Raw genomic sequence first — 54917 nt, forward strand, 5'->3', positions numbered from 1 at the left:
AGACCGGGCCTCCAAGCTTCTGGGCGGCTTCGACAGCCTCCTGAACCGTATAGGCCGGAATGCCGCGCGGCACCGGCACGCCGAACTTGGCAAGGATTTCCTTGCCTTGGTACTCGTGAATCTTCATGAGGGATGTCTCTCGGAAGGAGGAAGTTGAGAACAGGAGATCGGGGGTCTGAGGCTTCTTTGGCTCTGTTGCTCGCGGGCGACGGCAGCCTGGCGGCTGGGGGCGGCGAACAACCGCGGACTGTATCATGGTGCGCCGCACCAATACTCGACGTGCGGTTGCGGTCAATACGTACTTTCTTCTAGCCCTTCTACGCACACTCCGATATGGCCAAGGTTTTCATCGACGGCGAAGCCGGCACCACCGGCCTTCAGATTCGCGAACGGCTGCAGACAATGCCGCAGATCGAGCTCGTGAGCATCGCCCCCGAGCTGCGAAAAGACGTGAACGCCAAGCGCGAGCTGATGGCCGGCGTCGACCTCGTGGTGCTCTGCCTGCACGACGACGCGGCCCGCGAATCGGTTGCGCTGATCGACCAGCTATCTGGCAAGAAACCCAAGATCATCGACGCTTCTACCGCGCACCGCGTGGCGCCGGGCTGGGTGTTCGGCTTTCCCGAGCTGGTCGAAGGCCACTGGCAGGCCGTGGCCGCGGCCGACCGCGTCGGCAACCCCGGCTGCTACGCCACCGGCGCGATCGCCATCGTGCGTCCGCTGGTCGATGCGGGCATCCTGCCGGTCGATTTTCCGGTGTCGCTGCCCTCGGTGAGCGGCTATTCGGGCGGCGGCCGCGCCATGATCGAAGAGTACGAGGGCGGCAAGGCGCCGCTGTTCGAAACCTACGCGCTGGGCCTCAAGCACAAGCACATCCCTGAAATCATGAAGTACACCGGCCTCACCCGCCGGCCCGTCTTCATTCCCTCGGTGGGCAATTTCAAGCAGGGCATGCTGGTTCAGCTGCCGCTGCACCTCGACCTGTTGCCCGGCAAGCCCAAGGCCGGCGACCTGCAGGACGCGCTGGCCGCGCACTACGCGCGCAGCAACACGCCCGAGCAATTCGTGAAGGTGCTGCCGCCCACCGACGACGGCAAGCTGGACGCGCTGGCGCTCAACGACACCAACCAGCTCGAGATTCGCGTGTTCCCGAATGAAGACCACCGCCATGCCGTGGTGATCGCGCGCCTGGACAACCTCGGCAAGGGCGCCAGCGGCGCCGCGGTACAAAACCTGAAGCTGATGCTGGCGCTCTGAGCGCCACGCTCCGCCTCCCGGCTTCGTTTATCTGACGAGCCAGAGCCCCACGCCCAGCAATGCGGCGTGCGCGCCCAGCGCGATGTAGAGCGGCTTGCGCGACGGCATCGACATCTCTTGCAGCGTCTCGTTGATCCGGCGCGTGAGCAGCGCGCGAAGTGCAGGGTCTTGCGCAACGCCCTCCCCCGCCACCGGCTCGCCATGCGCGATGCGGCTTTGCTGCCACTCGGCCAGCATGTCGCTGAGCGGCAGGCGGTTCAGCACGAACGCCACCACCGACCGCACCGCCCTGCCCTCGCCCAGCACCGGCGCGAGCTGCTTGGTCAGTGCATCGACCGACAGCCAGTCGGCCGCGCGCTGCAGCGTGCCGTGCGTGCGCGGCATCGCCTCGATGCGGCCCGCGATGGCACCGGCCAACCGCTGCGACACTGCCTCGCCGCGCGCCACGACCAGGTGCTGCATCGCCTTGGCGCGACCCTGGTGCACGCCCAACATCGCGTAGACGCCAATGAACAGGAGCAGCAGCATCGCGACCAGCAGCGGCGGCGAGGTGATCAGCGCCACGATGGCGCCCGCGCCACCGGCCCGCCCCGCGGGATTGCCCGGTCCGCTCAACTGGCTCAGATAAAAGAAGAAGACACCGCCGCCCAGCACCAGGCCGAGCAGTCCGCCCTTGATGACCGAGCCGGCAAAGCTGAGTCCGGCCTTGGCGCCGGTCCGGACGAGAGACGGTTGGTTGACGGGTTCTGATGACATGGAAAGCTCCTCCGGATTTTTTTCACGCCGCCTCGTGCGAGGGCGGTCGCCGCAGATCATGCCATCGCCGTCCAACACCATAATCCCGCCACATCACAACGAGGAGGATCAACATGGCAGCAGTCAAATTTCAGAAACCGACCGGCGCATTCGTCGCCGCATCCTGGGCCGCGCTGATGATCGGCGCCATCGTCTACCTGATCGGGCTGTGGAACGCCTCGATGCAGCTCAACGAGAAGGGCTACTACTTCACCATCCTCATGTACGGCCTGTTCTCCGCCGTCTCGCTGCAAAAGACCGTGCGCGACCGCATCGAGGGCATGACCGTGACCGGCATCTACTACGGGCTGTGCTGGATCTCGCTGCTGCTGTCGGTCGCCCTGCTCGCCGTCGGCCTCTTCAACGCCACGCTGGCGGCCAGCGAAAAAGGCTTCTACGCCATGGCCTTCCTGCTGAGCCTGTTCGGCGCCGTGGCGGTGCAGAAGAATGTGCGCGACATCGCGGCGCACAAGAGCGAGACGCCGGCGCTCGACGACACGCCCGAAGCCGGTTGATATCGCCGGCTCAATCCGCTTCGAGCAAGCGCTGCAGCGACTGCAGGTCGCGCGCGATCCAGGCGGCATCGCGCTCAAAGGCCGCATCGTCCATGTGCGGCTGGCGCAGCAGCGTGAACTGCAGTTCGCAAGCGTCCGGCGCCACGCCGATCACGCGGAACGGCAGGTAGACCTCGGGCACCCCCTCGGGCGCGACCCAGTGGTCGAGCACGCCGAAGTCGTTGGCCGGCGCAAAGCGCATGCGGGCGTCGCCGCTCTCGGGTGTGCGCACGATCCAGTGGTCGCCGTGCGGCAGCAGCGCGCTCTTGGCGAGACCGCTGGCCCAGTCGGGCAGCCGCGCCGGATCGGCGGCGACCTTGTAGGCACGGCGCCAATCGCAAGCCACGCGTTGCGTGACGACGCGCGACCGCACGCCATGCGCTTCATTCGTCTGCTGCTTCATCGAAGTCGCTCCTGAGAACCTTGGAAACGACGGCGCCCGAAAAACCGCGCGCCATCAGGAATCGCATCTGCTTCGCCCGCTCCTTCGCATCGGTGGGCGGCGCATCGAAGCGGCGGCGCCACAGCGCGGTGGCGCGCTCGACCTCGGTGTCCTGCAGGCCGGCCACCGCCTCGGCGATGGCTTCGGGCGCAATGCCCTTGGCCTGCAGTTCCTGCCGCACCCGCAATGCGCCCGATCGTGCGGCGCGCTGGTTCAGCACCGAGGCCACGACGCGCGGCTCGCTGATGAAGTCCTTGGCGACGAGCTCGTCGAGCGCCTTCGCCAGCGTGCCGGGCTCTTCTTCATGCTTCGCCAGCTTGCGCTCCAGCTCCGCACGGGAATGCTCGCGCTGGCTCAGGAGCCGCAATGCGCGGCCTTTGAGGGAGGGGGCGCCGAAAGCCATTCGGGGGTCGCTCGCGCGGCCCCAGAAAGGCCGCTGCCGAACTTACTCCGCCGCTGCCTTGTCGGCCTTGGGCGCCTTGGCGGGCTTCTCGGCCTTCTCGGGCTCCGACCCTGCATCGGCAGCCAGCAGCGGAATGCCCAGCGACTCGCGCACCTTGTTCTCGATCTCGCGCGACAGTTCGGGGTTCTCGCGCAGAAACTCACGGGCGTTGTCGCGGCCCTGGCCGATTTTTTCGCCGTTGTAGGCGTACCAGGCGCCCGACTTGTCGACGATCTTGGCAGTGACGCCCATGTCGATGACTTCGCCTTCGCGGCTGATGCCCTCGCCGAACAGGATGTCGAACTCCGCCGTCTTGAACGGGGGCGAGACCTTGTTCTTCACCACCTTCACCTTGGTTTCGTTGCCGATGGCTTCGTCGCCCTTCTTGATGGTGCCGATGCGGCGGATGTCCAGGCGCACCGAGGCGTAGAACTTCAGCGCGTTGCCGCCGGTGGTGGTTTCGGGCGAGCCGAACATCACGCCGATCTTCATGCGGATCTGGTTGATGAAGATGACCATGCAGTTGGTCTTCTTGATGGTGGCGGTGAGCTTGCGCAGCGCCTGGCTCATCAGGCGGGCCTGCAGGCCGGGCAGCGAGTCGCCCATTTCGCCTTCGATTTCGGCCTTGGGCGTGAGCGCGGCGACCGAGTCGATGACGATCAGGTCGACGGCGCCCGAGCGCACCAGCGAATCGACGATTTCGAGCGCCTGCTCGCCGGTGTCGGGCTGGCTGATCAGCAGGTCGGACAGGTTCACGCCGAGCTTCTGGGCGTACTGCACGTCGAGCGCATGCTCGGCGTCGACAAAGGCGCAGGTGCCGGCCTGCTTCTGCATGGCGGCAATGACTTGCAACGTGAGCGTGGTCTTGCCCGAGGATTCCGGGCCGTAGATCTCGATCACCCGGCCGCGCGGCAGGCCGCCGACGCCCAGCGCGATGTCCAGGCCCAGCGAACCGGTGGAGACCACCTGGATGTCTTCCAGCGCCTCGCCTTCGCCCAGCCGCATGATCGTGCCCTTGCCGAACTGCTTTTCGATCTGGGCCAACGCGGCCTGCAAGGCCTTGGCCTTTTCACTGTTGGCTACCGAGATGCTTGCGCCCTTGACGACTGCGTCCATATGGAAATCTCCTTGAAAATCAACGGTTTGTGTCTGGATTCAACCCATCTGCTTTTAATCACAGGCTGGATGCTTGAACAGTAGTGTAGGGGCTCATGGATTTGAGTAAACCCATTTTTTGGTCAGTTTGCTTTACCATCTGGCGCCATGTCCGAAGCCGCTTTTCCGACCGATCCCGACGCCTGGCGCCAGACCCACCTGGGCCGCCTCCTGGGCCACGCGATGCGCCGCTTCGACGAGCGCGTGCTGGAGCTGATGGCGCATGACGTCGATGTGCCGCTGGCTTTGTCGAACCTCGCCGCGCGCGCCCAGGTGAGCGCCGCGCACATCCACATCACCCGGCATCTCGCGCGCGAGGGTTCGCGCCTGACCGAACTGGCCGAGCGCGCCGGCATGACCAAGCAGGCGATGGGCGCGCTGGTGGACCAGTGCGAGGCCTGGGGGCTGGTCACGCGCGGGCCCGATCCGCTCGACGCGCGGGCGCGGCGCGTGCTCTTCACGGCCGACGGACTCGCGTGGCTGGATGCCTTCCGCAGCGCGGTGACGCAGGCCGAGCGCGAGTTCCGCAGCAGCGTCGGCAACGACATCGCCACCGTGGTAACCATCGGTCTCGAAGCCTACGCAGCCGCGTAGACTCCGCCGCAGAGACAAATGTGAACGGCGCCGGCGCGGCGCCTGAACCGGCCGGAGGTGGCTCATGCGGATTCTGATTGCCGAAGACGACCAGGTGCTCGCCGATGCCCTGCTGCGCAGCCTGCGCACCTCGGGCGCGGCGGTCGACCATGTGGCCAACGGCTCGCAGGCCGACACCGCGCTCATGACCCACAACGAATTCGACCTGCTGATCCTCGACCTGGGCCTGCCCAGCCTGCACGGCATCGAGATATTGAAGCGCCTGCGCGCCCGCGGCTCGCAGTTGCCCGTGCTGGTGCTTACCGCGGCCGACAGCGTGGAAGAGCGCGTCAAGGGCCTGGACCACGGCGCCGACGATTACATGGCCAAGCCCTTCAGCCTGCAGGAGCTCGAAGCGCGCGTGCGCGCCCTCACCCGACGCGGCATGGGCGCCACCAGCAACGCGATACGCCACGGCCCGCTGGTCTACGACCAGGCCGGCCGCGTGGCCACCATCGACGGCAAGATGATCGAGCTGTCGGCGCGCGAACTCGGCCTGCTCGAAGTGCTGCTGCAGCGCGCCGGCCGGCTGGTGAGCAAGGACCAGCTGGTCGACCGGCTGTGCGAATGGGGCGAGGAGGTGAGCCTCAACGCGATCGAGGTCTACATCCACCGCCTGCGCAAGAAGATCGAGAAGGGGCCGGTGCGCATCGCCACCGTGCGCGGACTGGGTTACTGCCTCGAGAAGATCCCGGGCTGAACCGCAGTCCTGCGGGTTGCCGCTTTACGGCTGCCTGCGCAAACCGGCCGACAGGGTGGCGCCGTTGGTCGTCCTGACCAGGAAGAAGATGCTCCGGAAGTAGCCATTGCTGTCGAAGGTGCCCGCGGGCACCAGGACGATGGCTGCCGGCCCCTGGTAAGACCGGTCTGTCTTGAGCTTGCAGCCATCCTTGCCATCGATGCCGCCATCGACCGCGTTCAGGCTGAAGCCGTACATGTTCTTGGACGTGCCGGGTTCCGCCTGCGCGATGACGCCCGAGATGGCGCAATTGCCCACTTGCACCCCGGCCGTCTTGCCCGTGAACTTCCCGGTGGCATCGACCTCGATCGACAGGCCAATGCCGAAATTGCTGTCCGGATTGGCCCACTTTCCGATCACGCTGTCCTGCGAAACCGCCAGCGCGTTCTCCGTCGCATAGTTCAGCGGGCCGAACGCCGAAGCTTCGCGCTTGCCATAGGCATAGGTCCCCTTCATCGTCTTCTTGGGTGTGAAGGTGCCCGAACCCGTCACGGGCGAGGCATCGATGAAATAGTAGGCCGTGTCCGGATTGAAAGACCAGTCCAGGCCCGTGACCTTGATCGATCCCCACAGCGTGCCGATGTGATCCTTGCTGGCGATCGTGCCGTCGGCGCCGACGAGGGCGAGATCGAGCAGCGAGATGTAGATGCCTTCGCTGTCGTTGCCCTCGGCAGCGGTCGAACCGGCTTGTGGCGCGCTCAACGACGGCAGCGGCTCGCTGCCTGGCACCGGGTCGCGATTCGGCGGGGGCGATGGTGCCCTGGGTGGCGCAGGAGCAGGCGCAGGCGCGGTTGCCGCCGGTGCGACCGGTGGCAGAGGAAACCCGGCGCCACCGCCGCCGCCTCCCCCACCGCCACCACATCCGGTGGCTGCGACGCCCGCGGCCAGCACCGTCGCGACGATCCACAATGGCTGCGCGCAGCCGTTCAATGACTTGGTCTTCATGACTCTCCCTGAGTTCTTTATGGAATTGCAGAAACTGCGCGCAGAGACTACAACCGGGCACCCACGCGACCGCCGGCGCGCGGATTGCAACAGCCGCACTAAGTCACGCCCGCCAGCAATTTCTCGCTCCCATCAGGAACCTGTCCCTTGAAGCTTTTCCAGCGCGCACAGCGCTCCCTGTTCGGCGAAATCCTCGACTGGATGCTCACGCCGCTGCTGCTGCTGGTGCCGGTGAGCATCGGCGTCACCTGGCTGGTGGCGCAGGGCATTGCCAACGCCCCATTCGACCGCGCGCTCGAACACAACGTGAAAGCGCTGGCCGAGCTGGTGACGGTGAAAGACGGCGAGACGAAGTTCGTGCTCTCGCAGCCGGCGCGCGAGATCCTTCGCGCCGACAACGCCGGCCATGTGTACTACCAACTGCTCGACGGGCACGGCACGCTGCTGAGCGGCGAGCGCGAGGTGCAGCGTCCCAACGTGGACGACCCGCCCGCCCCCGGCATCGTCTTGCTGAGCAATAGCGAAGTGCACGGCAACCCGGTGCGCGTGGCCTCGCTGTGGCTCGCGAGCGGCACCGACGACGTGCCGCCCACGCTGCTTCAGCTGGCTGAGACGCGCGAGAAGCAGTCGGTGCTCGCGCTGGAGATCATCAAGGGCGTGCTGCTGCCGCAGTTCGCGATCCTGCCGCTCGCGGTGCTGCTGATCTGGCTTGCGCTGGTGCGCGGCATCAAGCCGCTGTCGGTGGTGGAAGCGCGCATCCGCGAACGGCGCCCCGGCGACCTGAGCCCGCTGGACGAATCGTCGGTGCCGCTCGAAGTGGTGCCGCTGGTGTCGTCGGTCAACGAACTCCTGAACAAGCTCAACGATTCCATCGACACGCAGAAGCGCTTTCTCGCCGATGCGGCGCACCAGCTCAAGACGCCGCTCGCGGGGCTGCGCATGCAGGCCGACCTGGCGCAGCGCGAGGGCGCCAATGCCGACGAGCTCAAGCAGTCGCTCAAGCAGATCGGCCGCGCCAGCGTGCGCGCCACCCACACGGTGAACCAGTTGCTGTCGCTGGCGCGCGCCGAAGGCAACAGCGCCAACACGCACCGCCAGCCCTGCGACCTGGCGCGGCTCACCATCGAGGTGGTGCGCGAAGCCGTGCCGCGCGCGATCGAGAAGCGCATCGACATCGGCTACGACGGCGCGGAGGCGGGCGCGCCGGGCGTGATGTTCGAAGGCAACCCGACGCTGCTCAAGGAACTGGTGCGCAACCTGGTCGACAACGCGCTCAACTACACGCCCTCGACGCCCGAGCGCCCCGGCGTGATCACCGCGCGCGTGCTGGCCGACCCCTTCGGCCATGTGCTGCTGATCCAGGTGGAAGACAACGGCCCGGGCATTGCCGAGGCCGACCGCGAACTGGTGTTCGAGCCGTTCTACCGGGTGCTCGGCAACGAGGCCGACGGCTCGGGGCTGGGCCTGCCGATCGTGCGCGAAATTGCCAACCAGCACCGCGCGCAGGTCAAGCTCGAAGATGCCCATCCGGGCAAGCATCCGCCGGGGGCGCGCTTCACGGTGCGCTTCGAAAGCGGGGCGTGCGCGTGAACGCGGCCCGCGGCGTCGTCAAGGCGCGGGCGCGCCGGCCTTGGCTTCCTTGCGGATCTGCACCCACTCGGGCTTGATCTGCCGCGCCATGCGCTGCGGCTCGCGCTCGTTGAGGCTGGCCGGCGCAAGACCGAAGCCCGCGAGGTCGCCGCGCGCCCACAGGAAATAGCCGGCGTTGGCCATCAGCAGGACGATCAATGTCAGGCGCAGTTTCATGAAGGTCCTGTTCAGAAAGCCATGCCGCGAGGGCGCACGCTCACTTCGTCGCTGGTGATCGTCTGCAGGCCCAGGGACGTGCGCACCTGCAGCTCGCCGCTCCAGGCCACGCCTTCGCAGACACCCTCGGTGCCGTCGCTGAGCGTCACCTCGCGGCCGCGCAGCACGTCGCGTGCGGCAAAGCGCTCGGCGAACTGCGCGAAGCCCTGCGCTTCGAAGGCGAGCACGCTGCGCACCAGCGGCTCGGCCAGTTCGCGCAGCACCTCGGGCGCGGCGGCGTCGGGCCGCCATTGGCGCAGCCAGGCCGGCGGCGTGCGCATGCCCTCGGCTTCGCGCTCGCCGATGTTGATGCCGATGCCGATCACCAGGTAGCGCGCCGCGCCCGGTCCGGCGGCGTGCGGCAATGCGGTTTCGATGAGGATGCCGACCAGCTTGCGGTCGTTCACCCAGAGGTCGTTGGGCCACTTGAGGCCAACCTTGTGCGTGCCGGTCGGATCGAGGCTCTCGGCCACGCTGACACCGACGGCGAGCGACAGGCCCGACCAGTCGGCCGGCGCGAGCGGCAGGCCGAGCGAGAAGGTCAGCGAGGCTTGTTCCTCTTGGCGCTGCGCGCTCTGCCAGGGGCGTCCGAGGCGCCCGCGTCCTGCGGTCTGGCGCTCGGCCACCAGCAGCACGGGCTCGGTGCGGCCAGCGCGCGCGCGGCGCATCAGCTCGGTGTTGGTGGAATCTATTTCGGGCACGGCCTCGACCGCGAACCCCGGCAACAGCGGCGCGATCGATGCGGCGATCCGGTGTTCGTGCCAGGCGGCCGTTGTGCTGCGCATGCTCAGTCCTTGTCGGACTTGTCCTTTTTGGCCTTCTTGACCTTTTCTCCGGCTTCTTTCCCGGCCTTCTTCTCGGCTTTTTTCTCAGCCTTCTTTTCTGCCTTTCTGGCTTCCTTCTTCTTCTCTTCCTTCTTCTCAGCCTTCTTCCTGGCTTTCTTCTTCTTTTTCTTTTCTTCGTCCTCGTCCTTGGGCGTCAGCAGCGTGCCGCGGCACTGCTCGGAGCCGCACCAGCAAGGAAATTCGGACAAAAGCTTCGGCGTGTAGGGCTCGTCGATGATCAAGCCGTAGTCGTAATTGAGCTCTTCTCCTGCAGCGATGTTGCGCAGTGCCTTGATATAAACGCGCCCATCGACTTCGTCGGCTTCGCAGTTCGGCTCGCAGGAGTGATTGATCCAGCGGGCGTCGTTGCCCTTGACGTTGCCGTCGATCACGCGCCCGTCGTCGATGTGGAAGTAGAAGGTGTGGTTCGGCTGGGCCGGGTCGTGGGGATGGCGCCGCAGCGCCTCTTTCCAGTTGATGACCTCGCCCTTGTATTCGATCAACGTCTCGCCTTCGGCCAGGTCCTGCACGGCGAACACGCCGTTGCCGTGGACGTCGGAACGCCGCATCTGAATGCGGCGGCCGCTGGAAGTGGGGGTTTTGGAAGGCATCGCCGAAGTCTGTTAGTTTGAATGTGCACACATGCGCGTGTACGCGTGCGCACGCGGGAAGCCGCACAGTATAGAGAGCCCTTAGATGACAAAGACTTTGGTAATTGCAGAAAAGCCGTCGGTGGCACAGGACATCGTCCGTGCCCTCACGCCGGTGGCCGGCAAGTTCGACAAACATGACGAGCATTTCGAGAACGACAGCTATGTCGTGACCAGCGCTGTCGGTCACCTGGTCGAAATCCAGGCGCCCGAGGAGTTCGACGTCAAGCGCGGCAAGTGGAGCTTTGCCAACCTGCCGGTGATTCCGCCGCACTTCGACCTGAAGCCTGTCGACAAGACCAAGACGCGCCTGAACGCGGTGGTCAAGCAGGCCAAGCGAAAGGACGTGACGCAGCTCATCAACGCCTGCGACGCGGGCCGCGAGGGCGAACTGATCTTCCGCCTGATCGAGCAGTACGCCGGCGGCAAGAGCCCGCTGGGCAAGCCGGTCAAGCGGCTGTGGCTGCAGTCGATGACGCCGCAGGCGATTCGCGACGGCTTCGACCAGTTGCGCACCGAAAAGCAGATGCAGGGCCTGGCCGACGCCGCGCGCTCGCGCTCGGAGGCCGACTGGCTGGTGGGCATCAACGGCACGCGCGCCATGACGGCATTCAATTCGCGCGACGGCGGCTTCTTCCTCACGACCGTGGGCCGGGTGCAGACGCCGACCTTGTCCGTCGTGGTGGAACGCGAGGAGCAGATCCGCAAGTTCGTCTCGCGCGACTACTGGGAAATCCATGGCAGCTTCGCGGCCGAGGCGGGCAGCTATCCGGGCAAGTGGTTCGACGCCAACTGGAAGAAAGCCAATGCGCCGCTGCAGGCCAACGGCGAGCCCGATGCCGAACAGCGCGCGGACCGCGTCTGGAACGAGCGCGACGCACTGGCCATCGCCAACGCCGCGCGCGGCAAGCCCGCCACGGTGACCGAAGAAAGCAAGCCCACCACGCAGGCCTCGCCCGCGCTGTTCGACCTGACCTCGCTGCAGCGCGAGGCCAACGGCCGCTTCGGCTTCAGCGCCAAGACCACGCTCGCGCTGGCCCAGAGCCTGTACGAACGCCACAAGGCGCTGACCTACCCGCGTACCGATTCGCGTGCGCTGCCCGAGGACTACCTGCCGGTCGTCAAGCAGACCATGGAGATGCTGGCCGACAGCGGCATGAAGCACCTGGCGCCGTTCGCCAAACAGGCGGTCGACGGCAACTACGTCAAGCCCAACAAGCGCATCTTCGACAACGCCAAGGTGTCGGATCACTTCGCGATCATCCCGACGCTGCAGGCGCCCAGCGGCCTGAGCGAAGCCGAGCAGAAGCTCTATGACTTCGTGGTGCGGCGCTTCCTGTCGGTGTTCTTCCCGAGCGCCGAGCACCAGGTGACCACGCGCATCAGCACCGTGGAGCAGGACGGCAAGAAGTACCCGTTCCGCACCGACGGCAAGGTGCTGGTCAAGCCGGGCTGGCTCGCCATCTACGGCAAGGAAGCCCAGGACGACGAGAAGGAAGACGACAAGGACGGCAAGCGCCTCGTGGCGGTGAAGCCGGGCGAAGTCGTCACTACCGAATCGGCCGACATCAAGGGCCTGAAGACGCGCCCGCCCGCACGCTATTCCGAAGCCACGCTGCTGGGCGCCATGGAAGGCGCCGGCAAGACCATCGACGACGACGAACTGCGCGAAGCCATGCAGGAGAAGGGCCTGGGCACGCCCGCCACGCGCGCGGCCACCATCGAAGGGCTGATCGCCGAGAAGTACATGCTGCGCGAGGGCCGCGAGCTGATTCCGACAGCCAAGGCCTTCCAGCTGATGACGCTGCTGCGCGGCCTGGGCGTGGAAGAACTCTCCAAGGCCGAGCTCACCGGCGAGTGGGAATACAAGCTCGCGCAGATGGAGAAAGGCGCGCTCAGCCGCGACGCCTTCATGCGCGAGATCGCCGCGATGACCGAGCACATCGTCAAGAAGGCCAAGGAATACGACCGCGACACCGTGCCCGGCGACTACGCCACGCTGCAGACGCCGTGCCCCAACTGTGGCGGCATCGTGCGCGAAAACTACCGCCGCTACGCCTGCACCGGCAAGAGCGGCACGGGCGAGGACGCCTGCGGCTTCTCGTTCGGCAAGTCGCCGGCCGGGCGCACCTTCGAGGTGGCCGAGGCCGAGGCGCTCTTGCGCGACAAGCACATCGGCCCGATCGACGGCTTCCGCTCCAAGGCCGGCTGGCCCTTCACGTCCGAGATCGTCATCAAGTACGACGAGGAAGCCAAGAACTTCAAGCTGGAGTTCGACTTCGGCGACGACAAGAACGCCGAGAGCGGCGAGATCGTCGACTTCAGCGAGCAGGACACCGTGGGCCACTGCCCGGTGTGCGGCGCGCCGGTGTTCGAGCACGGCGCCAACTACGTGTGCGAAAAATCCGTGCCCACCAACGCACAGCCCACGCCCAGCTGCACCTTCAAGACCGGCAAGATCATCCTGCAGCAGCCCGTGGAGCGCGCGCAGATGGAAAAGCTGCTCGCCACCGGCAAGACCGACCTGCTCGACAAGTTCGTGAGCATGCGCACGCGCCGCGCCTTCAAGGCCTTCCTCACCTGGAATGCCGAAGAAGGGAAGGTGACCTTCGAGTTCGCGCCGCGCGAAGGCGGCAGCAAGTTCCCGCCGCGCAAGACCTTCGGCAAACCGGCGGCCAAGACCGCGGCGGCGAAGAAGGTAGCGGCCAAGAAAACGCCGGCTGCCAAGAAGGCACCGGCCGCGAAAAAGGCGGCCGCGCCGCGCAAGCCCGGCGCGGGCCTGAAGCCCAGCGATTCGCTGGCCGCGGTGATCGGCGCCGATCCGGTGGCGCGCACCGAGGTCATCAAGAAGCTGTGGGACTACATCAAGGCCAACGGCCTGCAGGATGCGACCAACAAGCGCGCGATCAATGCCGATGCCAAGCTGAAGCCCGTGTTCGGCAAGGACCAGGTGACGATGTTCGAACTCGCGGGCATCGTGGGCAAGCACCTCTCGGCGCTCTGACGAACGATGCAGCGCCTGCACCCTGCCACCGGCCCCGCTGCTGCGATGACGCGGCCGCACAAGGGCCGATGGCAGGTGTGTTGTTACATGGCCGCGCGGGGCGTCGGCCTATAGTGGGTTGCAGTCCCACCCATTCCTGGAGTCTTACGTGAAGCCATTCATTGCAGCTGTTCTCGCCCTTGCCATGGGCGCCCTGGTGGCGGGCTGCGCCGGTACCGGCTCGGCGAATTCGGCCGGCGGTGCGTCGCCATCGTCAGGCAGCGGTGTCACGGTGTTCGGCACCATCGACGCCGGCGTCAGCGGCAGCACCAACCGTTCAGACCGGCGCTGATAAGCGCCAAGCCTCTCGGCCGGCCGGCGAACGCGTCAGCGCCGTAACAATGCCTGGCGCAGCACCCGCGCCGCGCGGTCGCGGATCTTGCCCGGGCCGGACTGCGGCGGCGGCGTCTTCGGCGCCACCTTGGCGGTGGCGCAGGCCCACAGGAAGTCATGCAGGATCGGCGTGTCGTCGACCGTTTCGGTGCTGCCGTGCTTGTGGAATTCGGGGTGCCACTGGGTCGCGGCGATGTAGCTGCGGCCGCGCTCGGGCCGGCGGCGGATGGCCTCGGGCACACGGTCGGGCAGGCTCCAGGCCTCGATCTCGAAACCCGGCGCGAGCCCCTTGATGCCCTGGTGGTGAATGCTGTTGACGCGCGCCGTGTCCACCTGCGGGAAGAGCTTGGACAGCCGCGTGCCCTGCACGATTTCGATGTCGTGGAAGTTCTGGTCGTAGGTCACCGGGTCGCGGTGCCGCAGGCCGCCCGTGTGCTGGGCTTCGATGTCCTGGTAGAGCGTGCCTCCGAAGGCCACGTTGATGAGCTGCAGCCCGCGGCACACGCCGAAGATAGGCTTGCCGGCCTGCTCGAAGGCCTCGACCAATGCCAGGTCATAGAGGTCGCGGATCTGGTCGCCGATCCAGGCGTCCTTGAGCGGCACTTCGCCGTAGCTGCCGGGCCAGACATCGGCGCCGCCATGCATCACCACGCCGTCCAGCCATTCCGCATAGTGCGATAGCTTGGTGTCGCCGCGCGCGGTTTCGCCGGTGGGGCAGGGCACCATCACGACCATGGCACCGGCGGACATGAGCCAGTGCGCGATCGATTGCTCGACGTACTGCAGCGTCTTGTTGGTGAACAGCGACCGGGCCGGGTCGGCGTGCGAGAAGCAGGCGGACAGGCCGATCTTGAGCCGAGCGGAAACAGGTTGCGTCATCGCGGGACTGTCAGCGCGAACTGAACGGGGAATGCGAAAAGGAAAATCCATTGTGGCGCGTTGGCCTCTCGCGGCGGGTCGGACGACACGCCAAGTATGCTTTCAACGCCGCCACGACGCATAAGGAAGACAAGCCATGAAAACGATCAAGGGTCCCGCCATATTCCTGGCCCAGTTCGCGGGAGACACCGCCCCGTTCAACACGCTCGACGGCATCGCCGGATGGGCCGCGGGCCTGGGCTACAAGGGCGTGCAGATCCCGAGCTGGGACGCACGCCTGTTCGACCTCCAGAAGGCCGCCGAGAGCAAGACCTACTGCGACGAAGTGAAGGGCACGCTCGCACAGCACGGGCTGGAGATCACCGAGCTTTCGACGCACCTGCAAGGCCAACTGGTCGCGGTGCATCCGGCCTACGACGCGGGCTTCGACGGCTTCGCGGCGCCCGAGGTGCGCGGCGATCCGGTGCGGCGCCATCAGTGGGCCGTGCAGCAACTTCACTTCGCGGCGAAGGCCTCGGCCAACCTGGGGCTCACGGCGCATGCGACCTTCTCGGGCGCATTGGCATGGCCCTACCTTTATTCGTGGCCGCCGCGCCCGCCGGGCCTCATCGAGGAAGCCTTCGACGAACTCGCCCGCCGCTGGCGCCCGATCCTCGATGCCTTCGACGCGGCGGGCGTGGACGTGGGCTACGAGATCCATCCGGGCGAAGACCTGCACGACGGGGTGAGCTACGAGATGTTTTTGGAGCGCGTCGGCAACCACCCGCGCGCCTGCCTCCTGTACGACCCGAGCCACTTCCTGCTGCAGCAACTGGACTACCTCGCCTACATCGACCACTACCACGAGCGCATCAAGATCTTTCATGTGAAGGACGCCGAGTTCAACCCGAGCGGCAAGCAGGGCGTGTACGGCGGCTTCCAGAGCTGGATCAACCGCGCGGGGCGCTTTCGCTCGCTGGGCGACGGGCAAGTCGACTTCAAGGCGATCTTCTCGAAGATGGCGCAGTACGACTTCCCCGGCTGGGCGGTGCTCGAATGGGAGTGCTGCATCAAGCACCCGGAAGACGGCGCACGCGAGGGCGCGGCCTTCATCGCCGACCACATCATCCGCGTGGCCGACCGGGCGTTCGACGATTTCGCGGCCGGCGGCGTCGACGTGACGGCCAACCGGATGATGCTCGGACTCGGCTGAAGGACCCGGCTCAGCGGTGCAGCGGGCAGCCGTTGCGCTCGCTGCGAAAGTTCGACGAGGCTGCGTACGCGGCCTTGCGCGCGCGCATCACATTGCCCAGCGGCCGGTGCGCGGCCAGCGCGTGCCAGGGATTGAAGGCCATGCCGTCGTCGATCTCGCGCGCGAGCGCGTCGCTCCAGCCGTCCTGCTTGTCCAGCGTGATGCGCGCCACGGCCACGAAGGGGCTCAGCTCCTGCGGCCACTCGACCGACGCATCCTCGACCGGCATGCGCTCCAGGTCCATACACAGCTGCGCACGCAACTCCCAGACCGCCGGGTTCTGCTGCATGAAATCGGCCACGGCCTCGCGCGTGCCGTCGGGCCTGCCGGCCAGGTCGAGCGGTGCGTTCTCCAGCGCCAACAGGGCGGGCGACACGGGCACGAGCTGCAGCTTGGCGATGTAGGCGCCGTAGCGCAGCGGCACCTGGGTGAAGAAGGTGGCGCCGAGCGGATGCGTCTCCGCATGGCCGCCCAACGCGATCAGCGTGCCGCTCTGTGCGCCGAAGGTTTCGACCGCTTTCTCCACGCCCTGCAACACGCTGGAGAGCACGCGCTTGGCGTTGGGCGCCTTGTCGGTGGTGCTGGCAAGCAGCTTCAGGCTGCGCAGGAACCCCTTGGCATCGGGGGCGGCGAACACCGGGCCGTCGACAAACAGGAAGTCCTGCGAGCTGTGGCCCTCGGAGCCTTCCACGCGTGCGCCCTCGGTGCCGAGCACCTTGACGGCCATGCCGCGCGGCAGCGACACGCGGTCGTCGAGCGCTTCGGCCGGCGGCGTCGACAGCCGCATCACCACCGGACAACGTCGCGGCGCCGCAAACAGCCCCTGCGCCAGCGCTTCGGGCAAGCCGTCGAGCACGCGCAACTCGCCGTGCAGCAGGCCGTGGCTCTTGGCGTGGACGGCGCGCATGGCATGCCCGGTGTGATCCGCCATGGTGGTGGCCATGTCCGCAAGGGTGGCCACGAGGTCCGTGTGCGTTTGCGCCTCGTCGTCGCGGAAGGTTTCGACAGCGGGGTCGTAGCGCACGGGGGTCGCGCTGAGGGTGCTGGTGTTCATGGCGCGATTGAGCGCAAAGGCGCAAGCTGCGCCTGTAGGCGCACGGCGACAAAGCATGCGCTCGAACGCCTGCGCGGGGGCGCCGTGGGCCGCGGGCTCAGAGCAGCCGGACGAGCCGGCGGATGGCGCCGTCGATCTGCGATGCGTCGACCAGGCCGTAGCCGAAGGCGAGGCCGTTGGGTGCGCCGGGCGCCTGCGGGTCCAGCGCGAAGCGCGAGAGCGGCGGCAGCGCGATGCCGGCTGCGGCGGCGCGCGCGACCACGGTGGCATCGCGGGTGTTCGTGCGCAGCCACGCCGACAGGTGCAGCCCCGCGTCGGAAGGAATCACGTCGAGCCGCCCCGCGCCGTGCTGTGCGAGCGCTTGCAGCAACGCAGTGCGCCGTACCCCGTAGATCTTGCGCATCTTGCGGATGTGGCGCGCCAGATGCCCTTCGGCGATGAAGGCGGCGAGCGTCTCCTGCAGCAGCACCGGGCCGTGCCAGTCGGCCAGCTCGCGCGCCCGCACCAGCGCCGCGCGCGCCCAGGGCGGCGCGACCACGAAACCGAGCCGCAGCGCCGGAAACAGGCTCTTCGAGAAAGTGCCGACATAGCAGACCGACTCGGCGCGGTCCAGCGTCTGCAACGCATCGAGCGGGCGGCCGGCGAAGCGGAATTCGCTGTCGTAGTCGTCCTCGATGACGACCGCGTTGCGCGCCCGCGCGAAGGCCAGCAGCGCCGCGCGCCGCTGCGGCGACATCGCGACGCCGGTGGGGAACTGGTGCGACGGCGTCACGCAGATCACGCGCACCTCGGGCGGCAGTTGCTCGACGCACAGGCCCTCGGCATCGGTGGGTACGGCGACCACTTTCGCGCCGGCGGCCGTCATGGCCTCGCGCAGCGAGGGGTAGAAAAGCTGCTCGACCGCGACCACCGTGCGCCCCGGCACGACGAGGATGCGCGCGAGCAGCCCGAAGGCCTGCTGCGCGCCGGCGGTGACGACGATGTCGTCGGCCGTGCAGCCGACCGCGCGGGTGAACGACACATGCCTGGCGATCGCCTCGCGCAGCGCGGCCTGGCCCTGCGGCTCTGCATAGTCGGCGGGCTCGCGGGCGATGCGGCGCAGCGCGCGGTCGGACAGGCGGCGCCAGATGTCGAAGGGAAAGGCCCCGGTGTCGGGCAGGCCGACGCGGAAATCGTCGCGCGCGCGGGGCGGCTGCAGCGTGGGCGGGAGGTCGGCGCCGGAGATGTTCAGCGGCACCAGCCGCGGGTCGCGACGGGCGGATGTGCCTCTGGATGTGCCTTTGGACGTGCGCCCGCGGCGCGACTGCGGCAGCGTATCGGCCACATAGGTGCCGGCGCCGGGACGTGCCAGCAGGTAGCCCTCGCTCAGCAGCAGGTCGTAGGCCGCGAGCATGGTGTTGCGCGAGATGCCCAGCCGTTCGGCGAGCGCGCGCGTCGCCGGCAGGCGTGCGCCGGGCTGCAGCCGGCCGTCGAGGATGGCGTCGCGCAGCTGCCGGTGCACCTCGCGCAGCAACTCGCGCGAGCCGGTGCCCGGCAGGCGGATGGCGAGTTCGAAAAGTGGCTCCATGAAGTTTGCCGATTGTGGTTCTTTTGAGGAGCCAATCGCAAACCTATTCTGAAGGCCTCAGAACGCTCACCGGAGTCTTTTCATGACCACCGATTCCCTCCTCGCCGCGCAAGCCCGACCCGCCGAACGCCTGCCCCTTGGCCTCGCGTGGCTCGCACTGGGCGCCTTCGCCATCGGCACCGAAAGCTTCATGATCGCCGGCCTGCTGCCGGTGCTGGCGGCCGATCTGCAGGTGAGCGCAACGCACGCCGGCCAGCTGGTGCTGCTGTTCGCGCTGAGCTACGCCATCGGCTCGCCGGTGATGGCTGCGCTGTGTGCACGCTTCGGGCGGCGGCCGCTGCTGATCGCCAGTCTTGCCGCGTTCTCGGGGCTCACGCTGGCGGCTTCGATGTCGCAAGGCTTCGCGCAACTCGCGCTGGCGCGGGTGGCGCTGGGCCTGGTGGCCGGCGTGTTCCTGCCGACTGCGAGCGCGGTGGCGGCCTCGATGGTGTCGCCCACGCTGCGCGGCCGCGCGATGGCCATCGTGACGGGCGGCGGCACGGTGGCGGTGGCGCTCGGCGTGCCGCTGGGCGCCTGGATCGCGGGCTGGGGCGGCTGGCGCACCGCCTACCTGCTGATCGCCGCGGTGGCGGCGCTGGCGACCTGGGGGCTGGCTGTCGGCCTGCCGCGCGGGCCGGTGTCGACGCCGGCTGCCGTCCGCACACCCGCCTGGCTGGTGGTTCGCGAGCCCGGCGTGCTGCCCGCCTTGCTGACCACCCTGCTGTGGGCGACGGGCGGCTTCAGCTTCTATACGTACATCGCGCTGTTCCTCTCGGGCACGCTGGGTTTCGGTGCCGAGGGGGTGAGCGCCGTGTTCTTCGCCATCGGCGTGGCGGCCGCTGCAGGCACCGCGGCGGGCGGCTGGGCCACGGACCGCTTCGGCGCGGACCGCATGGCGCAAGGTTTTGCGCTGATGCTGGTCGTGATTCTGGGCGGGCTCTCGTTCTCGGCGCAGATGCTGCCGCGCGGCCTGGCGCTGCCATTCATCGTCGGGCTGTCGGCGCTCTGGGGCTTTGCGGGCTGGGGCTTCGGCCCGGCGCAGGCGGTGCGGCTGATTCGCCTGGCACCGGACCGCGCGCCGATGACGCTGTCGCTCAACGCCTCGGCGGTCTACCTCGGCATTGCAGCCGGCTCGGCGCTGGGCGGCGCGGTGATCGACCTGATCGGTGTGAGCGCGCTGGGCTGGGTGGGCGCGGCCTGCCAGCTAGCGGGCCTGGGCCTGATGCTGCGTCCCACCACGAAGGCAGAAGCGGCTCTTTTTTCGGGAAATGCCGCGGAACCGGCTTTGCCGGGCCGCAGGCATTGCCCCCGGTGAGGGGGTAGGAGAAGCGACACGAAGTGCGCGAAGCCTGGGGGTGAGCTACAATGGCGGGTTCGTTTCGATACCACGACGAAGCACTTCGTCATATTGCCGGCTGACCTGCACTGTCCCTTGGATTTTTCAGGACCCCTCACTTTCTTCAGCCGGCTTCACAGTGTGTTGGAGCGCCAGACCGGGCGCCCATGATTGCCACCACTGCCTTCGTTCTTGTTGAAGCGAATAGCGCGTTCGCCGCGCCGTTCTGGCCGGCCCACGCCCGTTTTCAATCATTTTTCAGGCATTTCGCGTCCAAATTTCGCGCGTTGTGCCAAGGCTTCATGGACATCATTCAACACAGTATCGCGGTGGGCAAGTACCTTGTTTCCCCGCTCATTCGACACCAGGACGACGGCAACTTCGCCGCTTCCGTCTCGATCCGCTCCGGCCACGGCAGCGGCATGCACGACCGCGTGATGCGTTTCACGCCGCGCTTTGCCAGCCACGCCGCCGCTGCAAGCTACGCAGTCGCCGAAGGCCTCGGCTGGGTGCAGGAACGCCATCCGCGTTGCGCCCCGCTCGCCTTGGCCTGCGCAGGCTGAAACAATCACGCCCATCTTCACATCCAACACACATCGAACGAGATTCAGAGGTAACCAAGCATGCCCAAGGAAGAACTGATCGAAATGAACGGCGCAGTGACCGAAGTCCTGCCCGACTCGCGCTACCGCGTCACGCTGGACAACGGCCATCAACTGATCGCCTACAGCGGCGGCAAGATGCGCAAGCACCACATCCGCATCCTGGCGGGTGACAAGGTGTCGCTCGAACTCTCGCCCTACGACCTGACCAAGGGTCGCATCACCTTCCGCCACCTGGAACGTCGCGGCCCGCCGCCGACCGGTGGCGGCAACAACTCACCCCGCCGCTGATCCGCGAGGGACCCAAAGCCTTGCGGCGCCTCGCAAAAGGCGCCGGCAAGGCTTTTGTTTTTTGCGCTTCCGGCCTGCCCGGCCTTCCGGCTGCTGAACGATGACCACACCCAATCCCACAGCCGGCGGCCCGCAAGCCCAGGCCCCTGCCGACAACGGCTTTGCCACCCTGGCGCTCTCGCCCCAGATGCTGGCCAACCTCACCCAGCTGGGCTACACGCAGATGACGGCCATCCAGGCCGCCGCCCTGCCGCCGGCGTTGCTCGGCAAGGACCTGATCGCCCAAGCCAAGACCGGCAGCGGCAAGACCGCCGCCTTTGCGCTCGCGCTGCTCGCCAACCTCAACGCACGCCGCTTCGCCATCCAGGCGATGGTGCTGTGCCCGACGCGCGAGCTGGCCGACCAGGTCACGACCGAAATCCGCCGCCTGGCGCGCGCGGAAGAAAACATCAAGGTGGTCACGCTCTGCGGCGGCGTCGCACTTCGCGGGCAAATTGCCAGCCTGGAGCACGGCGCGCACATCGTCGTGGGCACGCCGGGCCGCATCATGGACCACCTGGACCGCGGCAACCTCGACCTCTCGGCGCTCAACACGCTGGTGCTCGACGAAGCCGACCGCATGCTGGACATGGGCTTCTTCGAAGACATCGTAAAGGTCGCGCGCCAGTGCCCGAAGGAGCGCCAGACGCTCCTGTTCTCAGCCACGTATCCCGAAGGCATCGCCAAGCTCGCGCAGCAGTTCATGAAGAGCCCGCAGCAGATCACGGTGCAGGCGCAGCATGAAGGCAGCAAGATCCGCCAGCGCTGGTACCAGGTGAAAGACAGCGATCGGCTGCACACCGTGAGTCTGCTGCTCGACCATTTCCGTCCCGTCAGCACGCTGGCCTTCTGCAACACCAAGCAGCAGTGCCGCGACCTGGTCGAGGTGCTGCAGGCGCAGGGCTTCAGCGCGCTGGCGCTCTTCGGCGAGCTGGAACAGCGCGAGCGCGACCAGGTGCTGGTGCAGTTCGCCAACCGCAGTTGCTCGGTGCTGGTGGCCACCGACGTGGCGGCACGCGGGCTCGATATCTCGCACCTCGAAGCGGTGATCAACGTCGATGTGACGCCCGATTCCGAGATCCATATCCACCGCGTCGGCCGCACCGGCCGCGTGGGCCAGTCGGGCGATGCCGAAGGCCTGGCGCTCAACCTGGCCAGCATGAACGAGATGGGCAGCGTCGGAAAGATCGAGCAGCTGCAGGGCCGCGAGTCCGAATGGCACGACCTGGCCGAGCTCACGCCGGGCAAGGGCGCGCCGCTGCGGCCGCCGATGGCCACGCTGCAGATCGTCGGCGGGCGCAAGGAAAAGATCCGCGCCGGCGACGTGCTGGGCGCGCTCACCGGCGACTGCGGCTACACGAAGGACCAGGTCGGCAAGATCAACGTCAACGAGTTCTCGACCTATGTGGCGGTGGACCGCGCCATCGCCGCGGAAGCGGCGAACAAGCTCTCCAGCGGCCGCGTCAAGGGCAAGTCGGTCAAGGTGCGGCTGCTGACGCTGCAGGACCAGTAACGGCAACAGGCTGCGGCGTGGCAAGCGCCGCAGCATCGCCATGCGCCGAGGTCGGCGCCACCGGCGCATCGAGTACCGGTGCCGGCGCCTTCATCGACGGCTCCTGCCGCGCCAGTTTCGCGGCCAGCCGGAACGCCACCACCACCGCCAGCAACCCGAAGATCGACGAGCCCACGGCCTGACCGATCAGCACGCCGGCCGCGCCGTGGTGCGAGCCCCACCAGGCGAATGGAATCGTGCCCAGCGTGGCACGCCCCCAGTTGAAAAAAGTCGACAGCAGCGGATGCCCGAGGTTGTTGAACGACGCGTTCGCCACGAACAACCCGCCCGAAAAGAAAAAGCTCGCCGCGAGCCAGGTGCAGAAGAGCGCGATCAGCTCCGCCGCCTGCCCTTCGGCCGAGAACGCGCGGATCAGCACGCCCTGGCTCAGCGCAAGCACCAGCCATGCAACGGCGACCGAAGCCACCATGAACATCAGGCTGTCGCGCAGCCCCTCCTGCACGCGGCGGTACTGGCCCGCACCGAGGTTCTGCGCCAGGATCGGCCCGACCGCGCCGCTCAGCGCGTAGACCAGCCCGAAGGCCACCGGGCTCAGCCGGTCGATGGTGGCCGCGCCCGCAACAGCAGACGGACCGAACTGCGCGATCGCATGCGTGACGAACGCAGCGCCCACGGGCGTTGCCAGATTCGTCAGCATCGCCGGCCCGGCCACGCCGGCGAGCCCACGCGCATCGCTGGCCAGTTGCGATGCCTCGAAGCGCCCGAGCATCCGGTGCTTCACCATCACGCCGTGCAGCCCGATGGCCGCGAGCACCATGCGCGAGACCACCGCGCTGATGGCGGCACCGTCGAGCCCCAGGCCGAAGCCGAAGATCAATATCGGGTCGAGCACCGCCGTCACGAAAGCCGCCGCGAGCGTGACGGTCATCGAGCGGCGCGCATCGCCGATCGAACGCAAGAGGGCCGAGCACGCCATGCCGATGCCCAGCAGCGGCAGCGTGTGCACCGTCACCGCGAGGTAGCGCTGCGCGAGCCGCGCGGTTTCGCCTTCGGCGCCGAGCGCGTGCAGCGCGGGGTGCAGAAAAAACGCCGTGCCGCTGCCCACCACCACCGACAGCGCCGCCATCAGCACCAGGCTCGAGGTCGCGATGCGCCGTGCCTGCACCGCGCGGCCGGCGCCCACCGTGCGCGACACCACCGCCGCGATGCCGATGGTCAGTCCGATGCACAGCGAGGTGTGAAAGAAGCCGACCACGCCCGCGAAGCCGACCGCCGCCGCCGTCTCTTTTTCGCCGAGCAGCGAGATGTAGAACAGGTTGATCAGGTCGACCGCGAACACCGCGATCAGCCCGACAGCACCGGTGCCGGCCATCACGCACACGTGGCGCAGCAACGACCCCGAAACGAAGCGCGGGCGCTCGATGGCGCCCGTTGTTTCGGTTATTGGCATATGAAATCCTCGATGTGGCCTAATCGCGGGTTCGAACATTACTTTTACCCGAGCTTTTCATGCCCAAGACATTCCGTACCGAAGCCGAACGCGTTGCCACCCCGAAGCCGACGCCGCTGCCCGGCTACACGCTGCCCAAGTCCGGTGGCGGCCAGAAGGTCAGCCTGGAACGTGGCACCGCAACGCGCAGCAAGAAGAACCCTGGCAAGCGCGCCAAGAAGGGCGGCTGATCCAGCCCCCGATGGCTCCCCGGAGCCACGACGAACGCGCCTCAGGGCGCGTTTTGTCATTGGGGCAGCCCTGAATCCGCGATGTCCGACGACAACCAGATCTTCATTCCGCCCTCGTTCTTCGCGGTCTACAGCGATGCGCGCCAGCGCCTTCGCGAACCGATCGGCGTGGTGCGCGAGCGCTACGAGATCTGCGAGGACCTGGCCAGCCACCTGGTGAACCACGCGCAGATCCAGCACCACACCGAGGTGCCGGTCGAAAGCGAAATCCTGCGTCGCATCCATGCCGGGCTGGCGACGCCGGAGGCGGGCGTGTCGGCCGCCGAGGCCACCTGGATCGTGCAGCGGCTGGCTGAATTGCTGGGCTGGCCCGGGCTCGAAGAGGGTACCGGCGAGGCCAGCGGCGACTGAGCGAGCCCGCCGCGCTGCGCGGGCTGAGCAAGCGGGCTGCTAAACGGCCTGAACAGGCCGGGCCGCCGTCGCCCGCCGCAGCAGGCTCAGGTAGCCGGGCTGCACTTCCATCCGTACCGTCGCGCCCTGGCGCTGCAGCAGGCGATGTGCCTTCGGCAGCGCCCAGCAGGGCAGGTTGGTGAACATGTGATGTTCGCAGTGGTAGTTGACCCAGTACGGCGCAATGAAGATGCGCTCGACCAGGTTGGCATGCGTGGTGCGCGCCTGGCGCATCGGGTCGGCCTCGTTCTGCGCGACCAGCGCGTGCTCAGCGATGTTGCGCACGCGGCTCACGAGCGGCAGCCAGGTCGCCATCGGCAGCAGCCACATCAGCACCCACGCCCACCAGTAACCGGCCAACGCGAAGGCGAGCAGGCCGAGGCCGTTGCCGATGAAGAATCGCCGGTTCTTCGCGATCTCGCGGCCGAAGGCCTTCAGCGCCGATTGGCCCGGCGCGCGCCCGCGGATGCCTTCGGCGATGTGCCCGAAGCGCTGCTTGTAGAAGGTCTGTCCGCTCAGGTCGCGCACCACCTTGCGCCACATCGATTCGCGCGTGATCGGAAAGGGCGCGGACAGCACGAGGTCCGGGTCTTCGGTCTGCTGCACGAAGCGGTGGTGCTGCAGGTGGTAGGGCCGGTAGTCGCGCAGGGTGTGCGAGCACAGCCAGTGGCCCACCCAATCATTGACCTTGCGGTTGCGGTGCAGGCCTGCATGCGCCGCGTCGTGCATGAGGATGAAGAGCCCCAGCTGCCGCGCGCCGACGATGGGCACCATCAGCGGAACGGTCCACGGCCACACGATGCCCACCAGCAACGCGGCGCCGATGACGCCCCAGCAGTGCGCCACCAGCCACAGCCCCCGCCACGACGAGCGCGTGGTGAGCGATTGCCACTCTTCGGTGGAGAAAAAGTCCTGGGGGAGGGCGCGGGGTGCGACGGCCATCCGGCCAGTATGCGCCGAAGGCCCGGTCGGATCACGCGTAGTTCCCCGGTGTCCGAAGGCGTCGCGGCGTGGCCCTTCGGCCTACTTGTCGATGATCTTGCGGGCGAAGACTTCGAGGTAGTCCATCAGCCGATCGGCGCCGGCAACCGCCGCGGCCTCGTTGCCGGTCGCGATGCCCTGGGCCAGTTCGAGGTGCGCGTTCGCGCCCTCGACGATCTCGCCCTCGTGCTGGTAGGCGTACCAGAAGCGCCGGCACTGCACGATGGGCGGAATCACCGCCTTCACCGCCGAGTTGTTGTGGCTTGCCTGGTGGTTCACCAGGTCCAGCGCATGGTCGGCGCGCATGTAGTCGACAAGGTCGCCGCGGCCCGCGGCCTCGACCATCGCCTCGGCGCAGCGCACGATGTCCTTGCGCTGCAGCGCGGTGGCGCGGCGCGCCGAGCAGGCCGCGATCACGCGTTCGAGCACGCGCCGGGTCTGGATCACGTCCAGGTGGTCGGCCAGGTCGATGGCCGACACCAGCAGCCCGCGGCGCGGCTGCTGCACGATGAGCCCGATCGACACCATGCGCATCAGCGCCTCGCGCACCGGCGTGCGGCCCAGGCCCGTGCGCTCGGCAAGATCGGCCTCGACGATCTGGCTGCCGGGCTCCAGTTGCATGGTGGACAGCAGCGTCTCGATGGCGTCGTAGGCCACGTCGGCAGCGCGGCGCTTGAGCGGGGGGCGAGGGGCGGTTTTCGGGGGGGCCATGGGGTTCTTGTGCGGGCGGGGTGTCATTGTCGGGCGTTGCCCGGGTCCACCGGGTCCGCCAGCCCGGCCAGCGTCGCGATGCGCACCGGCGACAGCGGCGGGCGCGGCGCGGGCGGCGTCCAACCGAACAGGAACTGCGCCGCGTCCCCGCACACGCGCCCCTGGCAGGCGCCCATGCCGCAGCGGCGATGCAGCTTGGCGTCGGTCCAGCCGGTGCAGTCCGCGAGCGCGGAGAAGGGCACGTCTTCGCAGCGGCACACGAGGGTGTCGGGCTGCGGCATCTGCCGGATCTCGGGGGCGAGCGCGAAGCTGCGGTGCAGTTGCGTGGCGAAGGCGTCCCATCGCGCGCGTTCGCCTTCATGTTGTTTCGCGGCGCGCTCGTTGCCGACGGCGGCGTAGCCGGCGATGGAACCTTGCGCGAGCGCGCGCTCGCTGCCGCCGAAGCCGGTGCATTCGCCGGCGGCGTAGACGTCGGGCAGGCTGGTGCGCTGCCGCGCATCGACGGCCAGTGCCTGCGCGCCTTCGGCCGTGAGGGCGCAGCCGAGCAGGCGGCCGAGTTGCGTGTTGGGCGTGAGGCCGAAGCCGCAGGCCACACGGTCGCAGGCGATGTCCACCTCGCGGCCGTCCTGAAGAAGCCGTACCGATTCGACCTGCGTGCCGCCTTGCACCGACACGATGCGCGACGAGGTGCGGTACTGCGGGTCGGCCAGGGTCACCGACTGCGCGGCCTTGCCCGGCCAGCGCCAGAGGCCGGCGGCAAACCCTGCGACCGCCGCGAACGAGGCTTGCTCCGCGATGCGCACGACCTTCGCGCCCGCCGCGCGCGCCGTCGAAGCGGCGGCGAGCAACAGCGGGCCGCTGCCGGCGATCACGATGCGTTCGCCCTCGATCGGCAGCCCCGCCTTGATGAGCGCCTGCAACCCGCCCGCGCCCGTCACGCCCGGCAGCGTCCAGCCCGGAAAGGGCAGCAGCAGCTCCCGCGCGCCGGTGCAAAGGATCAGTTTCTTCCACCGCATGCGCCAGCCGCGTTCGGCGTCTTCGAGCAGCAATTCATTGCGCGCGGGCGCGGCGATCACGCGCGTGCCGCTGCAGACGCGGATGTTGGCGTGGCGCGCGAGCGCATCGCGCCACTTGCGCGCGGCTGCGGGCAACGAGGCGCCGGGGCCGTCGCGCCAGATCTGTCCGCCGGGCGCGGGGTTGTCGTCGATCACGACGATCGATGCGCCGCTCGGCGCGGCAGCGACTGCCGCCGCCATGCCGGCAGGACCCGCGCCGACGATCAACACATCGCAGTGTTCGAGCGCGGTCATTCCGAGGTCTCCACGCGCATGCCTTCGGCGCAGACTGTCTGGCAGGCGAGCCGGTGCCGGCCGTCGATGAGCACGCGGCATTCCTGGCATACGCCCATGCCGCAGAACGGCGCGCGCGGCTGGCCCGTGACGGAAATGCGCGCAACGCCCGTACCGCCGGCCACGTGCAATGCGGCAGCGACCGAGCTGCCCGCCTTCACGCGCACCAGATTGCCGTCGATGTGCAGCAGGGTGTGATCGCTCATGCCATCCCCAGCAGGCCACGCGGCGCATAAGGCGCCGCATCGAACTCAGGCGCGGCGCCGGTCATCAGTGCCGCGAGCAGATGCGCGCTGCCCGGCGCGGTGGTCACGCCCAGGCCTTCGTGGCCAACAGCGAGCCAGAGCTTCTCGCGCCACGGGTGCTTGCCCAGCAGCGGCAGGCCGTCCGGCGTTGCGGCACGCATGCCGGTCCACGAACGCACCGCATTGAGGTTCGCGAGCCCCGGCAAGTAGTCGAGCGTGCGCTGCAGCATGCGCGCGAGCATCGGCGCCTCGACAGCGGGGTCGGTGGTGTCGAACTGGCGCGAGGAGCCGATCAGCAATTGCCCCGTGGGCCGCGGCTGGACGTTGAAGGCCACCGAATCGCCGTCGCTGTGGTGCGCGCTGGTCACGTAGCCGAGCTCGACCAGCTGGTGATGCACCGTGCCCGGGTAGCGGTCGGTGATCAGCAGGTGGCCCTTCTTCGGGCGGATCGGGAGTTCGGGGCACAGCGTCGTCGCCTCGATGCCGTTGGCCAGCACGACCTGCGGGGCGCTGCGGCGGGTGCCGTCGGCGAGACGCAGCGTGCCGTCATCTTCGATGGCATCGACCTTCGCGTGCTCGACGCGGATCGAGGCGCCGCCTCGGGCGATCAACCAGCGCGCGGCGTTCGGCGCGTAGAGGATGCCGTCGCCCGGCACTTCGAGCGCGCCCGCGAGGCCCTTGCGCAACGCGGGTTCCGCGCGTGCCAATGCGGCTGCGTCGAGCAGGCGGCTGTCGATGCCGTCCGCACGCAGCCTGTGCTGCTTGCGTTCGGCCTCGGCCATTTCTTCGTCGTTCGCGGCGATCCAGAGCGTGCCGCAGGCGCTGTAGGCGCAGTCTTCGGACATGCGCGGCGCGAGGGCGCGCCATCGCGCCGTCGAATCGCGGCTCAATGCGAGCTCGGCCGGGTTGTCGTCCATCACCACGAGATGGCCCATGCCGGCGCCCGTGGCACCGCCGATGCGTGCATCGAGTACCAGCACCTTGCGGCCGGCCTGGGCCATCGCATGCGCGCAGGCGGCACCGACGATACCGGCGCCGATGACGATGACGTCCGGGTCCATGCCGGTTGCTAGAGCCGGATGCCCCATCCGAAGGGGTCGCCTTCTTCCACCAGCAGCGTGGCCTCGGCGCTGATGTGCGCGCGGCCGCGCAGCGTGGGGATGACCTTGTCGCCATCCATCGTGTAGCTGGCTTCGAAGCGGCTGCCGATCACGCTGGCCTGCGTCCACGTCTCGCCCGGCGCGAGCTTGCCGTCGGCGGCCAGGCAGGCGATCTTGGCGCTGGTGCCGGTGCCGCAGGGCGAGCGGTCGTAGGCATTGCCGGGGCACAGCACGAAGTTGCGGCTGTCTGCACCGTCGTCGTTCGCGAAGAGTTCGATGTGATCGATCTCCGCGCCCTCGGCGCCTGTGATGCCCTGCGCCGCGAGCGCGCGGCGCAAGGCGGCCGTGTAGTCGGTCAGCGCGGCAAGGTTGTCGCTCGCCACACGCTGGCCGTGCTCGCTCACCAGAAAGAACCAGTTGCCGCCGTACGCCACGTCGCCGCGCACCGTACCGTGGCCCGGCAACTCGACCGCCACATGGTGCAGATATCGGTACGCCGGCACGTTGCGCACGCTCACCGAACCGTCGGCATGCAGCGTGGTCGTGACCGTGCCCACGGGCGTCTCGATGCGGTGCTCGCCCACGCCGATGCGTCCCATGTGCGCCAGGCTCGCGACCAGCCCGATGGTGCCGTGGCCGCACATGCCCAGGTACCCGGCGTTGTTGAAGAAGATCACGCCCGCGGCGGCATCGGGCGACACCGGCTCGCACAGCAGCGCGCCCACCACCACGTCGCTGCCGCGCGGCTCCAGCACGGTGGCCGCGCGCCACTTGTCGTGCCGGTCGGCCAGCAGCGCACGGCGCTCGGCCATGCTGCCGCCACCCAGGTCGGGAAACCCGCCGATCACAAGGCGCGTGGGCTCGCCGCCCGTGTGTGAATCGACGATCTGGATGCGTTGCATGGGCTGTCCGTTCAGTAACTAGCGATAGGGACGGGAGCGGCGTTCTTGAAGGTGAACACCGTGATCGGCGCCTGCTTCATGTTCCCCTTGTCGTCATATGAATAGGTGGCGGCCACGCCCTTGTAGGTGTCCTTGTAGAGCTGCGCGCCCACCTTGTCGGGGTCGATCGAGTTGGCCTTCTTCATCGATTCGCCGATGAACAGCACCTGGTCGTAGTACGAGGCGGCGTAGGCATCGGCATCGGCGTTGAAGCGCTTCTTGAACTTCTCCTTGAAGGCCGGACCGCTCTGCGCCTTCTCGAGGATGGAGCCGCCCTGCGCGCAGAACACCAGGTCGTTGACCGCATCGCCGCCGAGCTTGCCGGTTGCCGGGCTGCAGACGGTGTCGCCGCCCAGGAGCTTGCCGGGCACGGCCAGTTGCTTCATCTGCCGTGCCATCGGCGCGGCCTGCGGTGCATAGCCGCCGAAGAAGATCGCCTCGGGCGCCTTGGCCTTCATGTTGGTCAGGATGGCGGTGAAGTCAACGGCCTTGTCGGTGGTGAACTCCTTGCCGACCACGGTGAGGCCTTGCTTGAGCGCTTCCTTGGTGAACTCGTCCGCGAGGCCCTGGCCGAAGGCGGTGCGGTCGTCGATCACGCCGACCTTCTTGACCTTCAGTTCCTTGGCTGCGTACACGGCCATGCTGGAGCCGATCTGGTTGTCGCTCGCGATGATGCGGTAGAGGTTCTTGTAGCCGCCTTGCGTGACCTTCGGGTTGGTGCCCACGGTGGAGACCATGACGCCGCCGTCGCTGTAGACGCGTGAGGCCGGAATGGCCACGCCCGAGCAGTACGGGCCCATGACGAACTTGACGCCGTCGTCCACGAACTTCTGAGCCACGCTCACGCCGGTCTTGGCGTCGCACTGGTCGTCTTCGGAGACCAGCTCGAACTTCAGCGTCTTGCCGCCGGCGGTGATCTTCTTGGCGTTGAGTTCCTCGATGGCCAGGCGCACGCCGTTTTCATTGTCCTTGCCGGCGAACGCGTTGGGCCCTGAGAGGGGACCGCTGTGGCCGATCTTGACGACCTGCTCCTGCGCATTGGCATGGCCTGCGAGGGCAAATGCCGCGAGGCCGACGATGCTGAGAAAAGGAACCATGCTTGCTTTTGTCTTCATGCTTCTTCCTGGGTTGGGACAATGAAAGGGCGGTTATTAAACAACCGATTGATACTGGGCCGGCCGCGTCGCGAGGGCTTTCTTCACGATGTTCTCGATGAAGGCGCGCTCCTCGCCGATGAGCGGCAGGCGCGGGCGGCGCATGTGCTCGGTGCCCACGCCGACCAGCACGTCGATGAGCTTGAGGTTCTGCACCAACTTGGTCGACACATCCAGGTGCAGCATCGGCGTCATCCACTGGTAGAGCTTGAGCGCCTCGGCGAATTTGCCGGCCTTCATCAGGTCGTAGAGCGCCACTGTCTCGCGCGGGAACGCGCAGCCCACACCCGCCAGCAGGCCGTCGCAGCCCAGCGCCAGGCCTTCGTAGGCCAGGTCGTCCACGCCCAGGAACAGCTGGTAGCGGTCGCCCACCGTGTTGCGCAGGTCGGTGATGCGGCGGATGTTGTCGGTGCTCTCCTTGATGGCGGCGATCCATTCGCAATCGGCCAGCTCGACCATGTGTTCGGGCTTGAGGTCCACGCGGTAGGCCACCGGGTTGTTGTAGACCATGATGGGTTGCTGCGCCGCATTGGCGATGGTGCGCACGTTGAGCATCGCTTCGCGCGCATCGGCCACGTAGATCACCGAGGGCATCACCATGAAGCCGGCCACGCCCAGCTTGTTGGCGCCGTCCACGTAGCGCAGGGCTTCGCGGGTGCTGGTTTCGGACACGTTGGCCAGCACGGGAATGCGGCCGTCGGCGGCTTCGAGCGCGATCTTGGCGACCTGCAGCTTTTCTTCCAGCGTCAGCGTGCTGGCTTCGCCCAGCGAGCCGCAGGTGACCAGGCCGTGGATGCCGTTGCGGATCTGGAAGTCGATGTGGCGGGCGGTGCCCTCGGCATCGATGCTTTCGTCGGCGTGGAACTTGGTGGTGATGGCGGGGAAGATGCCTTGCCAGCGGGGATTGGTCACGTGAAACGCTCCTGTAGTCGGTGTGCAAGTGCGCATGCACGTGCGGTGTGGAAGGGTGCGAAGGGCCCTAATTTAAATATATTAGATATATATCGTCAATATGCCGACGCCATTCCCAGCGGCTTTTCGGCTCGGGGTTTGCCCTGCCCGTCAGAGGGCAAGGCACTCTGTGCCCGTTTCGATGAATGCTCCAGCCGCTCTCATCAATCGCCCGGTTGCATTTGATTACGCTCGAATTACGACAAACAAATGACAGAGGGCGGGCATGAACGATCGAGCAATGTTTCCGGCGAGCTGGGGAGCGCTGGACCGGAGCGGGACCAGGCAATGGCGCGTCACAGCCTCGCAGGAACTGGCCTATGAAGTGCGACAGGTCGACGGGCTGTTCGACCCCCTCAGCCAGGCCCTGCTGACCTGCAACGAGAGCGGCCTGCCAAGCACGCGGCAGGTCGTGGTGATCGACGAACGCGTCGATGCAATCTATGGCCGAGGCATTCGCGACTACTACCACCACCACCGGGTCACCGCCCACATCCTGACCTTGCCGGTGTCCGAGGAAACCAAGGACCTCGACGCCGCGCTCGTCATCGTTCGCCACCTGGAAGCCGCGGGCGTGCTGCGCCGCTCCGACCCGATCGTGGCCATCGGCGGCGGCGTGCTGCTGGACCTGGTCGGTTTCGCCGCCGGCCTGTATCGGCGCGGCGTGCCCTACATCAAGGTGCCCACCAACGGCATGGCGATGTGGGATGCGGCGATCGGCATCAAGACCGCCGTCAACACGCTGGGGCGCCGCAACCGGCTGGGTTCGTACCACGCGCCCAGCACCGCGCTGCTGGACCGCAGCTTCCTCAAGACGGTGGACCGTCGCGACCTCTCGAACGGCATGGGCGAGCTGCTGAAGCTGGCCGTCATCAAGGACGCGCGCCTTTTCGACCTGCTCGAGCGGCACTCGGCGATGCTGCTGGACTCCCGCTTCCAGGACCCGGTGGTCGCGCCCGAAGTCATCGAACACGCGGTGCACGGCATGCTCGAGGAGCTCGCACCCAACCTCTGGGAGCGCACGCTGGAACGCTCGGTCGACTTCGGCCATTCGTTCGGCCCGCTGCTCGAGATGAAGGCGCTGCCCGAGCTGCTGCACGGCGAAGCGGTGGCGCTGGACGTGCTGTTCTCCTGCTGGCTCGCACGCGACCGCGGCCTGCTCCAGGACAACGAAGTGCAGCGTGTGATCCGCGTGATGCGCAGCATGGCGCTGCCGCTGCGGCATCGCTTCTTCGAAGAGCCCGCGCTGCTGATGGAAGCACTCGAAGACACCATGCGCCACCGCGACGGCCAGCAGCGCCTGCCGCTGCCGCGCGGCATCGGACGCTGCGCCTTCGTCAACGACGTGAGCCTGGACCACCTGAAGGCCGCCGCACGAAAGATGGCCGATGCCTGAGCTCCCACTGCTCGGACCGCGCCTCACCTCGCAAGACGCACACGCGCTGGCCATGCAGGCGCTGGCAGACGGCCGCGCGCGCGAGCTGCGCGTCGCCGCGGCGGTCGTGGATGCAGGCGGTCATCTGCTGGCCTTCATTCGTGACGACAAGGCCTTCCTCGGCGCCATCGACGCCGCGGTGGCCAAGGCGCGCACGGCGGTGTACTTCCGCCGCGACACGGCCGCGATGCAGCAAGGGCTCGAACACGGCAAGACCGCGTACCTCGCGTTGAAGGACGCACTGCCGCTCGAAGGCGGGGTGCCGCTCTACGTCCAGGGCGAAGTCGTCGGTGCCGTAGGCATCAGCGGCGCCGCATCGGCCCAGGACGGTGAACTCGCGCGCGCCGTCGCCTCGGAACTCGGATTCACACAAGGCAAGGCATGAGCAACAGGGATGGATTCCGCGACCAGGTCGTGCTGGTCACCGGAGGCGGTACGGGCATCGGCCGCGCCACGGCGCTGGCCTTTGCCCGCCAGGGCGCACGTGTCGCCGTGGCCGGCCGCACGTCGGCGGCGTGCGAAAAAACCGCGCGATTGGTGCGCGAGGAAGGCGGCCTTTGCATGCCGATGGCCTGCGATGTGGGCAGCGAAGACGACGTGACGCGAATGCTCGCGGTCATAGAGGCCGAACTGGGCCCTGTCGACATCGCCTTCCTGAATGCCGGCGTCGGCACCGCGGCGACCGTCGCCGAGCAACCCCTGGCGTCGTTCGAAGCGGTGTTCCGCACCAACTGCACCGGTCTCATGCTCTGCATGAAGCACCTGCTGCGCTCGATGTACGCGCGCGGCGCGGGCGCCATCGTCAACAACCTGTCGGTGCATGCGAGCCGCACCATCCTCGAAGGGACGGGGGCCTATACAGCTTCGAAGCATGCGGCGCTCGCGCTGACCAAGGCCGCGGCGGTAGAAGCCGCACCGCACGGAATCCGCGTCAACGCGGTCTCGCCCGGCCCCATCGAGACCGACATGCTCGTGCGCTCCAGCGCCGTCTCGGGCGGCGTGGATTCATGGGCGCAGCGCCTTCCCATGAAGCGTGTCGGCCGGCCGGAGGAAGTGGCCAACGCCGTGCTGTGGCTCAGCAGCGCAGAGGCCTCCTTCGTCACCGGATCGGTGATCAACGTCGACGGCGGCTTCCTCGCATGCTGAACCGCCCATGACGTGGATCGCGCTGGGCCTGTTGGCAGGCTTGGTCCTGGGGACCTACGATTTCCTGACCAAGCTCGCACTGAAGGAAAAAACGGTGCTCGAAGTGGTGCTGTGGTCATCGCTGCTGGGGGCGCTGATCTGGCTGCCCTTCTTCTTCATTCCGCCGGCCCATGCCGGCGCCTTCCGCCACGCGGGCCTCTACCCCGCACCGCTCACGCATGCGCAGCAATGGGTGCTGCTGCCCAAGTCGCTGATGATGGTCGCGACCTGGGTGCTCTCGTACTACTCGGTCAAGTCGCTGCCGCTGTCGATCTCGGCGGGCGTGCGCGCGTCGGGCCCGCTGTGGACAGCCATGGGCGCCATCCTCTTCCTCTCGGAGCAGCTCGACTGGTGGCAATGGCTGGGCCTGGCCGTGTCGATGGCGTCCTACTACCTCTTCTCCCTCATCGGGCAGAAGGAAGGCATCAGCTTCAAGCGCAACCTGTGGGTGCTGTGCATGCTCGCGGCCACGCTGCTGTCGTCGGCCAATGCGCTGTACGACAAGCACATCCTGGCGACGCTGCAGATGGACCTGGCTGCCGTGCAGGCGTATTCGGCGCTGCAGCGCGGCGGCATCGCGCTGTTGTTGCTTCCCTGGGTCTTCCGGGGGCTGGAGGTGCGCAGCCTGTTTTCCAGGAACTGGGCCGTGCCGGCCATCGCGTTTGCCTACGTGCTCGCGGAGTTCATCTACCTTGCGGCGGTGCAGACCGACGGCGCGCTCATCTCCGTGATCTCGGTGCTGCGGCGGACCAACCTGGTGATGGTGTTCTCGCTGAGCGCGATCTTCTTCACCGAGCGCTTCATCCGGCAGAAAACCATCGCGATCGGCGGCGTGTTGCTCGGCATCGTGCTCACCGTGGCGCACTAGGCGGAGCCCTAACCGTCATGCACCAGCGAACGAATCCACTCGATCACCGTGCGGCCGTGCCTGGAGATCATCGCGCGCTCGGAGGCCAGCAGAAAGTAGCGCTGGTCGGACGGTACGGCGATATCCGACACGCGCACCAGGCTGCCGTCGCGCAACAGCCGCTTGGCCAGCGACCGGCGCCCCAGGGCGATGCCCTGGAGGTTGAGCGCCGCATCCAGCAGGAAGCCGGTGTCCGAAAAGCTGAGGCTGCGCTTGGCGGGCGACACCGGGATGCCGGCCTTCTTGAGCCACGAATCCCAGGGCTGGCGGCTGTGGGAGAGCAGGTGCGCCTCCTTGAACAGCGCCTCGAGCCCCAGGTTGCCCATCTGCGCCAGGTACTGCGGCGCGGTCACCGGAAACCATTCGTCGTCCAGCAGCGGCTCGCAATGGAAAGCCAGCGGCGTCGACTTGGAGTAGCGGATGGCGATGTCCGCCTCGCCCTCGTCGATGTCCACGCGACGCGTGGTGGGCGAGATTTCTATGGACACCACCGGATGGGTGCGGTGGAACTCCGGCAGCTCCGGAATCATGCGGAACCGGGCGAAGGACGGCAACGCGCTGATGCGCACCACGTCGCGCTGGCCGGTGAAGCTGGCAAAGGCCGCTTCCAGCGTGTCGAGCGAGCCGCGCATCTGGTCGTACAGGTGAACGCCCCCGGCTGTCAGCGCCACGGAGCGGGTGGTGCGGTCGAAAAGGCTGATGCCCAGGGACTTCTCGAGTTCGCGGATCCGGTAGCTGACGGTGCTGTGGGAAATGCTCAGTTCGTCGGCCGCCTTGTTGAAGCTGCGAACACGCGCCACGGCGTCGAAGGCAAGGATCAGGTGAATCGGAGGAATTTTTCTCATGGCCAATGAAAACCCGGCGTCCCCTCGGCTGCATGTCGGCATCGATCTGGGAGGAACCAAGATCGAGGGCATCGTACTAGACGACCTCCGGCAAGAACGCTTTCGCATGCGGGTAGACACGGGCGCATCGGACGGCTACGCCCAGGTGCTGCAACGCATCGTCGGGCTCTACCGCGGCATCGTCGAGGAAATCGGCGGGCGCGCGCACACGCTGGGCATTTGCACGCCCGGGTCCATTTCGGCGAAGACAGGGCTGCTGAAGAACTGCAACGCCACGCAGCTCAACGGGCATCCGTTGCAGGCCGACCTCAAGGCACACCTGGCGCGCGACTTTGCGCTGGACAACGACGCCAACTGCTTCGCCATGGCCGAAGCGCAAAGCGGCGCAGGCGCGGGCTTCGGCTCGGTGCTCGGCCTGGTGATGGGCACCGGCGTGGGCGCGGGCATCGTCATCGACGGCAAGCTGCTCGGCGGGCGGCACGGCATCGCCGGCGAATGGGGCCACATGTCGGTCGACCCCGCGGGGCCGGTCTGCTACTGCGGACGCAGGGGCTGCGTGGAGCGCTACCTGAGCGGGCAGGCGCTGGAGGCGGCGTACCTGCAGGCGACCGGCGAGATGCCGGGCCTGGCGGTCATCGTGGACCGGGCGCGCCGCGGCGAGGACGCGGCAGCCACCTTGCTCGACCGCTTCCTCGACGACTTCGCGGCCGCCGTGGCCAGCGTGGTCGCGGTGCTCGACCCCGACGTCATCGTGCTCGGGGGCGGACTTGCAAGCATCGAAGAGCTCTATTCCACCGGCGCCACGCGCCTGTCGGGACTGGTGTTCAACGACGCCTTCGACACGCCGCTGGTGCGCAACACGCTGGGCAACTCCTCGGGCGTGATCGGCGCTGCCATGATCGGCACCTGACATGAACATCACAACCATCGGCGGCGCGACCGTCGACATCATCGTCTCGGGCTCGCACCGCGCGAGCGGGCAGGGCGCCAAGCAGGACGTCGAGGACATCGGCCTCTACATGGGCGGCGGCGCGGTCAATGCGGGCCTGGGCTTCGTCGCGTCCGGCGCGCGGGTGAATGCGGTATGCGCCCTGGGCGACGATGCACAAGGCGCGCGGTTTCGCGCATCGCTGGCGCACGGCGGCATCGGGCTCGACGGCGTGCAGGCCGTTGCGGGCACGCCGACCGGCAAGGCGGTGGTGCATCTGAACGGCGACGGGGAAGCCGCGGTGTTCGCGCAGCGCGGTGCCAGCGTCGAGCTGTCGGTGGCGGCCACGCCCGCGCATCTGCTGGAGGCCGACGTGGTGTACGTCTCGGCGCTGTCGGACGCCGCGATGGCGCAGCTGGTCACCGCGCTGAAGACGGCTCGGCGCCGCCCGTCGCGCCTGGTGCTCAATCCGGGCGCGCGCCAGCTCGCCGCTTCCGCCGCATCGCTGGCACCCTTGCTCGACATGGCCGACCTGGTCTGCGTGAACGGACACGAAGCGCTGCTGCTCGCACAGACGCCCGTGCAGGCACATGCCTGCGGATTCACCACCGAAGACGTCCAGGCGCTGGTCGCAGGCATCGGCCGCCGCACGCGCGCCGACGTGCTGATCACCCTGGGTGCCAAAGGCGCGGTGTTCTTCAACGGCGCCGAGACCCACCACGGCCCGGCGCCGGCCACGCATGTCGTCTCGACACTGGGCGCGGGCGATGCCTATGCGTCGACCTTCGCCCTGCATTGGGCTTCAGGCCAAAGCGCACGCCATGCAATGACGGCCGCGGCAAGCCACGCGGCAGCCGTGCTCGGCGTCGTCGCGGCCAATCTCGCCGGCCCTCTTTGACTGGCAGCGCGCCGCCGCGCAGCAGGCCGTTCAGTCGATCTTCGCGCCCGACGACTTCACCACCACGCCCATCGCATCCCAGTCCGCGCGCAGCAGCTTCTGGAAGTCGCCGGCGCTCTGGCTGCGCGGCTCCACGCCCAGGCGCTTGAAGCGCTCCTGGATCGCCGGGTCGGCCAGCACCTTGTTGGCGGCGGCGTTCAGGCGCTCGACCTCGGCCTTGGGTGTGCCGGCCGGCGCGAGCAGGCCGATCCACGAATCGAAGGCATAGCCCGGCAGGCCGCTCTCGGCCACGGTCGGCAGCTTGGGCAGAAAGGGGCTGCGGGTCTGGCCGGTGGAGGCCAGCAGCTTCATGCGCGCATCGTCCTGGAAACCCATCACGCCGATGCTCGAGGAGATGACCGCCTGCACGCGGCCCGCGAGCACCTCGTTGACGGCCTCGCCGGTGGACTTGGTCGGAATGTGCGTCATCTGCAACCCGGCCTTGGCCAGGAACGACGCCATCGCCAGGTGCGTGGCGCTGCCGTTGCCCGCCGAGGCGTAGTTGTATTTGCCGGGGTTGGCCTTGACCTCCTTGATGAAGTCGGCCGTGTTCGACACGTTCATGCCGCTGGCCACCGCCAGCACATAGCCCGCGTTGCCGACGTTGGCCACGCCGACGAAATCCTTCAGCGGGTCGTAGCTCAGCTTGCTGTACAGGAAGGCGGCGATGTTGTGGCTTGCGGCCGCCAGCACCAGCGTGTTGCCGTCGGCCGGCGCCTTGGCCGCGACGGCCGCGCCCACGGTGCCGCCGGCGCCCGCGCGGTTTTCCACGATGACGCTGGCATCGAGCGCCGCGCCCAGCTCGCTGTTGAAGGCGCGCGCCACCGTGTCCTGCACGGCGCCGGTGCCGAAGGGCACGATGATGCGAATCACGCGCTGCTGCGCATGGGCGGGGGTCAGGCCGCCCAGCGTCATGGCGGCCAGCGCGGCAGCGATGGCCGCCAGCGAACGTCGGGTGAACAGGGTGGAAGTCATGGGTTGGCCGCTTTCATCGTCAACAGGAAAAAAACAAACTCAGGTGCCCGGCTGCAGCCAGCGCTGTGCCAGCTTCACGAAGTAGCTGGCACCGATCGGGATGATCTCGTCGTTGAAATCGAACGAGGTGTTGTGGATGATGCAAGGGCCGGGCCCGTGGCCGTCCAGCCGGTGGTCGCCGTCGCCGTTGCCCAGGAATGCATAGCAACCGGGCCGCGCGAGCAGCATGTGGGCGAAATCTTCGGCGCCCATCACGGCGGGGAAGTCGTCGGTGACCATGTCGCCGCCCACCACCTCGCGCATCACGCCCGCCGCGAAGCGGGCTTCGGCCGGGTGGTTCACCACCGGCGGCGACGAGCGGTTGAAGAACACCTCGGCGGTGCAGCCGTGCGCCGCGGCCACGCCGGCCGCCACTTCGCGCAGGCGCGCTTCGATCTTGTCGATAGCTTCGATGGAAAAGGTGCGGATCGTGCCGCCCACCGTGGCCACGTCGGGAATCACGTTGGGCGCATCCGAGCCCTGCAGCTGCGTGACCGCCAGCAGTGCGCGCTCGGTGCTCGGAATGGTGCGCGGCACGATGGTCTGCAGCTGCTGCGCGAGCGTGACCACCGCGGCCACCGGGTCGATGCCGGTGTGCGGCATCGAGGCGTGCGTGCCGCGTCCGCGCACGGTGATCCTGTAGGTGTTGCTCGAAGCCATGAGTGCGCCTTCGTTGAGCGCGAAACGGCCCACGTCGCCCACCGGGAAGTTGTGCAGCGCAAAGACCGCATCGCACGGAAAACGATCGAACAGGCCGTCCTGGATCATCTTCTTGGCGCCGGCCTTGCCCATCTCCTCGGCGGGCTGGAAGATGAAATGCACCGTGCCGTCGAAGTCATCAGGCCCCTGCTGCGACAGGTGCCAGGCGGCAGCCAGCAGCATCGTCGTGTGGCCGTCGTGGCCGCAGGCGTGCATGCGGCCGGCGTGGGTGGACTTGTGGGCGAACTCGTTGGCCTCGTGCAGCGGCAGCGCGTCCATGTCGGCGCGCAGGCCGATGGTGCGGCCGCTAGTGCCCTTGCGCAGCACGCCGACCAGGCCGGTGCCCGCGATGCCGCGGTGCACCTCGATGCCCCATTCGGTGAGCAGGTTCGCCACCTTCTCGGAAGTGCGGTGTTCCTCGAAGCCGAGTTCGGGGTGGGCGTGGATGTCGCGCCGGATGTCGACGAAGCGGGCGACATTGGCGAAGGAGTCGACGATGTTCATGGGCGGGGGCTGAGGAAGAGTCGTTCGGAGCGAACGATTCTGGCGCAGCCGCCCGCCTGGCGCACGATGTTTGCGCCGGGTGACTGGCGGATCAGCCCAGCCGGCCTTCCTGCCGCAGCTTCGCGCCGATGCGCCGGATTTCGGCCTCGCCCTGGTCCAGCGTCGCGCGGCTGGTGTGCACCGAGTAGTGCCCCATCACGAGTTCGTGCGGATGCTTGACCGCCGAGCCCAGCACGAAGGAGGTGTCGCCCCGCGCCGTGAAGTCGATGGCCGCGCCAGACTCCTCGAACACCGCGAGCTCGCCGGTGGCGATGAGGCCGCCGGTGCTGTCGCCCGCATCGAGTTGCCCCGCGTCGACCGCGACCCAGCCCACCGTGTGGCCGGCGGGCGGCGTGTAGCGCCAGCGCTCGCCGTCTTTCAGCTGCACGGCCAGGTAGTTCATCGGCGACGGTGCAGCGATGGGGCTTTGCGCCGCGCCGTAGCGCCCGAGCAGCACGCGCGCCGGGCCGTCCTGCGGCACCTGCGAGGGCGCGAGGTACATGCTGTGCGCCGGTGCGTTTTCTTCCGAAGCCGGCAGCGCCACCCAGAGCTGGAAGCCCCGCAGACGCTTCACGTCCGGCGCCGGGCCGCCCGTGTGCCACACGCCGTTGCCCGCGCGCATCCACTCCACGCCGCCGCCGCGCAGCACGCCCTGTTCGCCGGTCGTGTCTTCGTACAGCGTGTCGCCTTCGATCAGCCAGGTCAGCGTGGCGATGCCCGAGTGCGGGTGCATGCCGAAGCCCGTGTGGCGCCCGGTGGTGTCCATGCCGAAGAGGTCGAGGAACACAAAAGGCTTGAGAAATTCGCCCAGATCGCCCGGGCTCATGAGCCGCGTGATCGGCCCGTGCTGCGCGCCGCGCGTGCGGTAAACGATGGCGCGGGCCTCGGTGGCAACGGCGGCGGTCATGCGGCCTCCCTTGCGGTCTTCAGCGCCCGGGTCCACCACGCGAGGTCGTCCAGCATGCCGGTGGCGGCCTGCGCGAGGTGCGGAAAGTCGTCGAAGCTCTTGCCCTGCTGCCAGATGCCCAGGAACTCGACCATGCCGATGTGCACCGCGTTGCGCACCGGCGCCATCTGCATCTCGACCGCGACCAGCCGCAGCTGCTCCACCGCACGCGCCGCGCCCACGCCGCCGTAGCCCACGAAGCCGATCGGCTTGCGGATGAACTCCTTGTAGGCCCAGTCGATCGCGTTCTTGAGCACCGCGCTCGGGCCGTGGTTGTATTCGGGCGTGACGACGACCAGGCCGTCGAAGGTGGCGAGCCTGGCCTGCCAGCGCTGCGCCGCCTCGTTCTTCACCGGGCCCCAGGCGGGCGCGCCGGCTTCGTTGAAGAAGGGCAGCGGGTGGTCGCGCAGGTCGACCAGCTCGAAGGCGAGGTCGGCGCGCTGCCTGGCGATCTCGTGGACCCAATGCGCGGGCTTCTCGCCGAAACGGCCTTCGCGGGTCGAGCCGATGACGATGCCGATGAGCGGTTTTTGCTGTGAGGTCATGGGGTGCTTGCTCCTGAATGGGGGGTGGACCGGAGGCTGGAAATGCCATGGCCTGAAGGTTAGGGTCGTACCCATTGATCGACTAGACGGTAGAGTCGGATTGCACTCGTCCACGAATCGAAGGAATCAGCCTCATGCTCGACCTCAACCACATCGCCATGTTCGTGCAGGTGGTGCGCCACGGCAGCTTTGCCGAAGCCGGCCGCCGGCTCGGCCTGCCGCCCAACACGGTGAGCCGGCGCATCCAGGAGCTGGAGGCGCAACTGGGCACGCGGCTGATGCAGCGCTCGACCCGCAAGCTCACGCTCACGAGTGCCGGGCAGGCTTTTCACGAACGCTGCGCGGGGTCGGTGGACGGGCTGGTCGAGGCCGGGCAGGCGCTGATCACCGGCAGCCAGGAACCGAGCGGGCTGGTGCGGGTGGCGGCGACGGCGGACTTCTTCGACTTCTTCCCGATGGCATGGGTGGCGGACTTTCTGGCGGCGAATCCGTTGGTGCGGGTCGATTTCGTGCTGAGCGACGCGAAGGCCGACCTGATCGGCGATCAGATCGACGTGGCATTCCGCGGCGGGGACCTGCCGGATTCAGGCTACGTCGGCCGCAAGCTGCTGGGCCCGCGCACCGACGGCTTGGTGGCGAGCCCCGCGTACATCGCCGCGCGCGGGGCGCCTGCGACGCTGCAGGAACTGGCGGACCACGACTGCGTGACGCCGGCCCACCCCAGCGGGCGGGCGACCTGGCGGGTGACCGGGCCGGATGGAGTGAACGAGGAAGTGCAGGTCAGCGGGCGCTTCAGCGGAAACACGGCGCAGGCGTTGCGCAAGGCCGCGATTGCCGGCTTGGGCATCGCACTGCTGCCGCCGTCGATGGGGCGGCTGGATGTGGAGGCCGGGCGGCTGGTGCCGGTGCTGCCGCAGTATCAGCGCACGGGGCACGGGTTGAGCGTGCTGTATCCGAGCCGCAAGCACCTGCCGCTGGCGGTTTCGGCGTTCATCGGGATGGTGATGGAGAGGCTGAGTACGGTGAAGACGCTGCCCGACGTGCTTCGGCACCCGTGATCCATCCGGTCATCAAAATATTGCATCATTGATGGTGATGCAATATTTTCATTGTTCTCAGCCCCCCTCCCAGTTAACATTTGCCTCATGCCGAATGAAGCAATGCGAATCGAGCTCGCAGAACTGGTCGATCTCTGCGCGGGATTCCCGTTCCGCGGCTCCATCACGGACTCGCCCACCGGGGCGGTTCGGGTCGTCCAGATGAAAGACATCGACCAGGACACTGGCGTTGACTGGACCACCGTTGCACGAGCGGACCTCCCCGGCCGCAAACCGCCCGACTGGCTGCGGCGGGAAGATGTGCTTTTCGTCTCCCGCGGCTCTCGCTTCTACGCGGTGTGCCTTGACGAGCCGCCCGCCCCCGCCGTGTGCAGCCCCCACTTTTTTCACCTTCGCATCAAACCCGGAATCAGCGTCATGCCGGCTTTCCTCACGTGGCAGATCAATCAACCGCCGTTCAAGCGGCAATTGCAGCAAGCAGCGGAGGGATCGAACCAACTCAGCATTCGCCGGCCAGTGTTCGAGGCGCTGAGCATCAGCATTCCGTCCATGGCCCGGCAGGAATGCATCGTGGCCCTTGCCGACCTGGCGCGACACGAACGCATCACCCTGAACCGATTGGTGCGCAACCGCGAACAACAACTTCAAATCCTGGCCGAGCAACTCGATACAGCAGCAGCAACCCAAAAATGAGCACCACTCCCATCAGTCAGGACGAAATCAATGCGGCCGTCTGGTCCGCCTGTGACACTTTTCGCGGCACCGTCGACCCCAGCATCTACAAGGACTACGTCCTCACGATGCTCTTCCTCAAGTACGTGTCGGACGTCTGGCAAGACCATTACGACGCGTACAGGAAGAAGTACGGCGACGAGGCGGCGCTGATCGAGGAAATGCTGAAGAACGAGCGCTTTGTGCTGCCCGCCAGCGCGAGTTTCTACGCACTGCACGCCCAACGGCATGCGCCGGGCAATGGCGAACGCATCGACAAGGCGCTTCATGCCATCGAAGAAACCAACATCGCCAAGTTGCGCGATGTCTTCCAGGACATTCACTTCAACTCCAACAAGCTGGGCGAGGAGCAGCAGAAGAACGACATCCTTCGCCACCTGCTTGAAGACTTCGCCAAGCCCGCACTCAACCTGCGCCCCAGCCGCGTCGGCACGCTCGATGTGATCGGCAACGCTTACGAATTCCTCATCAAGAACTTTGCCTCCACCAGCGGCAAGAAGGCCGGTGAGTTCTACACGCCGCCCGAAGTGTCCAGCCTCATGGCGCGCCTCATGAACCCGCAGGAAGGCGACGAAATCTGCGATCCGACCTGCGGCTCTGGCTCGTTGCTCATGAAGTGCGGCCGTCTCATCCGCGAGCGCACCGGCTCGCGCAAATACGCACTCTTCGGTCAGGAAGCCATCGGCAGCACCTGGGCGCTGGCCAAGATGAACATGTTCCTGCATGGCGAAGACAACCATCGCGTGGAATGGGGCGACACCATCCGCAACCCCAAGTTGCTCGACGGCAAGGCCAACCTCAAGCACTTCGACATCGTGGTGGCCAATCCGCCCTTCAGCCTGGAGAAGTGGGGCCACGAAGGCGCCGAGGCCGATAAATTCAGCCGCTTCCGCCGCGGCACGCCGCCGCGCACCAAGGGCGACTACGCGTTCGTTCTGCACATGGTCGAAACCATGAAGCCTGGCACCGGCCGCATGGCCGTGGTGGTGCCGCATGGGGTGCTCTTTCGCGGCGCAGCCGAAGGCAGGATCCGGCAAAAACTGATCGAAGAGAACCTGCTGGACGTGGTGATCGGCCTGCCCGAGAAGCTGTTTTACGGCACCGGCATTCCCGCCGCCGTGCTGGTGCTTCGCAAGAACAAGGCCGACGACAAGGTGATGTTCATCGATGCCAGCCGCGATTTCGAGGCCGGCAAGAACCAGAACTACCTGCGCGAGGCCGACCTGCAGCGCATCCTGGACGCCGCAACCGCGCGGCAGGACGTCGACAAGTACGCCCGCCTCGCAACGCCGGCAGAAATTGCCGAGAACGACTTCAACCTCAATATCCCGCGCTACGTCGACACCTTCGAAGAAGAGGAGGCCATCGACCTGATGTCCGTGCGCAAGGAGCGTCAGGCTCTCAAGCTCGAACTGGCGCGGCTGGAAGCGCAAATGGACATCTACCTGAAGGAACTCGGCTATGAGTGATCCCGCGGACGACGAACCTTCGGGCCAGGGAGAACTGGTGCTCTACGCCACGGAAGACGGCAGCGCACGCTTCTTTCTGCGCGCGGAAGATGGCACCGTCTGGTTGACGCAGATGGAGATGGCGGCGCTGTTCCAGACCTCTGTTCCGAACGTCAACATCCATATCAAGAATGTGCTCGACGAGGGCGAGTTGTTGCCCGAGGCAACTATTAAGGAAGACTTAATAGTTCGAACCGAAGGCAAACGTGAGGTGCGCCGGCCCGTGAAGCTCTACAGCCTGGACATGATCCTGGCCATAGGCTATCGCGTGAAATCCCCGCGCGGCACCCAGTTTCGCCAATGGGCCACCGCCCACCTGAAGGAATACCTCGTCAAGGGCTTCGTCATGGACGATGCCCGGCTCAAGAACCCAGGGGACTGGGACTATTTCGACGAGATGCTGCAGCGCATCCGCGAGATACGGGCGTCTGAAAAGCGCTTCTATCAGAAGGTGCGCGACGTCTTCGCGCTGTCGGTGGACTACAAGGATGACCCGGCTGCCGTGGGCCTGTTCTTCGCTGAGGTGCAGAACAAGATGTTCTATGCGGTCACGCAGCAGACCGCCGCAGAGATCGTCATCCAGCGCGCCGACGCCGGCGTGCCCAACATGGCATTGACGGCGTGGAAGGCGGAGCGCGTACGCAAGGCCGACGTCATCGTCGCGAAGAACTACCTCAACGCCGACGAGATCGATCGCCTCAACCGTATCGTCACGCTGTTCCTGGATTTCGCAGAGCTGCGCGCCGAAAACCGCAAGGACCTGCGCATGGCGGACTGGCGCGCCTATGTCGACTCTTTCATCGAGTTCAACGAACGCCCTTTGCTCAAGGGGAGTGGCCGGATGAGTCACGACAGCATGGTGAGGATCGTGCGCGAGCGTTACGAGGCATTCGATGCGCAGCGACGCAAGGCTGAAGCGCGGGAGGCGGATGCTGAAGACCTCAAGGAGCTTGAACAGGCCGAGCGGCAACTTGCGATGAAGAAAGGTGGGCGCAATGCTTCCTGAAGGCTGGCACCGCAGCACCCTCGGCGAAATCGCCCGCATCAGTTCGGGAGGCACGCCCGATCGGGCGGAGCCGAGCTACTGGGGCGGTGACGTGCCCTGGGTGACAACTGGCGAAATCCAGTTCAACACCATCACCAGCACCGCCGAAAAAATTACCGAGGCCGGTCTGAAGAACTCGTCGGCCAAGCTCTTTCCGCCGGGCACGCTGTTGATGGCAATGTATGGACAGGGAAAAACGCGCGGGCAAGTGGCAAAGCTTGGCATTGAAGCGTCGACCAATCAGGCGTGTGCCGCAATTCTTCTTGCAGAAACACAACACACCGACTTTTTTTTCCAGTACCTCTCCTCTCAATACGATGCGATCCGAGAACTGGGTAATGCCGGGACACAACAAAACCTGAGCGGTAGCACCCTCAAGGAGGTGCCGGTGCCAGTGCCGCCGTTGCCAGAGCAGCGGCGCATTGCCCGCATCCTCTCCACGTGGGACCAGGCCATCGCGACCACCAAGCAGTTGCTTGTCAATAGCCGCAAACAGAAGCAGCAAATCACGAATGCCTTGATGCTCGGTCGGCATCGCTTGAAAGGTCATTCTGAGAAATGGATCCACGCTGACTTTGACGCCGTGTTTGAACGGGTACGCCGTAAAAACACCGTTGCCAATACGAACGTCCTGACGATCTCCGGCGAGCATGGCTTGATCAGTCAGCGAGACTACTTCAACAAGTCGGTCGCCAGCGACAACTTGAGCGGCTACACCCTTCTGATGCGTGGTGAATTCGCTTACAACAAGAGCTATTCGGCGGGCTATCCCGTGGGCGCCATCAAGCCCCTAGTGAACTACGACGCTGGCGTTGTTTCCAGTCTCTACCTCTGCTTTCGACTTCAAGGCGGCGCCGATGCCTCCCTGGACTTCTTCCGCCACTTTTTCGAAGCAGGTTTGCTGAACCAAGAGATCGAGGGCATTGCTCAGGAAGGCGCTCGCAATCACGGTCTGTTGAACGTCAGTGTTGTCGACTTCTTCAAGTTGCGCTTGCACATCCCATCAGGCGCAGAGCAACGCCATATCGCGCAGGTCATCAACGTAGCCGAAGCCGAGGAGAAGAACTTTGCCACCCAACTCAAGGCCCTGCAGAACGAAAAGCTCGGCTTGATGCAGCAACTCTTCACCGGCAAGCGCCGCGTGAGCATGTCCGAAACGGAAACGGCATCATGAACAGCGCCCCCAACTCCCGCGAGCAATACAGCGCCCACATCCCCGCGCTGCACCTGCTGTGCAACCTGGGTTGGAACTTCGTCAACACGTCCGATGCGCTGACCCTGCGCGGGGGCAGCACGCGCGAGGTGCTTCTGGTGCCTCGGCTCGTCGAGGCGCTGCAAACGCGACGCTACGAGTACAAAGGCCAGTCGTACCCGCTCTCGCCCAGCGGCGTCGACCAGATCGTGCGGGAGTTGTCGGCGCTGAGCCTGACCGAAGGCCTGCTGCCCGCCAACGAGCGGCTGTACAACAAGCTGTCGCTCGGCATCACCGTCACCGAGTTCATGCCCGACGGCAAGAAGCACCAGCCGACCATCGCCGTGATCGACTGGACCGATCCCGCCGCCAATCGCTGGGATGTGACTGAAGAGCTGGAGGTGCTTTCGGCGCAAGGCACGCACCATCGCACGCCCGACGTCGTGGGCTACGTCAACGGCATTCCCCTGGTGGTGATCGAGGCCAAGCGCTCCGAAGGCGCGCACGCGAGCAAGACGATGGTGGACGAGGGCATCAGCCAGCATCTGCGCAACCAGCGGCCCGACGAGATTCCCAGCCTGTTTGCCTACGCGCAGTTGCTGATGGCCATCAGCCAGACCGAGGGGCGCTACGGCACCGCGCACACGGCTGCCAAGTTCTGGGCGCGCTGGCGCGAAGACCCGAGCCCGCAAACGGCGGCTGAGTTGGGCGATTTGCACGTCGTCAAAGTGAAGAATCAGCCACTGGCCCCGGACACGCGCGTCGCGCTGTTCGCAGGCAAACCTGTTGGGTTGGCCGCCTATTTCGACGCCCTGTGGGCACAGCCCATGCAAGTGACGGATCAAGACCGCTTGCTGGTGAGCCTGCTGACGCCCGCTCGTCTTCTGGAGTTCTTGCGCGGTTTCGTCCTGTTCGACCGCAAGGTGGGAAAACTGGTGGCGCGCTACCAGCAGTTCTTCGGCATTCGCGCCTTGCTGGCCCGCTTGGGTCAACTTCGACCGGATGGTGGACGCGAAGGCGGTGTGGTGTGGCACACCACGGGCTCGGGCAAGAGCTTCACCATGGTGTTCCTGACCAAGGCGCTGCTACTGGTGAATGCGCTGCAGGAATGCCGCGTCATCGTGGTCACCGATCGACTCGATCTGGAGGATCAACTGCGGCGCAATTTCATGTCGAGCGGCGCTTTCGGTTCTGCCGTCGGCCTACAGAAGGATGGCGAGAAGAGCCGCGCACTTTCAGGCCGCGACCTCGCCAAGCGCATCGGCAGCGGCACCGAGCGCATCACCTTCACGCTGGTGCACAAGTTCAACACGGCGAGCAAGCTGCCCGAATGCCGCAACGATTCGGCCAATCTGGTGGTTCTGGTGGACGAAGGCCATCGCAGCCATGGCGGCGAAACGCACGAGCGCATGAAAAAGGCACTGCCCCGCGCGGCGTACATCGCGTTCACCGGAACGCCATTGCTCAAGCAGGAAAAGACCGCCAGCAAATTCGGCCCCATCGTGCATGCCTACACGATGCAGCGCGCGGTGGAAGACGAAACCGTGGCGCCGCTGCTGTACGAGGAGCGCGTGCCAGAACTCACCATCAACGAAGCAGCGGTGAATCGCTGGTTCGACAAGATCACCGTCAACCTAAGCGAAGCGCAGCGCAGCGACTTGAAGAAGAAGTTTGCGAAGAAGGGCGTGGTGTACGGTGCGGCCAATCGCATCGAACTGATCGCGTGGGACATTGCCACGCATTTCAGCGAGAACATCAAGAAGCTAGGTCTCGGCGACGGCCTGCAACTCAAGGGCCAAGTGGCTACCGCCAGCAAGCTGGATGCCATTCGCTACAAGAAGGCGCTGGACGATACGGGCTTGGTGAGCAGCGCCATCGTGATGTCACCGCCGGACACGCGCGAGGGCAACTCCGACGTCGACGAAGAATCGCTACCGGAAGTGCAGCGATGGTGGAAGCAGGTGGTGGCGGCACACGGCGCAGACCCCGAGGCGTACGAGAAACAGGTCCTGCTGGACTTCGGCTCCGACGGCGATCCGGATCTGCTGATCGTGGTGGACAAACTGCTCACCGGTTTCGACGAACCGCGCAACGCGGTGCTGTACATCGACAAGCCGCTCAAAGGCCACAACCTGATCCAGGCCGTGGCGCGCGTGAACCGCCTGCACGATGCCAAGCGCTACGGGGTGCTGGTGGACTACCGAGGCATTCTCAAGGAGCTCGATACAGCCATCCGCGCTTATCAGGATCTGGAAGCGCGCACACAGGGCGGGTTCGACACGGCCGACATCGAGGGCCTGTATCAGCAGTTCAGCACCGAGTACAAGCGACTGCCCGCGCTGCACGACCAGCTATGGTCCTTTTTCAAGGATGTGCAGAACCGGCTGGACTACGAGCAATACCGGCAGGTTCTGACCCCGAAGTTCGTTGTCGATCCAGACGGCGATGAATACGACGAAAGAGAAAAGCTGCGCGACGACTTCTATGAAGCATTGACCAACTTCGGCCTGTGCCTGCAGACCGCGCTGAGTTCGCGCAGCTTCTTCGAGGACAAGAGCTTTTCCGAAAAGTTGATCGAGCGCTACAAATCCGACCTGCGTTTCTTTACCGGGTTGCGCCAAACGGCACGCCGCGATGCCATGGAAACCGTGGACTACAGCGCCTATGAAGAACAGATCCGCCGCCTGGTGGACAAGCAGGTGATCGGCACCGAAGTGCGCGAACCCGAAGGCGTTTATCTGGTGCATCAACTGGGCAAGGCCGAGGATCCGGCAAAGTGGTCGGAGGAGAAGACGCGCAACGAGACCGACATGATCAAGACCCGCTTGCGCAAGACCATCGAGCAGGATCTTGCGGATGATCCCTATGCACAGAAGGTCTTCGGTGAGTTGCTGCGGCAGGCCATCGCCGAGGCCGAGGCCATGTTCGACCACCCGCTCAAGCAGTACGCACTGTTCAAGACTTTCGAAGAAACCGTCGAGGCGCGACGCGTACCCGATATGCCCGAGGCCCTCGCCGACAGACCCCATGCCCGAGCCTACTTTGGCGCAATCCGGCTTGTCCTGGGCGAAGAGCGGTTTTCTGCATTGAGCGATGCCGAGCGCCAGGACCTGCAGACACAGGCCCTGAGCATGGATGCGACCGTGCGGGATGCCGTGGCCGAGAACTCGTTGAACCCGCAGAACATCGAAGCGGCAATTCGCAAGGGCGTACTGCCCATGCTGTTCGCCTTGCTGGGACTGGATGACGCAAAGGCAGTGGTGGAGCAGGTGATTCAGATCACTCGCACAGGCTTGAGCCGTCAGTGACGATGCCAGTCACTACGGCCCGCGAAAGCCGGCACAGTTTCTTGTACGGCGACACGCGCATTCAATTCACCTTGCGCCGGCAACTCGAACGGAAGATGAAACGGGTCGCCATCCATATCGAGCCTGACGGCCGCGTCGCGGTCGATGCCCCGCCGGAGGCAGCCTATGCACTCATCTTGGCGGCGGTAAAAAAAAGAGCGCGCTGGATCGCCCGGCATTTGACGGAGATCCGTGATCGGCTGATCCACGTGTTGCCGCGGGAATATGTCAGTGGGGAAGCGATGCTCTATATGGGCCGGCGCTATCGGCTCAAGGTGACTTTGCAAGCGGATTCAATGGCGCGAGCTCGGCTGCGGGGCGGCTATCTCGAAGTTGTCGCTCCCACAAAAGATCCCGCTGTGCTTCGAACCGTGCTGGACACCTGGTTTCGAGTTCGGGCACGGGAGGTTTTGGCGCAGCGGCTGCTGGCGATGGCGGCACCTCTTCGATGGGTCAGGGAGTTGCCAGCGATGCGGCTTCAGGCGATGCGGGTTCAGTGGGGAAGTTGTTCTCCTGCGGGCCGCATCACGCTGAACCCGTGGCTGGTCAAAGCACCGCGAGAGTGCATCGACTACGTCATCCTCCATGAGCTGTGCCATCTCCAGCACCACAACCACAGTCCAAAGTTTTACGCGGCCATGGATCGCCACATGCCGAATTGGCGAATGACAAAGGCGCGGCTGGACGCGCTGGCTGAACAAGTGCTTCGCTGACCGCGCAATGCGCGAAAATTCATTCCATCGCATCCGTCGGGCAATCACTTCATGAAAATCGAAAAAGACACCGTCGTCACCCTCAAGTACAAGGTCTCCGACGCCCAGGGCAAGCTCATCGAAGCCAGCCCTGAGCCGATGGCCTACCTGCATGGCGGCTACGAGAACACCCTGCCCAAGATCGAGGAAGCGCTCGACGGCAAGGAAAAGGGCTACCAGACCGTGCTGAACCTCGCCCCCGAAGACGCCTTCGGCCAGCGCGACGAGGCGCTGGTGCGCACCATCCCCAAGACCGAATTCCCGCCTGGCGTGAAGGTGGGCGGGCAGCTTCAGGGCCGGCTCGACGACGGCAGCGAGCACGTCTTCGTCGTGACCAAGATCAAGGGCCCGGTTGTGCTGCTCGACGGCAATCATCCGTGGGCCGGCAAGGCGCTGAAGTTCAGCCTGCAGGTGACGGATGTGCGCGCGGCGCTGCCGGTGGAAATCGAGCACCGGCATGTGCATGGGGCGCACGGGCACCATCACTGATCGCCACCATCCGGCCCGCTGAGCCGGCTCCGCGCCACCCAGCTCAGCGAGCCTTGGCCCAGAACCTGGGCGCCTCTTCGATCTTTGCCAGCGCCTTGCGGCACGCCTTGGCACCCGCCGCATGCCTCGCGCTGAACCACCCCACCGCAAACCAGGCCCGCCCGTCGCGCTGCGTGGCTTCCCGATAGAGCGCCAGCGCAACCGCTTCGTCGTTGAATATCCCCAGCGCGTCCTGCGCGGGGCGCAGTCGCTTCAGGTAACGCTCGGCGGCTGACGACGCATCTCCGTCCGCATCGCCGAACAGCGGCGCCACGAATTCGGCCAGGTAGCGCAGGCGCTTGAGCCGCTTGCGCACGCGGTGCTGGCTTTCGGTGGGCAGGGTCTCGAAGCGCTCGCCGTCGCGCACCGTCTGTTTGTGCAGGCGCTGAAGGCGCTTGCGCAGAAGGCGCCGGACATCGCCGGTCTTCGGCTCGGCGCCCTCCGCGGGCGCCGTCGTCGCCGCGGTGAAGCCGATGAGCGAGACCAGCACCGACTGGAACGCCGGCGCCCGCACCACGTCGCCGGCCGCTTGCACTTGGGCCGATGCCGCGTCGTCGCCCGCGAGCGGATCGAACTCGGGGCCGCCCGCCTCGCGCAATTGCGGCTGCGCCAGCTTGACCACCTGTTCGCGGTCGCGCAGCGCACCCAGCGCGCGGAAGGCCTCGACCAGCGGGGGCTCCCATCCGGCCGCGTCGAAGCGCCCCGAATCCGCATCGAGCCCCGCCAGTTCGCGCAGCGCGGTGCGCAGGCGCCGGATGCCGATGCGCAGCTGGTGAATGTGCTCTTCGTCGGTGCTGCCCGCCGCGATCTCGCCGGCGTTGGGGAGCATCTGGGCGAGGCACGACGCAACCACGGCCTGCTGGACGGCGCGGCCGTCGGGCTTGCTGTTCTTGTCCGCGATGAAGCGGGGCGCCTCGGCCTTCACGGCGGGCACCACGTCCAGGCCGGCCAGGAGCCGCGCGCCGCGCTCGGCCTTGGACACGGTGCTGAACCACAGCCCGTGCTGCTGCGACCAGCGATGCGCGAGCGACACCAGGCCCTGCACATCGCCGCGTTTGAGTTCGAGCTCCAGCTCGCACACGGGCGACGCGCATTCCTCGGGCGTGCCCGCGTGGGCGACGACCTTGCCGACGTCCAGCGCCAGTTCGACGACCGCGCCGCCGAGGCCGGCCACGCGCACGTCGCGGGTGAGCCGGACGATGTCGGTGGACTGCCGCTCCACCAGCGGCGCGCCGCTCTCGCCCAGCACCTTGGCGAGCCGCTCGCCCACGGGCGTGCCCTGGTGGCGCTGCGGGTCAATGGCGGGCGATGCATTGGCGGCCGCGGTGGCGCCGAGGTCCACGTTGTGCTCCAGACGGTGCAGCGCGTTGTCGCCGGTCGCCTTGACGGTCTGCACCCAGCGGCGGCCCTCCTTGCGCAGGCGCAGCACGATGCCTTGTGCGGCCAGTGCCTGGTCGGCGGTGTCGAAGTAGCGCGCCTGCAGCCGGGTGCGCACGACGGTGCCGCGCCGCAGGGCCGCCTCGACGGACTTCAGGCGGTCTGCAGGAATGTGAAATTTGAACTCGATTTCCATGGCGGCCATGATGCCCCGCCTTTTTTCACCCGGGCGCAATACCCGCATGGCACGGCCTGTACCCATGCCTTCAAAAATTGATGTGGACACCGTCCATTTAGTTTGCTATCGTTTGTGGACGGCGTACACAAAACGCCGGCAAACACCCGATTCACCTCTTCATTCCACCGAAAGACACCATGGCCAACAAGCAGATCTTCGTGAACCTCCCCGTCAAGAACCTCGAGAAGACCAAGGCGTTCTTCGCCGCGCTGGGCTACACCTTCAACGAGAAGTTCACCGACGCCAACGCCGCCTGCATGGTGATTCAGGAAGGCAGCATCCACGCGATGCTGCTGGTCGAGGACTACTTCAAGACTTTCACGAGCAAGAGCCTCACCGACACCGCGACCAGCACCGAGGTGCTGCTGTGCCTGTCGTGCGAGAGCCGCGCCGAGGTCGACGCGATGGTCGCCAAGGCGGTGGCCGCCGGCGGCACGGTGCCGCGCGAACCGCAGGACTACGGTTTCATGTACGGCCACGGCTTCCAGGACATCGACGGCCACCTGTGGGAGCTGATGTACATGGACCCCAACGCCGAGATGCCCCCGCAGTAAGGCCGCACGGCCAACGCGAGACCCGGTCGATGCCCATCGTTCCATACGCGCTCTTCACTGTTGCACGCAAGGCCCCTACCGGAACGCGGCGGCGCCCCGATATTCCCTCCACTGGCACGGCGTCTTCGGCCGAGCCCCCTTCGGAAAGGAATATCGGCATGTCCGACAACAACACCCCCGGCAAGAGCCCCATCGTCCAGGTCGCCCCGCTCGGCTTCCCGTGGCAGACCATCGACCCGTTCCTGTTCTGCGTCTATCACGACGACGCCTACCCCCAGGCCAACGGGCAGATGGGGCCCCAGGCCTCGCTGGCCGGCCGTCAGATCGGCCAGGACTTCAGCCGCAAGGACGGCTGGAGCATGTACCACGGCGACACGGTGCCGGGCTTTCCCTCGCACCCGCACCGCGGCTTCGAGACGGTGACCATCGTGCGCAAGGGCCTGGTCGATCACTCCGACTCACTGGGCGCCACCGCGCGCTTCGGCGGCGGCGACGTGCAGTGGCTCACCGCCGGCAAGGGCATCGTGCATTCGGAGATGTTTCCGCTGCTCGATGCAGGCGCGCCCAATCCGCTGGAGCTGTTCCAGATCTGGCTCAACCTGCCGGCGAAGAACAAGATGGCCGAGCCGCACTTCACGATGTTCTGGTCGGACGCGATTCCGCGCTTTGCTTCGGACGACGCCAACGGCGGCCGCACCGAGGTCGCGGTCATCGCGGGCCGGCTCGGCGATGCCGCCAACGGGCAGGACCCGATCCAGCCGCTGGCGCCGCCACCGGCGTCATGGGCCGCGCAGGCCGATGCGGATGTGGCGATCTGGACGATCAAGATGAC

At 66.7% G+C, this 54917-nt stretch carries 57 protein-coding genes (2 of these 57 running past the window's edge); 30 read left to right on the forward strand and 27 right to left on the reverse strand.

Going from position 1 to position 54917, the window contains the following annotated elements:
• Nucleotides 1–127 carry the 5' end (the start) of an ADP-forming succinate--CoA ligase subunit beta gene (sucC, locus tag ABIC90_RS04340; protein ID WP_354352815.1) on the reverse strand. The gene continues 1040 nt to the left of window position 1, outside the view, so 127 of the gene's 1167 nt are visible here — the first part of the coding sequence; the start codon lies at nt 125–127; the stop codon falls past the left edge of the window.
• 206 nt (nt 128–333) lie between these two features.
• Here sucC and argC point away from each other — a divergent pair, with 206 nt between their 5' ends.
• Complete coding sequence (argC, locus tag ABIC90_RS04345; protein ID WP_354352816.1) at nt 334–1257, forward strand: N-acetyl-gamma-glutamyl-phosphate reductase; 924 nt, start codon at nt 334–336, stop codon at nt 1255–1257.
• A gap of 27 nt (nt 1258–1284) precedes the next feature.
• Here the strand turns inward: argC and ABIC90_RS04350 are convergent, their stop codons facing one another.
• On the reverse strand, nt 1285–2013 hold the full coding sequence (locus ABIC90_RS04350; RefSeq protein WP_354352818.1) for a hypothetical protein: 729 nt from the start codon (nt 2011–2013) through the stop codon (nt 1285–1287).
• A 113-nt stretch (nt 2014–2126) separates the two neighbouring features.
• On the opposite strand from ABIC90_RS04350, the gene yiaA reads away from it, so the two are divergent.
• Nucleotides 2127–2567 carry an inner membrane protein YiaA gene (yiaA, locus tag ABIC90_RS04355; RefSeq protein ID WP_354352819.1) on the forward strand — a complete coding sequence of 147 codons (441 nt, stop codon included), beginning with the start codon at nt 2127–2129 and terminating at the stop codon, nt 2565–2567.
• A gap of 10 nt (nt 2568–2577) precedes the next feature.
• On the opposite strand, the gene ABIC90_RS04360 is transcribed toward yiaA, so the two are convergent.
• From ABIC90_RS04360 to recA, 3 genes are read right to left on the reverse strand one after another with little or no spacing between them, the layout of a single operon-like run.
• Entirely contained in the window at nt 2578–3009 is a 432-nt protein-coding gene (locus ABIC90_RS04360) for an SRPBCC family protein (protein ID WP_354352820.1), read from the reverse strand.
• On the reverse strand, nt 2990–3451 hold the full coding sequence (gene recX / locus ABIC90_RS04365) for a recombination regulator RecX (RefSeq protein WP_354352821.1): 462 nt from the start codon (nt 3449–3451) through the stop codon (nt 2990–2992). The genes ABIC90_RS04360 and recX overlap by 20 nt, the downstream gene beginning before the upstream one ends.
• Nucleotides 3452–3493: 42 nt before the next feature.
• Nucleotides 3494–4606, reverse strand: a complete 1113-nt coding sequence (recA, locus tag ABIC90_RS04370; protein WP_013544265.1) for a recombinase RecA — start codon at nt 4604–4606, stop codon at nt 3494–3496.
• Nucleotides 4607–4753: 147 nt separating this feature from the next.
• Between recA and ABIC90_RS04375 the strand changes: the two genes are divergently transcribed.
• Together ABIC90_RS04375 and ABIC90_RS04380 are read left to right on the forward strand one after the other, a co-directional pair.
• Complete coding sequence (locus ABIC90_RS04375) at nt 4754–5239, forward strand: MarR family winged helix-turn-helix transcriptional regulator (RefSeq protein ID WP_280808999.1); 486 nt, start codon at nt 4754–4756, stop codon at nt 5237–5239.
• Nucleotides 5240–5303: 64 nt separating this feature from the next.
• Complete coding sequence (locus ABIC90_RS04380; protein WP_354352822.1) at nt 5304–5978, forward strand: response regulator transcription factor; 675 nt, start codon at nt 5304–5306, stop codon at nt 5976–5978.
• A gap of 24 nt (nt 5979–6002) precedes the next feature.
• On the opposite strand, the gene ABIC90_RS04385 is transcribed toward ABIC90_RS04380, so the two are convergent.
• A complete protein-coding gene (locus ABIC90_RS04385) occupies nt 6003–6962 on the reverse strand; it encodes a hypothetical protein (RefSeq protein ID WP_354352823.1) in 960 nt (319 codons plus the stop codon).
• Nucleotides 6963–7109: 147 nt separating this feature from the next.
• Here ABIC90_RS04385 and ABIC90_RS04390 point away from each other — a divergent pair, with 147 nt between their 5' ends.
• Complete coding sequence (locus ABIC90_RS04390; RefSeq protein WP_354352824.1) at nt 7110–8552, forward strand: sensor histidine kinase; 1443 nt, start codon at nt 7110–7112, stop codon at nt 8550–8552.
• An 18-nt stretch (nt 8553–8570) separates the two neighbouring features.
• Here the strand turns inward: ABIC90_RS04390 and ABIC90_RS04395 are convergent, their stop codons facing one another.
• From ABIC90_RS04395 to ABIC90_RS04405, 3 genes are read right to left on the reverse strand one after another with little or no spacing between them, the layout of a single operon-like run.
• Nucleotides 8571–8768, reverse strand: coding sequence for a sporulation protein (locus ABIC90_RS04395; protein WP_354352825.1), 198 nt, complete (start codon nt 8766–8768; stop codon nt 8571–8573).
• 11 nt (nt 8769–8779) lie between these two features.
• Nucleotides 8780–9592, reverse strand: a complete 813-nt coding sequence (locus ABIC90_RS04400; protein WP_354352826.1) for a biotin--[acetyl-CoA-carboxylase] ligase — start codon at nt 9590–9592, stop codon at nt 8780–8782.
• Between the two features lie 2 nt (nt 9593–9594).
• A complete protein-coding gene (locus tag ABIC90_RS04405) occupies nt 9595–10242 on the reverse strand; it encodes an SET domain-containing protein (RefSeq protein WP_354352827.1) in 648 nt (215 codons plus the stop codon).
• A gap of 85 nt (nt 10243–10327) precedes the next feature.
• On the opposite strand from ABIC90_RS04405, the gene ABIC90_RS04410 reads away from it, so the two are divergent.
• On the forward strand, nt 10328–13285 hold the full coding sequence (locus ABIC90_RS04410; protein ID WP_354352828.1) for a DNA topoisomerase III: 2958 nt from the start codon (nt 10328–10330) through the stop codon (nt 13283–13285).
• 148 nt (nt 13286–13433) lie between these two features.
• Nucleotides 13434–13616, forward strand: coding sequence for a hypothetical protein (locus ABIC90_RS04415; RefSeq protein WP_354352829.1), 183 nt, complete (start codon nt 13434–13436; stop codon nt 13614–13616).
• Between the two features lie 35 nt (nt 13617–13651).
• Here ABIC90_RS04415 and ABIC90_RS04420 read toward each other — a convergent pair whose 3' ends face one another.
• Entirely contained in the window at nt 13652–14536 is an 885-nt protein-coding gene (locus ABIC90_RS04420) for a gamma-glutamyl-gamma-aminobutyrate hydrolase family protein (RefSeq protein ID WP_354352830.1), read from the reverse strand.
• A 136-nt stretch (nt 14537–14672) separates the two neighbouring features.
• Here ABIC90_RS04420 and ABIC90_RS04425 point away from each other — a divergent pair, with 136 nt between their 5' ends.
• A complete protein-coding gene (locus ABIC90_RS04425; RefSeq protein ID WP_354352831.1) occupies nt 14673–15728 on the forward strand; it encodes a sugar phosphate isomerase/epimerase family protein in 1056 nt (351 codons plus the stop codon).
• Nucleotides 15729–15738: 10 nt separating this feature from the next.
• Here the strand turns inward: ABIC90_RS04425 and ABIC90_RS04430 are convergent, their stop codons facing one another.
• Together ABIC90_RS04430 and ABIC90_RS04435 are read right to left on the reverse strand one after the other, a co-directional pair.
• Nucleotides 15739–16821: a catalase family protein gene (locus ABIC90_RS04430; RefSeq protein WP_354352832.1), complete on the reverse strand. Its 1083-nt coding sequence runs from the start codon at nt 16819–16821 to the stop codon at nt 15739–15741.
• A 97-nt stretch (nt 16822–16918) separates the two neighbouring features.
• Nucleotides 16919–18388, reverse strand: coding sequence for a PLP-dependent aminotransferase family protein (locus ABIC90_RS04435; protein ID WP_354352833.1), 1470 nt, complete (start codon nt 18386–18388; stop codon nt 16919–16921).
• Nucleotides 18389–18470: 82 nt separating this feature from the next.
• On the opposite strand from ABIC90_RS04435, the gene ABIC90_RS04440 reads away from it, so the two are divergent.
• From ABIC90_RS04440 to dbpA, 4 genes are all read left to right on the forward strand, one after another.
• Entirely contained in the window at nt 18471–19742 is a 1272-nt protein-coding gene (locus ABIC90_RS04440; protein WP_354352834.1) for an MFS transporter, read from the forward strand.
• A gap of 323 nt (nt 19743–20065) precedes the next feature.
• On the forward strand, nt 20066–20326 hold the full coding sequence (locus tag ABIC90_RS04445) for a hypothetical protein (RefSeq protein WP_354353134.1): 261 nt from the start codon (nt 20066–20068) through the stop codon (nt 20324–20326).
• Nucleotides 20327–20386: 60 nt separating this feature from the next.
• Nucleotides 20387–20656: a translation initiation factor IF-1 gene (gene infA / locus ABIC90_RS04450; protein ID WP_354352836.1), complete on the forward strand. Its 270-nt coding sequence runs from the start codon at nt 20387–20389 to the stop codon at nt 20654–20656.
• Nucleotides 20657–20756: 100 nt separating this feature from the next.
• Entirely contained in the window at nt 20757–22208 is a 1452-nt protein-coding gene (gene dbpA, locus ABIC90_RS04455; RefSeq protein ID WP_354352837.1) for an ATP-dependent RNA helicase DbpA, read from the forward strand.
• Here the strand turns inward: dbpA and ABIC90_RS04460 are convergent.
• Nucleotides 22174–23658 carry an MATE family efflux transporter gene (locus ABIC90_RS04460; RefSeq protein WP_354352838.1) on the reverse strand — a complete coding sequence of 495 codons (1485 nt, stop codon included), beginning with the start codon at nt 23656–23658 and terminating at the stop codon, nt 22174–22176. The genes dbpA and ABIC90_RS04460 overlap by 35 nt on opposite strands.
• 59 nt (nt 23659–23717) lie before the next feature.
• On the opposite strand from ABIC90_RS04460, the gene ABIC90_RS04465 reads away from it, so the two are divergent.
• Nucleotides 23718–23888, forward strand: coding sequence for a hypothetical protein (locus ABIC90_RS04465; RefSeq protein WP_172672148.1), 171 nt, complete (start codon nt 23718–23720; stop codon nt 23886–23888).
• Nucleotides 23889–23969: 81 nt separating this feature from the next.
• Nucleotides 23970–24299, forward strand: a complete 330-nt coding sequence (locus ABIC90_RS04470; protein ID WP_354352839.1) for a hypothetical protein — start codon at nt 23970–23972, stop codon at nt 24297–24299.
• Between the two features lie 39 nt (nt 24300–24338).
• Here ABIC90_RS04470 and ABIC90_RS04475 read toward each other — a convergent pair whose 3' ends face one another.
• The 8 genes from ABIC90_RS04475 to ABIC90_RS04510 form a co-directional block, all read right to left on the reverse strand.
• On the reverse strand, nt 24339–25280 hold the full coding sequence (locus ABIC90_RS04475; RefSeq protein WP_354352840.1) for a fatty acid desaturase family protein: 942 nt from the start codon (nt 25278–25280) through the stop codon (nt 24339–24341).
• An 81-nt stretch (nt 25281–25361) separates the two neighbouring features.
• Nucleotides 25362–26030 (reverse strand): GntR family transcriptional regulator, encoded by a 669-nt coding sequence (locus ABIC90_RS04480; protein ID WP_354352841.1) that lies wholly within the window; start codon nt 26028–26030, stop codon nt 25362–25364.
• Nucleotides 26031–26053: 23 nt separating this feature from the next.
• On the reverse strand, nt 26054–27340 hold the full coding sequence (locus ABIC90_RS04485) for an FAD/NAD(P)-binding oxidoreductase (RefSeq protein WP_354352842.1): 1287 nt from the start codon (nt 27338–27340) through the stop codon (nt 26054–26056).
• Complete coding sequence (locus tag ABIC90_RS04490; protein WP_354352843.1) at nt 27337–27585, reverse strand: (2Fe-2S)-binding protein; 249 nt, start codon at nt 27583–27585, stop codon at nt 27337–27339. The genes ABIC90_RS04485 and ABIC90_RS04490 overlap by 4 nt, the downstream gene beginning before the upstream one ends.
• The gene (locus tag ABIC90_RS04495) at nt 27582–28685 is read right to left on the reverse strand and encodes an NAD(P)/FAD-dependent oxidoreductase (protein WP_354352844.1); all 1104 of its coding nucleotides are present in this window, start codon (nt 28683–28685) and stop codon (nt 27582–27584) included. Before ABIC90_RS04495 ends, ABIC90_RS04490 begins: the two co-directional genes overlap by 4 nt.
• An 8-nt stretch (nt 28686–28693) precedes the next feature.
• On the reverse strand, nt 28694–29626 hold the full coding sequence (locus ABIC90_RS04500; RefSeq protein WP_354352845.1) for a 4-hydroxyproline epimerase: 933 nt from the start codon (nt 29624–29626) through the stop codon (nt 28694–28696).
• Between the two features lie 11 nt (nt 29627–29637).
• Nucleotides 29638–30780 (reverse strand): branched-chain amino acid ABC transporter substrate-binding protein, encoded by a 1143-nt coding sequence (locus ABIC90_RS04505; protein WP_354352846.1) that lies wholly within the window; start codon nt 30778–30780, stop codon nt 29638–29640.
• A 36-nt stretch (nt 30781–30816) separates the two neighbouring features.
• Nucleotides 30817–31731, reverse strand: coding sequence for a dihydrodipicolinate synthase family protein (locus tag ABIC90_RS04510; RefSeq protein WP_354352847.1), 915 nt, complete (start codon nt 31729–31731; stop codon nt 30817–30819).
• 265 nt (nt 31732–31996) lie between these two features.
• Between ABIC90_RS04510 and ABIC90_RS04515 the strand changes: the two genes are divergently transcribed.
• From ABIC90_RS04515 to ABIC90_RS04530, 4 genes are read left to right on the forward strand one after another with little or no spacing between them, the layout of a single operon-like run.
• Nucleotides 31997–33166, forward strand: coding sequence for a sedoheptulose 7-phosphate cyclase (locus tag ABIC90_RS04515; protein WP_354352848.1), 1170 nt, complete (start codon nt 31997–31999; stop codon nt 33164–33166).
• Nucleotides 33159–33590 (forward strand): GlcG/HbpS family heme-binding protein, encoded by a 432-nt coding sequence (locus ABIC90_RS04520; RefSeq protein WP_354352849.1) that lies wholly within the window; start codon nt 33159–33161, stop codon nt 33588–33590. Before ABIC90_RS04515 ends, ABIC90_RS04520 begins: the two co-directional genes overlap by 8 nt.
• A complete protein-coding gene (locus ABIC90_RS04525; RefSeq protein ID WP_354352850.1) occupies nt 33587–34351 on the forward strand; it encodes an SDR family NAD(P)-dependent oxidoreductase in 765 nt (254 codons plus the stop codon). Before ABIC90_RS04520 ends, ABIC90_RS04525 begins: the two co-directional genes overlap by 4 nt.
• A gap of 7 nt (nt 34352–34358) precedes the next feature.
• On the forward strand, nt 34359–35258 hold the full coding sequence (locus ABIC90_RS04530) for a DMT family transporter (protein WP_354352851.1): 900 nt from the start codon (nt 34359–34361) through the stop codon (nt 35256–35258).
• Nucleotides 35259–35266: 8 nt separating this feature from the next.
• On the opposite strand, the gene ABIC90_RS04535 is transcribed toward ABIC90_RS04530, so the two are convergent.
• Entirely contained in the window at nt 35267–36142 is an 876-nt protein-coding gene (locus ABIC90_RS04535) for a LysR substrate-binding domain-containing protein (RefSeq protein WP_354352852.1), read from the reverse strand.
• Between ABIC90_RS04535 and ABIC90_RS04540 the strand changes: the two genes are divergently transcribed.
• The gene (locus ABIC90_RS04540) at nt 36141–37052 is read left to right on the forward strand and encodes an ROK family protein (protein WP_354352853.1); all 912 of its coding nucleotides are present in this window, start codon (nt 36141–36143) and stop codon (nt 37050–37052) included. The genes ABIC90_RS04535 and ABIC90_RS04540 overlap by 2 nt on opposite strands.
• 1 nt (nt 37053) lies before the next feature.
• A complete protein-coding gene (locus tag ABIC90_RS04545; protein ID WP_354352854.1) occupies nt 37054–37968 on the forward strand; it encodes a carbohydrate kinase family protein in 915 nt (304 codons plus the stop codon).
• 30 nt (nt 37969–37998) lie between these two features.
• Here the strand turns inward: ABIC90_RS04545 and ABIC90_RS04550 are convergent, their stop codons facing one another.
• The 4 genes from ABIC90_RS04550 to ABIC90_RS04565 all read right to left on the reverse strand — a co-directional run bounded on the left by ABIC90_RS04550 (nt 37999) and on the right by ABIC90_RS04565 (nt 41754).
• The gene (locus ABIC90_RS04550) at nt 37999–38982 is read right to left on the reverse strand and encodes a tripartite tricarboxylate transporter substrate-binding protein (RefSeq protein WP_354352855.1); all 984 of its coding nucleotides are present in this window, start codon (nt 38980–38982) and stop codon (nt 37999–38001) included.
• Between the two features lie 39 nt (nt 38983–39021).
• Complete coding sequence (locus ABIC90_RS04555; RefSeq protein WP_354352856.1) at nt 39022–40224, reverse strand: M20 aminoacylase family protein; 1203 nt, start codon at nt 40222–40224, stop codon at nt 39022–39024.
• Nucleotides 40225–40315: 91 nt separating this feature from the next.
• Complete coding sequence (locus tag ABIC90_RS04560) at nt 40316–41170, reverse strand: pirin family protein (RefSeq protein ID WP_354352857.1); 855 nt, start codon at nt 41168–41170, stop codon at nt 40316–40318.
• Nucleotides 41167–41754: an NADPH-dependent FMN reductase gene (locus tag ABIC90_RS04565; RefSeq protein WP_354352858.1), complete on the reverse strand. Its 588-nt coding sequence runs from the start codon at nt 41752–41754 to the stop codon at nt 41167–41169. The genes ABIC90_RS04560 and ABIC90_RS04565 overlap by 4 nt, the downstream gene beginning before the upstream one ends.
• A gap of 134 nt (nt 41755–41888) precedes the next feature.
• Between ABIC90_RS04565 and ABIC90_RS04570 the strand changes: the two genes are divergently transcribed.
• The 8 genes from ABIC90_RS04570 to ABIC90_RS04605 all read left to right on the forward strand — a co-directional run bounded on the left by ABIC90_RS04570 (nt 41889) and on the right by ABIC90_RS04605 (nt 51877).
• The gene (locus ABIC90_RS04570) at nt 41889–42812 is read left to right on the forward strand and encodes a LysR family transcriptional regulator (protein WP_354352859.1); all 924 of its coding nucleotides are present in this window, start codon (nt 41889–41891) and stop codon (nt 42810–42812) included.
• A 102-nt stretch (nt 42813–42914) separates the two neighbouring features.
• Nucleotides 42915–43505, forward strand: a complete 591-nt coding sequence (locus ABIC90_RS04575) for a restriction endonuclease subunit S (protein ID WP_354352860.1) — start codon at nt 42915–42917, stop codon at nt 43503–43505.
• Entirely contained in the window at nt 43502–45013 is a 1512-nt protein-coding gene (locus ABIC90_RS04580; protein WP_354352861.1) for a type I restriction-modification system subunit M, read from the forward strand. Before ABIC90_RS04575 ends, ABIC90_RS04580 begins: the two co-directional genes overlap by 4 nt.
• Nucleotides 45006–46058, forward strand: a complete 1053-nt coding sequence (locus ABIC90_RS04585; RefSeq protein ID WP_354352862.1) for a virulence RhuM family protein — start codon at nt 45006–45008, stop codon at nt 46056–46058. Before ABIC90_RS04580 ends, ABIC90_RS04585 begins: the two co-directional genes overlap by 8 nt.
• Nucleotides 46048–47271 (forward strand): restriction endonuclease subunit S, encoded by a 1224-nt coding sequence (locus tag ABIC90_RS04590; RefSeq protein WP_354352863.1) that lies wholly within the window; start codon nt 46048–46050, stop codon nt 47269–47271. Before ABIC90_RS04585 ends, ABIC90_RS04590 begins: the two co-directional genes overlap by 11 nt.
• The gene (locus ABIC90_RS04595; protein WP_354352864.1) at nt 47268–50597 is read left to right on the forward strand and encodes a type I restriction endonuclease subunit R; all 3330 of its coding nucleotides are present in this window, start codon (nt 47268–47270) and stop codon (nt 50595–50597) included. Before ABIC90_RS04590 ends, ABIC90_RS04595 begins: the two co-directional genes overlap by 4 nt.
• Before the next feature lie 2 nt (nt 50598–50599).
• Nucleotides 50600–51349, forward strand: coding sequence for a M48 family metallopeptidase (locus ABIC90_RS04600; RefSeq protein ID WP_354353135.1), 750 nt, complete (start codon nt 50600–50602; stop codon nt 51347–51349).
• Between the two features lie 51 nt (nt 51350–51400).
• Nucleotides 51401–51877, forward strand: coding sequence for an FKBP-type peptidyl-prolyl cis-trans isomerase (locus tag ABIC90_RS04605; RefSeq protein ID WP_354352865.1), 477 nt, complete (start codon nt 51401–51403; stop codon nt 51875–51877).
• A gap of 43 nt (nt 51878–51920) precedes the next feature.
• Here ABIC90_RS04605 and ABIC90_RS04610 read toward each other — a convergent pair whose 3' ends face one another.
• Complete coding sequence (locus tag ABIC90_RS04610; protein ID WP_354352866.1) at nt 51921–53498, reverse strand: CYTH and CHAD domain-containing protein; 1578 nt, start codon at nt 53496–53498, stop codon at nt 51921–51923.
• 170 nt (nt 53499–53668) lie between these two features.
• On the opposite strand from ABIC90_RS04610, the gene ABIC90_RS04615 reads away from it, so the two are divergent.
• A complete protein-coding gene (locus ABIC90_RS04615; RefSeq protein ID WP_354352867.1) occupies nt 53669–54085 on the forward strand; it encodes a VOC family protein in 417 nt (138 codons plus the stop codon).
• 158 nt (nt 54086–54243) lie between these two features.
• A protein-coding gene (locus tag ABIC90_RS04620) for a pirin family protein (protein WP_354352869.1) crosses the window boundary here: on the forward strand, nt 54244–54917 show its 5' portion. It continues 394 nt past the right edge of the window; only the first 674 of its 1068 coding nucleotides appear in the window; the start codon lies at nt 54244–54246; its stop codon lies off the right edge, out of view.

The sequence above is a fragment of the Variovorax boronicumulans genome (assembly GCF_040544675.1).
Lineage (GTDB): Bacteria > Pseudomonadota > Gammaproteobacteria > Burkholderiales > Burkholderiaceae_C > Variovorax > Variovorax boronicumulans_D.

Bases quoted from the DNA above. Each gene is read 5' to 3' on its own strand.
- ABIC90_RS04485 (WP_354352842.1), bottom strand. From the start codon at position 27,340: ATGACCGCGCTCGAACACTGCGATGTGTTGATCGTCGGCGCGGGTCCT.
- ABIC90_RS04535 (WP_354352852.1), bottom strand. From the start codon at position 36,142: ATGAGAAAAATTCCTCCGATTCACCTGATCCTTGCCTTCGACGCCGTG.
- ABIC90_RS04600 (WP_354353135.1), top strand. From the start codon at position 50,600: ATGCCAGTCACTACGGCCCGCGAAAGCCGGCACAGTTTCTTGTACGGC.
- ABIC90_RS04490 (WP_354352843.1), bottom strand. From the start codon at position 27,585: ATGAGCGATCACACCCTGCTGCACATCGACGGCAATCTGGTGCGCGTG.
- ABIC90_RS04605 (WP_354352865.1), top strand. From the start codon at position 51,401: ATGAAAATCGAAAAAGACACCGTCGTCACCCTCAAGTACAAGGTCTCC.
- ABIC90_RS04550 (WP_354352855.1), bottom strand. From the start codon at position 38,982: ATGACTTCCACCCTGTTCACCCGACGTTCGCTGGCGGCCATCGCTGCC.
- ABIC90_RS04540 (WP_354352853.1), top strand. From the start codon at position 36,141: ATGGCCAATGAAAACCCGGCGTCCCCTCGGCTGCATGTCGGCATCGAT.
- ABIC90_RS04580 (WP_354352861.1), top strand. From the start codon at position 43,502: ATGAGCACCACTCCCATCAGTCAGGACGAAATCAATGCGGCCGTCTGG.
- ABIC90_RS04400 (WP_354352826.1), bottom strand. From the start codon at position 9,592: ATGCGCAGCACAACGGCCGCCTGGCACGAACACCGGATCGCCGCATCG.
- ABIC90_RS04500 (WP_354352845.1), bottom strand. From the start codon at position 29,626: ATGCAACGCATCCAGATCGTCGATTCACACACGGGCGGCGAGCCCACG.
- ABIC90_RS04555 (WP_354352856.1), bottom strand. From the start codon at position 40,224: ATGAACATCGTCGACTCCTTCGCCAATGTCGCCCGCTTCGTCGACATC.
- ABIC90_RS04410 (WP_354352828.1), top strand. From the start codon at position 10,328: ATGACAAAGACTTTGGTAATTGCAGAAAAGCCGTCGGTGGCACAGGAC.
- ABIC90_RS04350 (WP_354352818.1), bottom strand. From the start codon at position 2,013: ATGTCATCAGAACCCGTCAACCAACCGTCTCTCGTCCGGACCGGCGCC.
- ABIC90_RS04380 (WP_354352822.1), top strand. From the start codon at position 5,304: ATGCGGATTCTGATTGCCGAAGACGACCAGGTGCTCGCCGATGCCCTG.
- ABIC90_RS04560 (WP_354352857.1), bottom strand. From the start codon at position 41,170: ATGACCGCCGCCGTTGCCACCGAGGCCCGCGCCATCGTTTACCGCACG.
- ABIC90_RS04470 (WP_354352839.1), top strand. From the start codon at position 23,970: ATGTCCGACGACAACCAGATCTTCATTCCGCCCTCGTTCTTCGCGGTC.
- ABIC90_RS04405 (WP_354352827.1), bottom strand. From the start codon at position 10,242: ATGCCTTCCAAAACCCCCACTTCCAGCGGCCGCCGCATTCAGATGCGG.
- ABIC90_RS04545 (WP_354352854.1), top strand. From the start codon at position 37,054: ATGAACATCACAACCATCGGCGGCGCGACCGTCGACATCATCGTCTCG.
- recX (WP_354352821.1), bottom strand. From the start codon at position 3,451: ATGGCTTTCGGCGCCCCCTCCCTCAAAGGCCGCGCATTGCGGCTCCTG.
- ABIC90_RS04610 (WP_354352866.1), bottom strand. From the start codon at position 53,498: ATGGCCGCCATGGAAATCGAGTTCAAATTTCACATTCCTGCAGACCGC.
- ABIC90_RS04525 (WP_354352850.1), top strand. From the start codon at position 33,587: ATGAGCAACAGGGATGGATTCCGCGACCAGGTCGTGCTGGTCACCGGA.
- ABIC90_RS04385 (WP_354352823.1), bottom strand. From the start codon at position 6,962: ATGAAGACCAAGTCATTGAACGGCTGCGCGCAGCCATTGTGGATCGTC.
- ABIC90_RS04505 (WP_354352846.1), bottom strand. From the start codon at position 30,780: ATGAAGACAAAAGCAAGCATGGTTCCTTTTCTCAGCATCGTCGGCCTC.
- ABIC90_RS04515 (WP_354352848.1), top strand. From the start codon at position 31,997: ATGAACGATCGAGCAATGTTTCCGGCGAGCTGGGGAGCGCTGGACCGG.
- ABIC90_RS04495 (WP_354352844.1), bottom strand. From the start codon at position 28,685: ATGGACCCGGACGTCATCGTCATCGGCGCCGGTATCGTCGGTGCCGCC.
- ABIC90_RS04480 (WP_354352841.1), bottom strand. From the start codon at position 26,030: ATGGCCCCCCCGAAAACCGCCCCTCGCCCCCCGCTCAAGCGCCGCGCT.
- ABIC90_RS04575 (WP_354352860.1), top strand. From the start codon at position 42,915: ATGCGAATCGAGCTCGCAGAACTGGTCGATCTCTGCGCGGGATTCCCG.
- ABIC90_RS04430 (WP_354352832.1), bottom strand. From the start codon at position 16,821: ATGAACACCAGCACCCTCAGCGCGACCCCCGTGCGCTACGACCCCGCT.
- ABIC90_RS04435 (WP_354352833.1), bottom strand. From the start codon at position 18,388: ATGGAGCCACTTTTCGAACTCGCCATCCGCCTGCCGGGCACCGGCTCG.
- ABIC90_RS04440 (WP_354352834.1), top strand. From the start codon at position 18,471: ATGACCACCGATTCCCTCCTCGCCGCGCAAGCCCGACCCGCCGAACGC.
- ABIC90_RS04570 (WP_354352859.1), top strand. From the start codon at position 41,889: ATGCTCGACCTCAACCACATCGCCATGTTCGTGCAGGTGGTGCGCCAC.
- yiaA (WP_354352819.1), top strand. From the start codon at position 2,127: ATGGCAGCAGTCAAATTTCAGAAACCGACCGGCGCATTCGTCGCCGCA.
- ABIC90_RS04590 (WP_354352863.1), top strand. From the start codon at position 46,048: ATGCTTCCTGAAGGCTGGCACCGCAGCACCCTCGGCGAAATCGCCCGC.
- dbpA (WP_354352837.1), top strand. From the start codon at position 20,757: ATGACCACACCCAATCCCACAGCCGGCGGCCCGCAAGCCCAGGCCCCT.
- argC (WP_354352816.1), top strand. From the start codon at position 334: ATGGCCAAGGTTTTCATCGACGGCGAAGCCGGCACCACCGGCCTTCAG.
- ABIC90_RS04530 (WP_354352851.1), top strand. From the start codon at position 34,359: ATGACGTGGATCGCGCTGGGCCTGTTGGCAGGCTTGGTCCTGGGGACC.
- ABIC90_RS04565 (WP_354352858.1), bottom strand. From the start codon at position 41,754: ATGACCTCACAGCAAAAACCGCTCATCGGCATCGTCATCGGCTCGACC.
- ABIC90_RS04475 (WP_354352840.1), bottom strand. From the start codon at position 25,280: ATGGCCGTCGCACCCCGCGCCCTCCCCCAGGACTTTTTCTCCACCGAA.
- ABIC90_RS04425 (WP_354352831.1), top strand. From the start codon at position 14,673: ATGAAAACGATCAAGGGTCCCGCCATATTCCTGGCCCAGTTCGCGGGA.
- infA (WP_354352836.1), top strand. From the start codon at position 20,387: ATGCCCAAGGAAGAACTGATCGAAATGAACGGCGCAGTGACCGAAGTC.
- ABIC90_RS04395 (WP_354352825.1), bottom strand. From the start codon at position 8,768: ATGAAACTGCGCCTGACATTGATCGTCCTGCTGATGGCCAACGCCGGC.
- ABIC90_RS04615 (WP_354352867.1), top strand. From the start codon at position 53,669: ATGGCCAACAAGCAGATCTTCGTGAACCTCCCCGTCAAGAACCTCGAG.
- ABIC90_RS04595 (WP_354352864.1), top strand. From the start codon at position 47,268: ATGAACAGCGCCCCCAACTCCCGCGAGCAATACAGCGCCCACATCCCC.
- ABIC90_RS04360 (WP_354352820.1), bottom strand. From the start codon at position 3,009: ATGAAGCAGCAGACGAATGAAGCGCATGGCGTGCGGTCGCGCGTCGTC.
- ABIC90_RS04375 (WP_280808999.1), top strand. From the start codon at position 4,754: ATGTCCGAAGCCGCTTTTCCGACCGATCCCGACGCCTGGCGCCAGACC.
- ABIC90_RS04445 (WP_354353134.1), top strand. From the start codon at position 20,066: ATGGACATCATTCAACACAGTATCGCGGTGGGCAAGTACCTTGTTTCC.
- recA (WP_013544265.1), bottom strand. From the start codon at position 4,606: ATGGACGCAGTCGTCAAGGGCGCAAGCATCTCGGTAGCCAACAGTGAA.
- ABIC90_RS04420 (WP_354352830.1), bottom strand. From the start codon at position 14,536: ATGACGCAACCTGTTTCCGCTCGGCTCAAGATCGGCCTGTCCGCCTGC.
- ABIC90_RS04585 (WP_354352862.1), top strand. From the start codon at position 45,006: ATGAGTGATCCCGCGGACGACGAACCTTCGGGCCAGGGAGAACTGGTG.
- ABIC90_RS04465 (WP_172672148.1), top strand. From the start codon at position 23,718: ATGCCCAAGACATTCCGTACCGAAGCCGAACGCGTTGCCACCCCGAAG.
- ABIC90_RS04460 (WP_354352838.1), bottom strand. From the start codon at position 23,658: ATGCCAATAACCGAAACAACGGGCGCCATCGAGCGCCCGCGCTTCGTT.
- ABIC90_RS04520 (WP_354352849.1), top strand. From the start codon at position 33,159: ATGCCTGAGCTCCCACTGCTCGGACCGCGCCTCACCTCGCAAGACGCA.